This is a genomic window from Micromonospora sp. NPDC049282, assembly GCF_043197045.1.
In the GTDB taxonomy this organism is placed as follows: domain Bacteria; phylum Actinomycetota; class Actinomycetes; order Mycobacteriales; family Micromonosporaceae; genus Micromonospora.
The window spans coordinates 1-56,812 of the sequence record NZ_JBICSL010000026.1; the positions used below are offsets into that span (position 1 = coordinate 1).

General features: G+C 72.8%; 48 protein-coding genes and 2 tRNA genes (1 of these 50 cut by a window edge). 15 read left to right on the forward strand and 35 right to left on the reverse strand.

The window, feature by feature from the left end; all coding sequences use genetic code 11:
* Positions 1-1,374: 1,374 nt before the first annotated feature.
* On the reverse strand, positions 1,375-1,683 hold the full coding sequence (locus tag ACGFI2_RS28380; RefSeq protein ID WP_393522610.1) for a hypothetical protein: 309 nt from the start codon (positions 1,681-1,683) through the stop codon (positions 1,375-1,377).
* Positions 1,684-1,894: 211 nt separating this feature from the next.
* On the opposite strand from ACGFI2_RS28380, the gene ACGFI2_RS28385 reads away from it, so the two are divergent.
* Entirely contained in the window at positions 1,895-2,158 is a 264-nt protein-coding gene (locus ACGFI2_RS28385) for a tyrosine-type recombinase/integrase (protein ID WP_393522613.1), read from the forward strand.
* Between the two features lie 14 nt (positions 2,159-2,172).
* Here ACGFI2_RS28385 and ACGFI2_RS28390 read toward each other — a convergent pair.
* From ACGFI2_RS28390 to ACGFI2_RS28405, 4 genes are all read right to left on the reverse strand, one after another.
* A tRNA-Ile gene (locus tag ACGFI2_RS28390) sits at positions 2,173-2,249 on the reverse strand.
* A 121-nt stretch (positions 2,250-2,370) separates the two neighbouring features.
* Positions 2,371-3,603: an FAD-dependent oxidoreductase gene (locus tag ACGFI2_RS28395; RefSeq protein ID WP_393522616.1), complete on the reverse strand. Its 1,233-nt coding sequence runs from the start codon at positions 3,601-3,603 to the stop codon at positions 2,371-2,373.
* The gene (locus ACGFI2_RS28400; RefSeq protein ID WP_393522619.1) at positions 3,596-5,731 is read right to left on the reverse strand and encodes an MMPL family transporter; all 2,136 of its coding nucleotides are present in this window, start codon (positions 5,729-5,731) and stop codon (positions 3,596-3,598) included. The genes ACGFI2_RS28395 and ACGFI2_RS28400 overlap by 8 nt, the downstream gene beginning before the upstream one ends.
* A gap of 167 nt (positions 5,732-5,898) precedes the next feature.
* A tRNA-Asn gene (locus ACGFI2_RS28405) sits at positions 5,899-5,971 on the reverse strand.
* 195 nt (positions 5,972-6,166) lie between these two features.
* On the opposite strand from ACGFI2_RS28405, the gene ACGFI2_RS28410 reads away from it, so the two are divergent.
* Together ACGFI2_RS28410 and ACGFI2_RS28415 are read left to right on the forward strand one after the other, a co-directional pair.
* Positions 6,167-6,550 carry a hypothetical protein gene (locus ACGFI2_RS28410; RefSeq protein ID WP_393522622.1) on the forward strand — a complete coding sequence of 128 codons (384 nt, stop codon included), beginning with the start codon at positions 6,167-6,169 and terminating at the stop codon, positions 6,548-6,550.
* A 123-nt stretch (positions 6,551-6,673) separates the two neighbouring features.
* Positions 6,674-7,858 (forward strand): ROK family transcriptional regulator, encoded by a 1,185-nt coding sequence (locus ACGFI2_RS28415; RefSeq protein ID WP_393522768.1) that lies wholly within the window; start codon positions 6,674-6,676, stop codon positions 7,856-7,858.
* 482 nt (positions 7,859-8,340) lie between these two features.
* On the opposite strand, the gene ACGFI2_RS28420 is transcribed toward ACGFI2_RS28415, so the two are convergent.
* From ACGFI2_RS28420 to ACGFI2_RS28475, 12 genes are all read right to left on the reverse strand, one after another.
* Positions 8,341-9,348, reverse strand: coding sequence for a sugar phosphate isomerase/epimerase family protein (locus tag ACGFI2_RS28420; RefSeq protein ID WP_393522625.1), 1,008 nt, complete (start codon positions 9,346-9,348; stop codon positions 8,341-8,343).
* 173 nt (positions 9,349-9,521) lie between these two features.
* Positions 9,522-11,612: a ThuA domain-containing protein gene (locus ACGFI2_RS28425; RefSeq protein WP_393522627.1), complete on the reverse strand. Its 2,091-nt coding sequence runs from the start codon at positions 11,610-11,612 to the stop codon at positions 9,522-9,524.
* Between the two features lie 20 nt (positions 11,613-11,632).
* Positions 11,633-14,470 (reverse strand): RICIN domain-containing protein, encoded by a 2,838-nt coding sequence (locus ACGFI2_RS28430; protein WP_393522630.1) that lies wholly within the window; start codon positions 14,468-14,470, stop codon positions 11,633-11,635.
* 148 nt (positions 14,471-14,618) lie between these two features.
* Positions 14,619-15,425 carry a TatD family hydrolase gene (locus ACGFI2_RS28435; RefSeq protein ID WP_393522632.1) on the reverse strand — a complete coding sequence of 269 codons (807 nt, stop codon included), beginning with the start codon at positions 15,423-15,425 and terminating at the stop codon, positions 14,619-14,621.
* A 1-nt stretch (position 15,426) separates the two neighbouring features.
* Positions 15,427-16,026 carry an EboA domain-containing protein gene (locus tag ACGFI2_RS28440; RefSeq protein WP_393522635.1) on the reverse strand — a complete coding sequence of 200 codons (600 nt, stop codon included), beginning with the start codon at positions 16,024-16,026 and terminating at the stop codon, positions 15,427-15,429.
* A 273-nt stretch (positions 16,027-16,299) separates the two neighbouring features.
* Positions 16,300-17,493 (reverse strand): Gfo/Idh/MocA family protein, encoded by a 1,194-nt coding sequence (locus tag ACGFI2_RS28445; RefSeq protein ID WP_393522771.1) that lies wholly within the window; start codon positions 17,491-17,493, stop codon positions 16,300-16,302.
* 53 nt (positions 17,494-17,546) lie between these two features.
* Positions 17,547-18,590 (reverse strand): substrate-binding domain-containing protein, encoded by a 1,044-nt coding sequence (locus ACGFI2_RS28450; RefSeq protein WP_393522638.1) that lies wholly within the window; start codon positions 18,588-18,590, stop codon positions 17,547-17,549.
* An 88-nt stretch (positions 18,591-18,678) separates the two neighbouring features.
* Entirely contained in the window at positions 18,679-19,767 is a 1,089-nt protein-coding gene (locus tag ACGFI2_RS28455; RefSeq protein WP_393522641.1) for an ABC transporter permease, read from the reverse strand.
* The gene (locus ACGFI2_RS28460; protein WP_393522644.1) at positions 19,764-21,332 is read right to left on the reverse strand and encodes a sugar ABC transporter ATP-binding protein; all 1,569 of its coding nucleotides are present in this window, start codon (positions 21,330-21,332) and stop codon (positions 19,764-19,766) included. Before ACGFI2_RS28460 ends, ACGFI2_RS28455 begins: the two co-directional genes overlap by 4 nt.
* A gap of 56 nt (positions 21,333-21,388) precedes the next feature.
* A complete protein-coding gene (locus ACGFI2_RS28465) occupies positions 21,389-22,567 on the reverse strand; it encodes an ROK family protein (protein WP_393522647.1) in 1,179 nt (392 codons plus the stop codon).
* A 206-nt stretch (positions 22,568-22,773) separates the two neighbouring features.
* Positions 22,774-23,790: a YihY/virulence factor BrkB family protein gene (locus ACGFI2_RS28470; protein ID WP_393522649.1), complete on the reverse strand. Its 1,017-nt coding sequence runs from the start codon at positions 23,788-23,790 to the stop codon at positions 22,774-22,776.
* 148 nt (positions 23,791-23,938) lie between these two features.
* Positions 23,939-24,151, reverse strand: coding sequence for a hypothetical protein (locus ACGFI2_RS28475; protein WP_393522651.1), 213 nt, complete (start codon positions 24,149-24,151; stop codon positions 23,939-23,941).
* Between the two features lie 201 nt (positions 24,152-24,352).
* Between ACGFI2_RS28475 and ACGFI2_RS28480 the strand changes: the two genes are divergently transcribed.
* The 7 genes from ACGFI2_RS28480 (at position 24,353) to ACGFI2_RS28510 (ending at position 33,061) form a co-directional block, all read left to right on the forward strand.
* Positions 24,353-24,613: a flavin reductase gene (locus tag ACGFI2_RS28480; RefSeq protein WP_393522654.1), complete on the forward strand. Its 261-nt coding sequence runs from the start codon at positions 24,353-24,355 to the stop codon at positions 24,611-24,613.
* 490 nt (positions 24,614-25,103) lie between these two features.
* The gene (locus ACGFI2_RS28485) at positions 25,104-27,347 is read left to right on the forward strand and encodes a TRAP transporter fused permease subunit (protein ID WP_393522656.1); all 2,244 of its coding nucleotides are present in this window, start codon (positions 25,104-25,106) and stop codon (positions 27,345-27,347) included.
* Positions 27,344-28,363 carry a TAXI family TRAP transporter solute-binding subunit gene (locus ACGFI2_RS28490; protein WP_393522659.1) on the forward strand — a complete coding sequence of 340 codons (1,020 nt, stop codon included), beginning with the start codon at positions 27,344-27,346 and terminating at the stop codon, positions 28,361-28,363. The genes ACGFI2_RS28485 and ACGFI2_RS28490 overlap by 4 nt, the downstream gene beginning before the upstream one ends.
* Before the next feature lie 64 nt (positions 28,364-28,427).
* Complete coding sequence (locus ACGFI2_RS28495; RefSeq protein ID WP_393522662.1) at positions 28,428-30,806, forward strand: nitrate- and nitrite sensing domain-containing protein; 2,379 nt, start codon at positions 28,428-28,430, stop codon at positions 30,804-30,806.
* Positions 30,803-31,195, forward strand: coding sequence for a roadblock/LC7 domain-containing protein (locus tag ACGFI2_RS28500; RefSeq protein ID WP_091071202.1), 393 nt, complete (start codon positions 30,803-30,805; stop codon positions 31,193-31,195). The genes ACGFI2_RS28495 and ACGFI2_RS28500 overlap by 4 nt, the downstream gene beginning before the upstream one ends.
* Positions 31,192-32,160: a TAXI family TRAP transporter solute-binding subunit gene (locus ACGFI2_RS28505; protein ID WP_393522665.1), complete on the forward strand. Its 969-nt coding sequence runs from the start codon at positions 31,192-31,194 to the stop codon at positions 32,158-32,160. Before ACGFI2_RS28500 ends, ACGFI2_RS28505 begins: the two co-directional genes overlap by 4 nt.
* A gap of 52 nt (positions 32,161-32,212) precedes the next feature.
* Positions 32,213-33,061, forward strand: a complete 849-nt coding sequence (locus ACGFI2_RS28510) for a MerR family transcriptional regulator (RefSeq protein ID WP_393522667.1) — start codon at positions 32,213-32,215, stop codon at positions 33,059-33,061.
* A 22-nt stretch (positions 33,062-33,083) separates the two neighbouring features.
* Here ACGFI2_RS28510 and rox read toward each other — a convergent pair whose 3' ends face one another.
* Positions 33,084-34,517 (reverse strand): rifampin monooxygenase, encoded by a 1,434-nt coding sequence (rox, locus tag ACGFI2_RS28515; protein WP_393522670.1) that lies wholly within the window; start codon positions 34,515-34,517, stop codon positions 33,084-33,086.
* A 221-nt stretch (positions 34,518-34,738) separates the two neighbouring features.
* Between rox and ACGFI2_RS28520 the strand changes: the two genes are divergently transcribed.
* Complete coding sequence (locus ACGFI2_RS28520; protein WP_393522673.1) at positions 34,739-34,984, forward strand: Arc family DNA-binding protein; 246 nt, start codon at positions 34,739-34,741, stop codon at positions 34,982-34,984.
* The gene (locus ACGFI2_RS28525) at positions 34,984-35,418 is read left to right on the forward strand and encodes a type II toxin-antitoxin system VapC family toxin (protein ID WP_393522773.1); all 435 of its coding nucleotides are present in this window, start codon (positions 34,984-34,986) and stop codon (positions 35,416-35,418) included. The genes ACGFI2_RS28520 and ACGFI2_RS28525 overlap by 1 nt, the downstream gene beginning before the upstream one ends.
* Positions 35,419-35,570: 152 nt before the next feature.
* Here ACGFI2_RS28525 and ACGFI2_RS28530 read toward each other — a convergent pair whose 3' ends face one another.
* From ACGFI2_RS28530 to ppdK, 10 genes are all read right to left on the reverse strand, one after another.
* Positions 35,571-36,107: a hypothetical protein gene (locus tag ACGFI2_RS28530; protein ID WP_393522676.1), complete on the reverse strand. Its 537-nt coding sequence runs from the start codon at positions 36,105-36,107 to the stop codon at positions 35,571-35,573.
* Entirely contained in the window at positions 36,107-37,999 is a 1,893-nt protein-coding gene (dnaG, locus tag ACGFI2_RS28535; RefSeq protein ID WP_393522679.1) for a DNA primase, read from the reverse strand. The genes ACGFI2_RS28530 and dnaG overlap by 1 nt, the downstream gene beginning before the upstream one ends.
* 72 nt (positions 38,000-38,071) lie before the next feature.
* The gene (locus tag ACGFI2_RS28540; protein ID WP_091071236.1) at positions 38,072-38,323 is read right to left on the reverse strand and encodes a helix-turn-helix transcriptional regulator; all 252 of its coding nucleotides are present in this window, start codon (positions 38,321-38,323) and stop codon (positions 38,072-38,074) included.
* Between the two features lie 10 nt (positions 38,324-38,333).
* A complete protein-coding gene (locus ACGFI2_RS28545; protein WP_393522683.1) occupies positions 38,334-39,185 on the reverse strand; it encodes an ABC transporter permease in 852 nt (283 codons plus the stop codon).
* Complete coding sequence (locus tag ACGFI2_RS28550) at positions 39,182-40,072, reverse strand: ABC transporter ATP-binding protein (protein ID WP_393522775.1); 891 nt, start codon at positions 40,070-40,072, stop codon at positions 39,182-39,184. The genes ACGFI2_RS28545 and ACGFI2_RS28550 overlap by 4 nt, the downstream gene beginning before the upstream one ends.
* A gap of 128 nt (positions 40,073-40,200) precedes the next feature.
* The gene (locus ACGFI2_RS28555; protein WP_393522686.1) at positions 40,201-41,835 is read right to left on the reverse strand and encodes a BCCT family transporter; all 1,635 of its coding nucleotides are present in this window, start codon (positions 41,833-41,835) and stop codon (positions 40,201-40,203) included.
* 146 nt (positions 41,836-41,981) lie between these two features.
* A complete protein-coding gene (locus ACGFI2_RS28560; protein WP_393522688.1) occupies positions 41,982-42,818 on the reverse strand; it encodes a siderophore-interacting protein in 837 nt (278 codons plus the stop codon).
* Positions 42,819-42,867: 49 nt separating this feature from the next.
* A complete protein-coding gene (locus ACGFI2_RS28565) occupies positions 42,868-44,100 on the reverse strand; it encodes a deoxyguanosinetriphosphate triphosphohydrolase (RefSeq protein WP_393522691.1) in 1,233 nt (410 codons plus the stop codon).
* Between the two features lie 86 nt (positions 44,101-44,186).
* On the reverse strand, positions 44,187-44,540 hold the full coding sequence (locus tag ACGFI2_RS28570; RefSeq protein WP_393522694.1) for a VOC family protein: 354 nt from the start codon (positions 44,538-44,540) through the stop codon (positions 44,187-44,189).
* A 111-nt stretch (positions 44,541-44,651) separates the two neighbouring features.
* Positions 44,652-47,363: a pyruvate, phosphate dikinase gene (gene ppdK / locus ACGFI2_RS28575; RefSeq protein WP_393522697.1), complete on the reverse strand. Its 2,712-nt coding sequence runs from the start codon at positions 47,361-47,363 to the stop codon at positions 44,652-44,654.
* A gap of 311 nt (positions 47,364-47,674) precedes the next feature.
* Between ppdK and ACGFI2_RS28580 the strand changes: the two genes are divergently transcribed.
* Entirely contained in the window at positions 47,675-49,435 is a 1,761-nt protein-coding gene (locus tag ACGFI2_RS28580) for a beta-N-acetylhexosaminidase (protein ID WP_393522700.1), read from the forward strand.
* Between the two features lie 22 nt (positions 49,436-49,457).
* Here ACGFI2_RS28580 and ACGFI2_RS28585 read toward each other — a convergent pair whose 3' ends face one another.
* The 3 genes from ACGFI2_RS28585 to ACGFI2_RS28595 are packed head-to-tail and all read right to left on the reverse strand — an operon-like array spanning position 49,458 to position 51,081.
* Positions 49,458-49,874: a hypothetical protein gene (locus ACGFI2_RS28585; protein ID WP_393522702.1), complete on the reverse strand. Its 417-nt coding sequence runs from the start codon at positions 49,872-49,874 to the stop codon at positions 49,458-49,460.
* 44 nt (positions 49,875-49,918) lie between these two features.
* The gene (locus tag ACGFI2_RS28590) at positions 49,919-50,782 is read right to left on the reverse strand and encodes a methyltransferase domain-containing protein (RefSeq protein WP_393522705.1); all 864 of its coding nucleotides are present in this window, start codon (positions 50,780-50,782) and stop codon (positions 49,919-49,921) included.
* Positions 50,782-51,081: a hypothetical protein gene (locus ACGFI2_RS28595; RefSeq protein ID WP_393522707.1), complete on the reverse strand. Its 300-nt coding sequence runs from the start codon at positions 51,079-51,081 to the stop codon at positions 50,782-50,784. Before ACGFI2_RS28595 ends, ACGFI2_RS28590 begins: the two co-directional genes overlap by 1 nt.
* 53 nt (positions 51,082-51,134) lie before the next feature.
* Here ACGFI2_RS28595 and ACGFI2_RS28600 point away from each other — a divergent pair, with 53 nt between their 5' ends.
* The gene (locus tag ACGFI2_RS28600; protein WP_393522710.1) at positions 51,135-51,770 is read left to right on the forward strand and encodes a TetR/AcrR family transcriptional regulator; all 636 of its coding nucleotides are present in this window, start codon (positions 51,135-51,137) and stop codon (positions 51,768-51,770) included.
* A 28-nt stretch (positions 51,771-51,798) separates the two neighbouring features.
* On the opposite strand, the gene ACGFI2_RS28605 is transcribed toward ACGFI2_RS28600, so the two are convergent.
* Entirely contained in the window at positions 51,799-52,608 is an 810-nt protein-coding gene (locus ACGFI2_RS28605; protein ID WP_393522712.1) for a helix-turn-helix domain-containing protein, read from the reverse strand.
* Positions 52,609-53,151: 543 nt separating this feature from the next.
* On the opposite strand from ACGFI2_RS28605, the gene ACGFI2_RS28610 reads away from it, so the two are divergent.
* Positions 53,152-53,808: a C39 family peptidase gene (locus ACGFI2_RS28610; protein ID WP_393522714.1), complete on the forward strand. Its 657-nt coding sequence runs from the start codon at positions 53,152-53,154 to the stop codon at positions 53,806-53,808.
* A gap of 59 nt (positions 53,809-53,867) precedes the next feature.
* Here the strand turns inward: ACGFI2_RS28610 and dusB are convergent, their stop codons facing one another.
* The 3 genes from dusB to ACGFI2_RS28625 all read right to left on the reverse strand — a co-directional run.
* On the reverse strand, positions 53,868-55,016 hold the full coding sequence (gene dusB, locus ACGFI2_RS28615) for a tRNA dihydrouridine synthase DusB (protein WP_393522717.1): 1,149 nt from the start codon (positions 55,014-55,016) through the stop codon (positions 53,868-53,870).
* A 256-nt stretch (positions 55,017-55,272) separates the two neighbouring features.
* Entirely contained in the window at positions 55,273-56,652 is a 1,380-nt protein-coding gene (locus tag ACGFI2_RS28620; RefSeq protein ID WP_393522719.1) for a glycine--tRNA ligase, read from the reverse strand.
* A 113-nt stretch (positions 56,653-56,765) separates the two neighbouring features.
* A protein-coding gene (locus ACGFI2_RS28625; RefSeq protein WP_393522722.1) for a hypothetical protein crosses the window boundary here: on the reverse strand, positions 56,766-56,812 show its final stretch. Its footprint extends 499 nt past the window's final position; only the last 47 of its 546 coding nucleotides appear in the window; its start codon lies beyond the right edge, outside the window — the gene reads right to left on this strand; it ends in the stop codon at positions 56,766-56,768.

Consider the following 56,812-nt stretch of genomic DNA (forward strand, 5'->3'; position numbering starts at 1 on the left):
CATCGACTGGTCGCTATCAATGGCGAATCTGCCGCAAGGCCACCAACCGGACGCAACGTATAGATCAGATCAAGTTACTGCGGACCGCCCTCTGAGGTCTACAGGTCCAGCAGAAATGTGTCGGGGCGGCGCGGAGCGTCAGTTTGAAAGTAGCGCTCCGTAGCGGGGGGTGTCCGGCAGGCGTGGTCGTAGCGGCGCTGCAATGACCCTTAGTGCCCGGTCGCGACCGGGCTCAGCACCGTTTGCTGGCCCATGGATGGCCCACAGCACGCCTGCACCCTGTGGTTGTCAGCCCCTGCTGTGAGCGAAGGGGTTCCGCCCCGTGGCTGTCAGGTAGAGCGGGAAGAACACAACCCACATGATCAGACAGCCCAGGAACCACGCCTCCGGGGTCTTCAGTCGGAAAGACCCAAGCGAGACAGCGACCGGGTTCCCGCGCCTCAGTCGCTCCCTGGCGTCCGCGTAAACCCATACGTCGATGGCCAGCACTACGAGCAGAACGAGGATCGACACCAGTGCGGCAGCGGGTAATCCTGTCATTTTGGCCGTGCTTCCGATCGGCTGGTCACGGGATGGCGTCGTCATCATACGTGCGCCGAGCCTGCGGCCATCCCGCCCGCCGCCGACCACACGCCGTGGAGTGGACCGACCTGCGCCAGGCCAGGTGGAGCGGATCTCCGCGTCGGGCAGTCGTAGACCGTCCAGCCTCCCCGCCGGGCGGCGGGTCGTGCTGCTGCTGACTCAGTGCGGACCGAGGGCGTCGGTCCGGACCTCGATGCGGTGCGTTCGGGTCGCCGCCACCATGGCTGAGCAGGAAAAAGGGCTGTTGGGGCGGGCGGGGTTCGAACCCGCGACCGAGGGATTACGAGATCAAACTGCCAGCTCCGGCGACCTGGGCACACGGGGGTCTAGCAGCGGAAATACCTCTCGACATCTCGCACCACTCCCCTGCCGTCCGTCGACCTCTTGCGGACTAGATGCGGACCGCTCACCTCGGGCTCGTGGTGCCTAGCTAGGTGGTCGTCTCAGTCCCGCGTCCAGGGAAGCAGTCCTGCCCTCGGGTACATCGACCACCACAGGAGGCACGCGAGCGGCCAGTAGGTCACGGCGGCGACGGCGAGATACCAGGGACGCCATCCGTCGAGCAATCCGCGGTAGCCGTGGGCATCAGCCCAGCCGTGCACGGCCCAGCTCCACAGCGCAAACCCGGCAAGGAAGGCGAGAGACGTGCCAACTCGTGCTGCCTTTCCGGGTCCGCGCCTTCGCCAGCGGTCCAGTGCCTCCCGCGCATTCCACGCCACGCGTCCATCATGACCCCGCCTTGCAAAGATCAAGACTCCTGTCGGCCGGCGTCGGTCACTGCGGCCGATGCGGCTACCAGTACGTCAGGCGGAACACGTCTCGGGCAACCAGGCCGCCCGGCGGCCGCAACGGGTCGTAGCCGTCACCGAAATACCCCGCTCGCTGATGAGAGCGGAGAACGAGACGATGGCCGGCGAACACCAGGATGAAGCCAACCGCAGCCATCGTCGCCGCCCCCTGTGGGGACATCAGCCGCACACCCACCGCCCGGAACGGCCACGGAAAAACAGCCAAGACGATCGCCAAACGGTAGACCCAGATCCCCGCACGGTAGGTGAAAAGCCGCCGGCACGCCTCGAACTCGCTGCTGTTGATCGACACCGCGTCAGGTTAGTCCGTGCTCGGCTCTCATCGCTGACGCTGCCGTCGCCGCTGTCCTTGCGCCTTCGCGGCCTGCCCGTCAACCGCTCCTCCCCGAAGCCCATCTCTGTCGCAGATCCCCGCCGGAGGCATCGGTCTTAGTTCCTGGCAGTCTGCAACTATCGGCCGGCGCGCCGGCCGATGCCGGCGCTTGCGCCGCCAGCAGGCCGCCTTGACGCTGCACGAGCTGCGGCACACGGCGGCCAGTCTGGCGGTGGCTGAGGGCGCCAACGTGAAGGCGGTGCAGCGGATGCTCGGGCACGCCTCGGCGGCCATGACGCTGGATGTATACGCGGACCTCTTCGAGGACGACCTGGACCAGGTGGCGGATCGCCTCGACCGGGCGGCGCGTCGTGCTGCTGCTGACTCAGTGCGGACCGAGGGCGTCGGTCCGGACCTCGATGCGGTGCGTTCGGGGCGCCGCCACCATGGCTGAGCAGGCAAAACGGCTGGTGGGGCGGGCGGGGTTCGAACCCGCGACCGAGGGATTATGAGTCCCCTGCTCTAACCGGCTGAGCTACCGCCCCGTCACCGCGCCGGATCGTAACCTGCCGATCGATCCCCGGGCCACCACCGAACCTGCGGTAACGCCTGCCGCGACGGCACGATGGGCAACGCGAGAATAACAGCGAGCAGCGACCTGCCGGCTCAACCCCGCAGCTCGTCCAGCACCGCGCCGGCGGTGCGCCAGCCGCTGGCCAGCGCGCCCTGGATGGAAGGGCTGTCCCGGTGGTCGCCGGCCACGAAGAGACCGTTGCCGAGCGCTACCGGCTTGCGCAGCCGGCCCTGCGGCGGCGGGGCGGCCGGCAGCGCCTCCGGGACGGGGACGGTGGTGAGGTGGGTCCAGTCGGCGGTGGAGCGGCCGTAGAGGCGCTCCAGCTCGCGCCGGATCATCGGCTCGGGCGGGGCCTGCGGGCCGACCACCGAGGTGGCCACCAGGTGCTGGCCGGCCGGCGCGTACGTGGGCACGGCCTTGCTGATCACCACCGTGTTGGCGATACGTTCCCGCCGGTCGCCGTCGAGCAGCAGGATCGGCTCGTCCAGCGGTGCGTCGTCGGTGCGGTGGTAGTAGGTGGTGTAGGCGTGCATGCGTACCCGGTCGATTCCGGGCAGCAGCGTGGCCGCCGCCGGCGGGTCCGCGGCGACCACGACGGCGCGGCAGGTGACCTCGCCGGCGGAGGTGCGGACCCGGCCGGGCGCGACAGCGGTGACCGGCGTGCGCAGATCGATCAGCTCGGCGGGCAGCGGCGCGGCGACGGCCCGGGGCAGCGCGCCCATGCCCCGCGCGGGCAGGCCGATCCGGCCCCGGGCGAACGAGCGCAGGATGACCGCGAACACGTGGCTGGAGGTGGCCAGCTCGCGGTCGAGCAGCACGCCGGAGAGGAACGGCCGGAGCAGTTCCTCGATGATCGCGGCGGAGAGCCCGGCCCGGCGGAGCGCCGTCTCGGTGCTGGTCTCCGGCGCGCTGAGCAGCCGCCCGACGGGCAGGGTGGCGCAGCCGGTGGCGAGCGCGGCCAGGCGCAGCCGGTCGCGCAGCGAGCCGATGCGCGCGGTCAGCGCGCCGGGTGCGCCGGTGGGCTCGCGCAGCGGGTTGACCAGCCGTTCCAGCCGGTCGCCGCGGCGCACCAGCACCCCGGAGGTGAACCAGCCCAGGACGAGGGTGTCGAGGTCGAGCAGCGCGCCGAGCCGGGGGTAGGCGGTGTTGAGCACCTGGAAGCCGCGGTCCAGCAGGAATCCGTCGACCTCGTCGGTGGCGACCCGCCCGCCGAGCCGGTCGCCGGCCTCCAGCAGCCGCCACGGCACGCCGGCGCGGTGCAGCCGGCGGGCGGCGGCGAGGCCGGCCAGGCCGCCGCCGACGATCACCACGTCGGTGTCAGACACGGTCCACCCCCGCTCCGGCACCGTCGCCGTCGCGGTGCGACCGGGACAGGCGGCTCGGCCACCACACCTTGGGCCCGATGTCGTACGCGAGCGCGGGCACCAGCAGCGAGCGGACCACGATGGTGTCGAGCAGCACCCCGGCGGCGACCGCCACGCCCAGCTCCACCAGCACCACCAGCGGCAGGACGGCGAGCGCGGAGAACGTGGCGGCGAGCACGATGCCGGCGGAGGTGATGACGCCGCCGGTGACCGCCAGGCCGGTGAGCACCCCGGCGCGGGTGCCACGCCGCACCGATTCCTCCCGGACCCGGCTCATCAGGAAGATGTTGTAGTCGATGCCGAGCGCGACCAGGAACACGAACGCGAACAGCGGGAAGGACTGGTCGACGCCGGGGAAGTCGAAGACGTATTCGAACAGCAGCGCGCAGAGGCCGAGCGTGGCCAGGAACGACAGCACCACGGTGGCGATCAGCAGCACCGGGGCGACCAGGGCGCGCAGCAGCAGCGCCAGGATGACCGCGATGACCAGCAGCACGACCGGGATGATGACGTTGCGGTCGCGGACGGACGCGTCGGCGGTGTCGACGTTGATGGCGGTGAAGCCGCCGACCACGGCGTTCGCGTCGGGCACCGCGTGGACCGCCTCGCGCAGGTCGCGGATGGCCTGTTCGGCGCCGTTGCTGTCGGGTGGGTCGGCGAGCGTGACGTTGAGCTGGACCCGGCCGTCGACCACCTTGGGCGGCGCGTTCGGGTCCGGCGGCGCCAGCTCGCCCCGCTGGCCGAGCGGCGCCACCGAGGAGACGCCCTTGACGCCCTGCGCCACCTGGGCGACGCGCGGCGCGGTGGCCTGCTCGGTGAAGATGGTGGCCGGGCTGCCGGTGCCGGCCGGGAAGTGCCGGTCGATGACCTCCTGACCGGCCACCGAGTCGGTGCGCTGGGTGAACAGTTGGGACTGGCCGAGGGTGGTGGCGCCGAGCTGGGTCACCCCGATCGCGAGCGCGGCCAGGACCACGGCGGTGACGATCCAGACGGTACGCGCGCGGCGCGCCACGAAGCCGGCGATCCGCCCCCAGATGCCGTGCTCGGTGCGGGGGTCGGCGTCGTCGTGCCGGGGCCGCCGGGGCCAGAACGCCCACCGGCCGCCGAGCACCAGCAGGGCGGGCAGGAAGGTCAGCATCACCAGCAGGGTGGCGGCGATGCCGATGGCGCTGACCGGGCCGAGCGCCCGGTTCGAGTTGAGGCTGGACAGCAGCAGGCAGAGCAGGCTGACGATGACCGTGGCGCCGGAGGCGATAATGGCCGGGGCGGCGCCCTTCCAGGCGGCCTTCATGGCGTCCCAGGGGCGTTCGTGCCGGTGCAGTTCCTCCCGGTAGCGGGCGATGAGCAGCAGCGCGTAGTCGGTGCCGGCGCCGAAGACGAGCACGGTGAGGATGCCCTGCGCCTGCCCGTTGAGCTTGACCACGTCGTGCTTGGCCAGCAGGTAGACGAAGACGGCGGCCAGCGAGTACGACATCCCGGCGGCCAGCAGCGGGAAGACCCAGAGCACCGGGCTGCGGTAGACGATCAGCAGGATCACCAGCACCACGACCAGGGTGACCAGCAGCAGCGGCCCGTCGATGGCGGAGAACACCTCGATCAGGTCGCCGAGCAGCCCGGCCGGGCCGGCCACGTCGACGGTCAGCCCGTCGCGGTCCGGGCCGGCGATGGTGCGCAGCTCGTCGACGACGCTGCGGATCTGTTCGCCCTCGGCGCTGTCGATCGGGACGACCACCTGGGCGGCCTGCCTGTCCTGGCTGACGATCGGCGGGGACAGGGGCGCGACCACGCCGGGCACCCGGGCGAAGCGGGCGGCGTCGGCCTGGATCCGCTGCTGGTCGGCGGCGGTGATGCCACCGGCGCGCTCGTAGACCACGAGCGCCGGGGTGGTCTCCCGGTCGACGAAGCCGGCGGAGAGGTGCTGGGCGCGGGTGGCCTCGGCGTCGGTCGGGAGGAAGGAGGCGTTGTCGTTGGTGGCGACGTCACCGAGCTTGCCGGCGTACGGGCCGGCGACGCCGCCGACGATCAGCCAGCCGAGCACCACCGCCACCGCGATCAGCGTCGCGGTCCAGCGGCTGCGTCCTGCGGCCATCTCCACCACCCTCGAATCGACGCATAGATCGACGCAGCGGGAGTCTAGGTCGACCCGGACCATCCTGCCGTCCGAAACGGCGTTCGCGGGCGGAAATCGGGCGGCGCGGGGGCCCGGCGACGAGAAGCGCCCGCCGGCGTGGCCGACGGGCGTGAGGTGGAGCGAAGCTCCCCCGATTGGACTCGAACCAATAACCTGCCGGTTAACAGCCGGCTGCTCTGCCAATTGAGCTACAGGGGACCGTGCACCGCGCGGCTCGGATCTCCCCGTGCCGTGCGACGGGGAAAAGAATACAGGACATCGGGGGGTGGTGCGCCAGCGGGTTCCCGGCACTCCGAAATCGGGACAAATCGTCATCTCGGCACAGGGAGGCATGAGCCGAGAGGAGGATGGGTAGTTAGGCACCAACAGAGTTCAGGGACGGAAGGAGCCGCCATGCGCGGAAAGATCATGTTTCTTGGCGGGCTGGCAGCGGGATTCGTCCTGGGCGCCCGTGCCGGCCGGGAGAAGTACGAGGAGCTGGTGGTCCGCGGGCGTAAGGTGCTCGACCACCCGACCGTCCAGGAGGCGGCAGGCGTCGCGCAGGCCCAGGCGACCCGGCTCTACTCCGAGGGCAAGGACAAGCTCGGGCAGAGCAAGCTCGGCGAGAAGATCTCCACCGGCAACGGCAGCAAGTCAGGGCTGACCGACGCCGACAAGCCGTTCGCCGGCACGCCGGCGGCCGTCGGCAGCAAGGCCGGCACCAGTGGCACGAGCGCGACCGGCTCGACCACGACCGGCACCAGCACCAAGCCGAACGGCACGAGCAGCAACCTCTGACATCAGCGGACAGCGGGCCGGGCACCTTCGAGTGACCGGCCCGCTTCCGTGCGCCCGCCGCACGCGTTCACGCCGCCGTGACGGCGGTGTGGCACATTCTCCGGTGGGGAGGTGGACGAGCACATGGCGATGGTCGGACCGGAGACCGAGGACCAGGCGCGGTTGCTGCGGCTGCTGCGTGACGACGGCCCTCGGTCACGGGTGGAGCTGGTGGACGTCCTCGGGCTGCCCCGGGCCCGGTTCGCCGCCGAGGCGGACCGGCTGACCGAGCTGGGCCTGGTGGAGACCGCCGGACCGGCCGCGTCCCGGGGCGGACGCCGCTCGTCGCTGCTGCGGATCGGCCCGCAGGTGCGCTTCGGCGCGGTCGCACTCGGCGACGGCCGGCTGCGGGTCGCGCTCACCGACGGCGAGCTGAACCCGCTCGCCCGCCTCGACGAGCCGGTCGACGTGCGGCTCGGCCCGGAACCGGTGGTCGGCCGCGCGGTCGAACTGCTCGGCAAGCTACGGGCCGAGGCCGGGCTGGCCCGGCTGACCGGCGTCGGCGTGGCGCTGCCCGCGCCGGTCGCGGTCCGCGACGGCGCACCCGTCTCGCCGCCCGCGCTGCCCGGCTGGCACCGTTTTCCGGTACGCGACACGCTCGCCGCCGAGCTGGGCTGCCCGGTGCAGGTCGACAACGACGCGAACGCCATGGCCCTCGGCGAGCGGCACGCCGGCACCGGCCGGCCGTTCGACGACTTCCTCTACGTCAAGCTCGGCGACGCGGTCGGCTGCGGGCTGGTGCTCGGCGGTTCGCTCTACCGGGGTGCGGCCAGCGGGGCCGGCGACATCGGGCACCTCCAGCTCACCGAGGACGGGCCGCTCTGCGGCTGCGGGAACATCGGCTGCGTCGAGGCGTACTGCGGGGACGCCGGCCTGGTGCGGGAGGCGGTGACGGCCGCGCGGGCCGGACGCTCGACGGCGCTGGCGGACCGGCTGGCGGCGGCCGGCGCGCTGACCGTGGCCGACGTGGCCACGGCGGCGACCGAGGGCGACCCGGCGGCGCAGACGCTGGTCCGCGACGCGGCCCGCCGGCTCGGGCAGGTGCTGGTCAGCCTGGTCAGCTTCGTCAACCCGGCCATCGTCATCATCGGCGGCGCGGCGCCGGGCATCGGGCCGGTCCTGCTCGCCGAGATCCGCGGCGTGGTCTACCGGCGCTCCACGCCGCTGGCCACCGGCAGCATGCCGATCGTGCTGTCCGACCTGGACGACCGGGCCGCCCTGATCGGCGCCGCCCGCCTGGTCAGTGACCAGGTCTACGCCGCCCGCTGACCGCTCCGCGTAGGCGCCGAGGTCCAGCCCGCCCAGCTCCTGCGGCCGCACCCGCGTCCCCGCTGCCGACAGGGCGGTGGTCGCGGCCCAGGCCGGCCAGCGACCGGCAGCCCGCTGCCGAATCGTCGACCCTTCGACCGGCGGGTGGAACGCCATGGGTGTCAAATGAGCCCTGAGACACAGATGGCGTTCCACCCGGCGACGCCGGCGGCCGTCGAGCCGCCCCGGACGCCACCCGCGACGCCGGCCCGGTGGTGCTCGGCCGCCGGACGCCTCTCCACGCCGGTCGGGTGGCGATCCGTCCACGTCATCAAGTTTTGTAGGCGCTAACGGGAGGCCCGGGCCGGCTCCGGCGACACCGACCCGACCGGCGCGCCCCGCTGGCAGGCCCGACCCGGCGCACCCCACCGGCAGGCCCGACCGGTGGCGGCCGGAGGGGGCGGCCGGAGGGGGCGGCCGGAGGGCGGCGGCGGGTAGAGGCGTCAGTCGCGGCTGCTGAAGGCGGCGTCGAAGGCCGCGCTCGGGGCGTCGAAGGCCAGGCGGCGGACGAACTGGAGCGCCTCCGGAGCGCCGACCAGGCGGTCCATGCCGGCGTCCTCCCACTCCACCGAGATCGGGCCGTCGTAGCCGATCGCGTTGAGCGCCCGGAAGCAGTCCTCCCACGGCACGTCGCCGTGACCGGTGGAGACGAAGTCCCAGCCGCGTCGCAGGTCGGCCCAGGGCAGGTGGGAGGAGAGGCGGCCCCGCCGGCCGTCGCCGGTGCGGACCTTCGCGTCCTTGCAGTCCACGTGGTAGATCCGGTCGGCGAAGTCGAAGATGAAGTTGACCGGGTCCAGCTCCTGCCAGACGAAGTGCGACGGGTCCCAGTTGAGCCCGAACGCGGGCCGGTGGCCGATCGCCTCCAGCGTCCGCTTCGTGGTCCAGTAGTCGTACGCGATCTCGCTGGGGTGCACCTCGTGCGCGAAGCGCACGCCCTCGGCGTCGAAGACGTCCAGGATCGGGTTCCACCGGTCGGCGAAGTCCTGGTAGCCGCGCTCGATCATGGCCGGCGACACCGGTGGGAACATCGCCAGCGTGTGCCAGATGGACGAGCCGGTGAACCCGACCACGGTCCGTACGCCGAGCTTCGCCGCGGCCCGCGCGGTGTCCTTCATCTCCTCCGCGGCGCGGCGGCGCACCCCCTCCGGCTCACCGTCGCCCCAGATCCGGGCCGGCAGGATGTCCTGGTGTCGCTCGTCGATCGGATGGTCGCAGACCGCCTGCCCGACCAGGTGGTTGGAGATGGTGAAGACCTGGAGGTTGTGCTTGGCGAGCGTGTCCCGCTTGCGTTCGACGTAGGAGTCGTCGGCGAGCGCCTTGTCGACCTCGAAGTGGTCGCCCCAGCAGGCGATCTCCAAGCCGTCGTACCCCCACTCGGCGGCGAGCCGGCAGACCTCGTCGAACGGAAGATCGGCCCACTGGCCGGTGAAGAGCGTGATCGGTCGCGCCATTGTCCTTCTCCCCTGTCGTGATGGGGGATTCCGTTGCGGACCGGGGCGAGGGTGACCGGGGACGGCGACGGCTCGGCACCGGTGGACGCCTGGGCGTCTGCGCCCGACGGGTTGCGCCTCCCGTCGGGTCACCGGCCACCTCGCGGGTCGCCGTCCCCACTCTATGGCCTAGCTCACGGCAGGGTCCAGCGTTGGTTGGCCGCGCCGGTGCAGGTCCACAGGTGCACCGGCGTGCCGTCGGCCGGGTTGTTGCCGGAGACGTCCAGGCACCTGCCCGACTGCGGGTTGCGCAGCGTGCCGTCGGCCCGCGCCGACCAGTTCTGCGCCCCGCTGCCGTTGCACGTCCACAACTGGATCTTCGTGCCGTCCGCGCTGCCGCCGCCGGCGACGTCCAGGCACTTGCCCAGCGCCTTCACCGGCCCGTTCGGCGTCACCGTCCACGACTGCGCCGTCGAGGAGTTGCAGCTGTAGAGCTGGATCTGGGTGCCGTCGGCGGTCGCCGCGTTACGCACGTCCAGGCACTTGCCGGCCAGTCCCCTCACCGGCCCGGTCCCGCCACCGCCACGGACCAGGGTGAAGTCGTCGACGTCGAAGAGCCCGGAGCCGGTGCCGGTGAACGTCAGGTGGACCGTCTGCGGCCCCGTCGGCACCCCGCTCAGCGCGGTGCCGACGTCGGCGAAGCTGGTCCAGCCGCCGGTGTTGGGCACCGCCACCTGGCCGAGCACCGGGCCGGTCGGCGAGCCGGTGCGCACCTGGATGGTGCCGCCCGGCCCGCCCGAGACCACCCGGGCCCGCACCGACGTCACCCCGGTCAGGTCCAGGCCCTGGTAGGCGGCCCAGTCGCCCGGGTCGACGTACCCCAGGGTCTGCCCGCCGTTGGCGCCGGCCTTGGTGAACGCGCTGACGCCGCTGGCGGCGCTGAACGACTCGGCCGGCACGGTGGTGTTGCCGGTCGGCGGCGGGGTGCCGCCCAACTCCTTGATCCGGATGTTGCGGAACGACACGTCGTCGCCGGTGCCGTGGTTCTGGATGCCGACGTGCCCGGCGAGCGACCGGACCGGGTCGGTGTTGGTGAAGTCGTTGACGCGTACGCCGTTGAGGAGGACCTGGAGCCGCTCTCCCTCGACCAGGATCTCGTAGGTGTTCCACTCCCCCGGCGGGTTCAGCGCCGCGTCCCGGGCGGCCAGGTCCGCGGACTTGAACCCGTAGATCGCGCCGGTGGTCCGGTCGGCCGAGTCGGTGGGGTCGATCTGCACCTCGTAGCCGTTGGCCACGGCCGAGTTCGGGTCGCTCGACGGCGGGAAGCCGACGAACACCCCGGAGTTGTCGTCGCCGGCGAGCCGCCAGTCCAGCTTCAGCGAGTAGTTGGTGAACTGCTTCGCGCCGTACCAGTAGAGCCCCATGCCGCCGACGGAGGTGAGCGTGGCGTCGGTGTTGGTGAAGCTGCCCGGCCCGGCCTGGGACCAGCCGGTGACGCCGCCGTCGTAGAGCGCGGTGTAGCCGGTCTCCGGCCGGCAGTCCGCCTTCGTGCGCCCGGCGGCGTAGCGGATGCCGCCGAGCAGGTGGGCCCGGAACGCGGGCTCGGCGTAGGACGCCTGGGTGTGCCCGCCGCCGGTGTAGAAGGACCGGCCGCCGCCGTAGGACTTGCACCAGGCGTGCGGGTGGTCACCGCCCATCGAACCCCCGCTGTACGAGGACTCGTCGAGGCTGGCCAGCACGTGCGCGGTGGAGCGGGCGTTGGTGCGGTAGTCGTACCACTCGTCGGTGCGGTTCCATCGCTGCGGCAGGTGCGCGGTGGCGGCGTGCGCCCGGTCCTCCACCTTGACGGTGGCCGGCTGGATCGCCGGGTGGGACGCGAACCAGGCGCCGACCAGGTTGCCGTAGAAGGGCCAGTCGTACTCGGTGTCGGCGGCCGAGTGCACGCCCACGTATCCTCCGCCACCGCCGACGTACGCCTCGAAGGCGGCCTGCTGGGTCGCGTTCAGCACGTCGCCGGTGGTGTTGAGGAAGATCACCGCCTCGAACCGGGCCAGGTTGGCGGCGGTGAACTGGGCGGCGTCCTCGGTCGCGGTGACGGAGAAGTTGTTCGCCGCGCCCAGCTCGCGCACGGCCTGCGTGCCGGTCGCGATGGAGTCGTGCCGGAAGCCGGCGGTCTTGGAGAAGACCAGCACGTCGTACGGAGCGTCGGCGGCGCTGGCCGGGGTGGCGGCGCTGGTGGCGGCGACGGCGGTCACCACCACAAGCGCGATACGGAGGAGTCTCATCGGCGTTCTCCCTTCCCTTCTCACGGCAACGTCCACTTCTGGTTCGCGGCGGCGGTGCAGGTCCACAGGTGCACCGGCGTGCTGTCCGCCGAGTTGTTGCCGGAGACGTCCAGGCACTTGCCCGACTGGGGGTTGCGCAGCGTGCCGTCGGCCTGCGCCGACCAGTTCTGCGCCCCGCTGCCGTTGCACGTGTAGAGCTGGATCTTCGTGCCGTCGGCCGTCGCGCCGCCGGAGACGTCCAGGCACTTGCCGTACGCCTTCACGGTGGCGTTCGGGGTGACCGTCCACGACTGCGCCGCGGTGCCGTTGCAGGTGTAGATCTGGATCTGGGTGCCGTCGGCGGTCGCCGCGTTGCGCACGTCCAGGCACTTGCCGGCCAGGCCCTTGACCGGCCCGGTGCGCACGCTCGACGTGGTGAACGTGAACGCGTCCAGGTCGTAGAGCGCCCCGGCGCCGCCGGCGAACGTCAGGTAGAGCGTGGTGGTGCCGGCCGGCGGGTTGGTGATCGTGCCGGTGACCGTGGTGAACGAGTCCCAGGCGCCGGTGACCGGGACGGTGGCCGAGCCGAGCACGGTGCCGGTGGCCGAGCCGGCCCGCACCTGGAGCGTGCCGCCCGCGCCGGCCGAGGAGACCCGGGCGGTGAACCCGGTGGCGTCGGCGAGCAGGTACGGCTGGAACGCGATCCAGTCCCCGTTGTGGATGTCGCCGACGGTCCGGCCGCCCTCGGCGGTGCCCTTGTCGAACGTGTTGATCCCGGCGGACGTCTTGAAGTGCTCGGCCTGCCGGTGCCGGGGCTGGAGCGTGTGCTGGGTGTGCGTGGTGAGGCCGCCGGAGTCGGTGTACTCGGCGTCGAAGACGGCGAAGATGTTCGCCGCGTCGTCGTGCTCGCCGTCGACCGGGATGGCGATCGTGCCGGTGCAGCCGCTCGCCGAGGTGATCTGGTGGCCGTGCTGGTCGTGGCCGAGCACGTAGGTCATCTTGACCTTGGCGCAGTCGATCGTGGTGTCCTCCGGGTCGGTGACGGTGATCCGGAACGGCACCGAGTCGCCGAAGGAGAAGAGCCTGCCGTTGCCGGGCGTCTCGATGACCACGGTCGGCGCGGTGTTGCCCACGGTGATCGTCACGCCGGCGGTGCCGGTGGCGCCCTGCGGGTCGCGGACGGTGAGCGTGGCGGTGTAGCGGCCGTTGGCGGTGTAGGTGTGCGAGGGGTTGGCCGCGGTGGAGGTGCCGCCGTCGCCGAACGTCCAGGCGTACGTCAGCGCGCCACCCTCCGGGTCGGACGAGCCGGCCGAGGAGAAGCCCACGGTCAACGGGGCGGCGCCGGAGGTCCGGTCGGCGGCGGCCCGGGCCACCGGGGCACGGTTGCCGCCGCCCAGGTAGTCGAAGCGGTACAGCGCCGAGTTGGCGTCCCCGTTGAAGTAGCCGGTGCCGTAGTCGAGCACGTAGTAGGCGCCGTCCGGGCCGAACGCGGAGTCCATCACCTGCTTGCCGGTCCATCCGAACGCGTCGATGGCGCCGGGTGAGCCGTCGGCGTTGACGTGGATCGGCTTGATCCAGCCCCGGCCGAACTCGGTGGCGAAGAACTGCCCGTCGAAGGACTGCGGGAACTTGGTGGTGGACGGGTTGGCCGCGTCGTACCGGTAGACCGGGCCGGCCATCGGCGACTCCGAGCCGCCGCCGAACTCGCTCGGGCTGCCGGCGTCACCGGCGTAGCGGATCCAGGCCGGTTTCGCGGCCGGCAGCGTGGCCAGGCCGGTGTTGCGGAACGAGTTGTTGGTCGGGCCGCCGGCGCAGTTGAACTTCGCGCCGGCGGTGCCGGTGGCGAAGTCCCACTCGGCGTACGTCTCGGCGGCCGTGTTGGTGCCGGTGCAGTACGGCCAGCCGTAGTTGCCCGGCCCGGTGACCCGGTCGAACTCGACCTGCCCGGACGGGCCGCGGGCCGAGGTGGTGCCGGCGTCCGGGCCGTAGTCGCCGACGTGGACGATGCCGGTGGCCTTGTCGACGCTCATCCGGAACGGGTTCCGGAAGCCCATGGCGTAGATCTCCGGGCGGGTCCTCGCGGTGCCGGGCGCGAAGAGGTTGCCGCTCGGGATCGAGTAGGTCCCGTTGGCGTTGACCTTGATCCGCAGGATCTTGCCGCGCAGGTCGTTGGTGTTGCCGGCGCTGCGCTGCGCGTCGTACCCGGGGTTGCGGTTGGTCCGCTCGTCGATCGGGGCGTAGCCGGCGGAGTCGAACGGGTTGGTGTCGTCGCCGGTGGAGAGGTAGAGGTTGCCGGCGGCGTCGAAGTCGATGTCGCCGCCGACGTGGCAGCACAGCCCCCGGTCGGCGGGCACGTCGAGCACGTCGACCTTGCTGGCCTGGTTGAGCGTGAAGTCGGCGTTGAGCGTGAACCGGGACAGCCGGTTGACGCCCTGCCAGGCGGAGAAGTCGGTGCCGGTGGCCGGCGCGTCCCCGGCCGGGGTGGACAGCGGCGGCGCGTAGTAGAGGTAGATGTGCCGGTTGGTGGTGAAGCCGGGGTCGACGCCGACGCCCTGCAACCCCTCCTCGTCGTGGGTGTAGACCGGCAGGGTGCCGATGACCGTGGTGGCGCTGGCCGCGTCGGTGCGGCGCAGCGTGCCGTTGCGGGCGGTGTGCAGGACCGAGCGGTCGGGCAGCACCGCGAGCGACATCGGCTCGCCGGTCTCGGCGACTCCACGGGCGAGTTCGACCTGCTGGAAGTCGCTGGCCGGGATGGGGTGGGCGGACGCGGGGACGGGCGTCGCGGCCAGGGCGACCGTGCCGGCGGTGGCCGCGAGCAGCAGCGCCGCGCCGGCGGCGAGTCGTCGTCGGGCGGGCGGGTGGTGGGGGTGGCTGGACATGCTGTGCTGTCCTTCCTGACGCGCGCAGCCAGGACCGGGCGCGCGTCGCGCCGGATGCCGAAGGGGGAGCTGGTGCTGCGCACGACATTAAGACCTTTCGATCAGCCTGTCCATAGCTTCTGATCGATCGGCTTTGACTTTTGACGCCTTACGACAAAAGTTCGGTCAGGTCGAGCCGGCCGGACTGGCCGTAGAACTCCACCGGGTTGCGCCACAGCACCCGGTCCACCTCGTCCTCGTCGAACCCGGCCAGCAGCATCGCCTCGCCGGTGACCCGGGTGAGCAGCGGGTCGGAGCGCCCCCAGTCGGCGGCCGAGTTGATCAGCATCCGCTCGGTCCCGTACGTCCGCAGCAACTCGACCATCCGCGACGGCGACATCCGGGTCTCCGGATTGATGGAGAAGCCCAACCAGCAGCCGGTGTCCCGGACCAACCCCACGGTCACCTCGTTGAGGTGGTCGACCAGCACCCGACCGGGCGCGATCTGCGACTCGGCGACCACGTCCAGCGTGCGTTCGACGCCGCGCGCCTTGTCCCGGTGCGGGGTGTGCACCAGGGCCGGCAGGTCGTGCGCGACGGCCAGGGCGAGCTGCCCGGCCAGCGCGGCGTCCTCGGCCGGGGTCATCGCGTCGTAGCCGATCTCGCCGACCGCCACCACCCCGTCCTTGTCCAGGTAGCGGGGCAGCACGTCGAGCACCGGGCGGCAGCGCGGGTCGTTGGCCTCCTTCGGGTTCAGTGCCACCGTGGCGTGGTGCCGGACGCCGAACTGGCCGGCCCGGAACGGCTCCCAGCCGACCAGCGAGTCGAAGTAGTCGACGAAGCTGTCCACGCTGGTGCGCGGCTGGCCCAGCCAGAACGCCGGCTCGACCACCGCCCGCACCCCGGCGGCGGCCATCCGCTCGTAGTCGTCCGTGGTCCGCGACGTCATGTGGATGTGCGGGTCGAAGATGCGCATCTCAGGTCTCCGCGACGGTCAGCCGGTCGAGCACGTCGACGGCGTCGGCGGGCACGGTGCGGCCGGCGGCGCGCCGTTCGGCGGCGAACGCGACGAGCATCCGCCTCAGTTCCCCGTCCGCCCGGCCGGGCAGACCGTCGACCACGGCCAGCGGCACGCCGGTGAAGACGCACTTGAGCACCGCCTGCCGCCAGGCCGGCTGCTCCAGGTGCCGGGCGTAGGGACCGAGCGCGGCGGCGACCAGCCGGGTGTCGTCGGTGCGGATCGCGTCGTGCAGCAGCGGCACGCACGCCGCCCCGATCGGCAGCAGCGGCAGGGCACGCAGCACGGCCCGCTTCTCCGCGGCGTCGCCCTGGCGGTAGAGCATCTCGGCGGCGGCCGCGTGGCCGGTCGGGAGCGCGGTGAGCAGCAGCGCCCGGGCCGCCTCGTCGACCGTCCAGCCGGGCACGTCGGGCACCGGTCCGCGGCCGCACCGCCGGGCGGCGGCGGCGAAGTAGCGCGGGATCGCGGCGGGTTCCGTCGCGACGCGGCGCCGCGCCGCGTCCAGCCAGCGCGGATCGGGTACGCCCCGCAGGGCGGCGCGCAGTCGGTCGGGTGTCATGCCGTCTCCCCTCTGCCGGATGGTGGAAGGTACGCCGGCCGGAGACACCTCATCCGTCTCGCGCCACCTCCACGGGTCGGTGCCGGCCCGCCGGTGCGGCCGGGGAATCCCGGTCCGGCCGCACCGGAGGGCCGTGCTCGTCGTGCCGGCCGGAGTCTCCGGCGGCACGCTCCCCGACGCCGGCCTCGTTCCCGCCGCGGGGCGCAACCGTGGCGGGCCCTCGCCGGCCGGCGCCGGAAGGGTGTCGGCGACGCTCCCGCGCCGCGCGGGGTGTCAGGCGGGGCCCCCTCCTCTACCGGAAGCGTTGAGCGGGGCCCCTTCCTTCACCTCGACCCAGGCGGCGGCCGCGGCGGAGCGCTCGACCGCGTCGAGCACCAACTGGACCTGCAACGCGTCGGCGAACGACGGCGTCGGGTCGGCGCCGGTGGCGACCGCCTCGACGAAGTCGCGCATCTGGTGGGTGAAGGAGTGCTCGTAGCCGATGATGTGGCCCGGCGGCCACCAAGCCCCCAGGTACGGGTGCTCCGGCTCGGTCACCAGGATCCGGCTGAAGCCCTGCTCGACGGCGGGTCGGGTGGCGTCCAGGAACTCCAGTTCGTTGAGGCGTTCCAGATCGAACACGACGCTGCCGCGCGAGCCGTTGATCTCGACCCGCAGGGCGTTCTTGCGGCCGGTGGCGAACCGGGTCGCCTCGTACGTGGCGAGCCCGCCGCCGTCGAGCCGGGCCACGAAGACCGCCGCGTCGTCCACGGTGACCTCACCCGTGCCCCGGCCGTTGCCGTCGGCCTGCGCGGCCAGGCCGCTCGACCCGGCCGGCAACGGCCGCTGCCTGACGAACGTCTCGGTGAGCGCGCTGACGCCGGTGATCAGCTGCCCGGTGACGTACTGGGTGAGGTCGATGATGTGCGCGCCGATGTCGCCCAGCGCGCCGGAACCCGCCCGGTCCTTCTGCAACCGCCAGACCAGCGGGAACTGCGGGTCGACGATCCAGTCCTGGAGATACACCGCCCGGACGTGCCGGATCTCGCCGAGCCGCCCGTCCGCGACGAGCTGCCGCATCAGCGCGACCGCCGGCACCCGCCGGTAGTTGAAGCCGCACATCGCGCGGGCCCCGGACTCCCGGGCCCGCGCGGCGGCGGCCGTCATCTCCCGCGCCTCGGCGACGGTGTTGGCCAGCGGCTTCTCGCACAGCACGTGCTTGCCCGCGGCCAACGCGGCGAGGGCGATCTCGCGATGGCTGTCCCCCGGTGTGCAGATGTCGACCACGTCGATCTCGTCGGACTCGACGAGCCGCCGCCAGTCGGTGGTGTACCCGTCCCAGCCGAGCCGGTCGGCGGCCTCGGCCACCTTCGGCTCGTCCCGGCCGCAGACGAGCGACATCCGCACCTTCGCCGGCAGGTCGAACACCCGGTTCACGGTGCGCCACGCCTGTGAGTGCGCGGCGCCCATGAACGCGTAGCCGACCATGCCGACCCGCAGGATGCTGTCGTGACTGGACAAGCTGGGTCTCCCCCCGTGTGTCAGAACCCGAGCTTCAGGTAGTCGCCCGAGTTCTGCTTGGTGATCGTCTCGGAGGCGAGCACGATCTCCTTCGGCACCTGGAGTTCCACCAGGTCGGACATGCCCTTGCCCTGGCCGATCAGCCGGGCCAGGGAGATGGCCGAGGAGGCCATCGACGGGCTGTAGGTGACGGTGGCCTTCAGCACCGTGTTGTCGGCCGCGATGTCCTCCATGGCCTTCTTCGAGCCGGCGCCGCCGACCATGAAGAACTCCTTGCGGTTGGCCTGGGTGACGGCGGCGAGCACGCCGATGCCCTGGTCGTCGTCGTGGTTCCAGATCGCGTCGATCTTCGGCAGCGCCTGGAGGAGCCCGGTGGCCTCCTGCTGGCCGGAGTCGGCCGTGAACCGGGCCGCCCGCCGGTTTCTCACCTTGAACCCGGCCTGGGCCAGGGTGTCGGCGAAGCCCTTCGACCGCTCCTGGGTCAGCTCCAGCTCGTCCATGCCGGCGATCTCACCGATCACCGGGGCGCTGATGCCCTTGGCCTTGAACTGCTCGATCATGTACGTCGCGGCGGCGACGCCCATGCCGTAGTTGTCACCCTTGATCTGCAGCCGGTACGCCTTGGCGTCCGGGAAGGCCCGGTCGAGGTTGACCACCGGGATGCCGGCCTTCATCGCCTCCAGGCCGAACGCGTTGAGCTCCTTCCCGTCGTGCGGCAGCAGCACGATCACGTCCGGCTTCTGCGAGATCAGCGTGGACAGCGCCGCCCGCTGGGCCGCCGCGTCCGCGCCGGCCTCGACCGACTTGAACTCCACGTCGGAGTACGCCCCGGCCTGCGCCTTGGCGTTGTTGGTGATGGCGGCGATCCAGCCGTGGTCGGCGGCCGGGGCGGAGAAGCCGATGGTCACCTTCTTGCCCGGCTCGGCGGCGGCGCCGGTCGCGGCGGCCTTGGTCTGCGCCTCGGTCGGGGACTGCTCGTTGCTCGTGCAGCCGGCGAGCAGCACCCCGGCGGAGACTGCGGCCCCGCCGAAGAGCAACCGGCGGCGTGACAGGTCACTTGTCATGACGGCCTCCTGATGAGGTGGTGGGGTGGTTTCGGGTGCGGTCGGCCGGGCCACCGTCTTCTCGACGGCGGCCTGGCGGTGCGGTGGGTCAGGTGGTGGTGGCCCGGTTGCGGGCGAGGAACTGGGTCAGACTGCGGAACTGCACCTGCTGGACCAGGACGGCGACGACGATGATGCCGCCCTTGACCATGTTCTGGGCCTCGGTGGAGAGGCCGTTGATGGCGAAGAGGTTGGTGATCGTCGAGAAGATGATCACCCCGAGCAGGGAGCCGATGATGGTGCCCCGCCCGCCGCTGAGCAGCGTGCCGCCGATGATCGCGGCGGCGATCGCGTCCAGCTCGTAGAGGTTGGCCATCGCCGCCTGGGCGGAGGTGGCCTGCGCGGTAAGCATCACCGCGGCGATGCCGCAGCAGAGGCCGGAGAGCGCGTAGAGCAGCACGGTGTGCCGGCGCACGTTGATGCCGGCGAGCCGGGCCGCCTCCGGGTTCCCGCCGACCGCCACCGTGCGACGGCCGAAGGTGGTCCGGTTGAGCAGCACCCAGCCGGCCGCGACGACCGCGGCGAGGATGTAGACCAGCAGCGGAATGCCGAGCACGTTCGTGGTGGCGATGCCGTTGATGAACGAGCTGGTGGAGACCTGGGTCTGCTTGTCGGAGATCTCCGCGGCCAGCCCTCGGGCGGCGACCAGCATGGCCAGCGTGGCGATGAACGGCACCAACCGCCCGTACGAGACGAGCAGCCCGTTGACCACGCCGACGGCCAGCCCGACGGTGAGCGCGCTGAAGATCATGCCGCCGGCGCCGTAGCTCTGGGTGGCGAGCGTGGTGCACCAGACGCCGGCCAGCGCCACGATCGCGCCGACCGACAGGTCGATGCCGCCGCCGATGATCACGAAGGTCATGCCGACCGTGACCACGCCGACCACCGAGGCGAGCTTGAGGATGGTCAGCGTGTTGCCCCACACCCAGTTCGGGTCGCCGTAGAGGTCGGGGCGGGTCAGGATGCCGATGACCACCAGCACCACGAGCGTGGCCAGCAGGCCGAGGTTGCGCTTGGCGCCCTCCCCGCCGTCGCCGCGCCACCAGGAGAGCCGGGCCGCCGCGTCGGCCTTGGCGGTCTCCGCCCGGTCCACCGGCGGCGACTGTGCGGGGAGCGTGGTGTCGGTGGCTTCGCTCATGCCGGAGCGCCTTCCATGAGGGACCCCGCCATGACGAGGTCGAGCACGGTGTTCTCGTCGAGTTCGCCGGCCGGGGCCTCCCGGACCAGCCGGCCCTCCCGCATCACCAGCACCCGGTCGGCCAGGCCCAGCACCTCGGGCACCTCGCTGGAGACCAGCAACACCCCGACGCCCCGGGCGGCCAGGTCGCGGATGACCTGGTAGAGCTCGGCCCGGGCGCCCACGTCCACGCCCCGGGTCGGCTCGTCGAGCAGCAGCAGCCGGGTGTCACCGAGCAGCCACCGGCCGACCACCACCTTCTGCTGGTTGCCGCCGGAGAGGGTGCGCACCGGGCGGCGTACGTCCCGGGGCCGCAGCTCCAGCGATGCGGCGATCCGGTCCGCCTCGGCCCGCTCCCGCCCGGCGTCGGTGAAGCCGAGGCGGGCGTACCGGCCGAAGGTGGCAAGCGTGACGTTGCGGTAGATCGGCTCGCCCAGCAGCAGCGCCTGGCTCTTGCGCTCCTCGGGCGCCATGCCCATGCCGGCCCGCACCGCCGCCCCGACGCTGCCGGGGCGCAGCGCCCGGCCGTCGAGGCGTACCGTCCCGGCGTGCGACCGGCGAGCCCCGAAGATCGTCTCCAGCAGCTCGGAGCGGCCGGAGCCGACCAGCCCGGCGATCCCGACGATCTCCCCGGCCCGGACGCCGAGCGACACGTCGGCGAACTCGCCGTGCCGGGTCAGCCCCTCCACCCGCAGCAGCTCCGCGCCGGTGCCGTCGTCAGCCGGGCGCCGCGGGAAGACGTACTCGATGGTCCGCCCGGTCATCCGGGCGACCAGGTCGCGGGTCGGGGTGTCGCGCGCCGGCAGACTCGCCGCCGTGGTCCGGCCGTCCTTGAGTACGGTGACCCGGTCACCGATCTCGCGGATCTCCTCCAGCCGGTGCGAGATGTAGATGACCGCGATGCCCTGCGCGGTGAGTTCCCGGATGATCCGGAACAGGTTGCCCACCTCGTCGTGGGCCAGCACCGCGCTCGGCTCGTCCATGATGATCAGTCGGGCCTCGTGGGACAGCGCCCGGGCCATGCTGACGATCTGCTTCCCGGCCGCCGGCAGGTGCCGGACCAGCCGCCCCGGCGGGATCTCCGGGTGGCCGAGCCGGGCCAGGATCTGCCGGGTACGCCGGGCCATCTGCCCGCGCCGGACGAAGCCGAACCGGCGCGGCTCGTGGCCGAGGAACGCGTTCTCCGCCACCGACAGGTCGTCGACCAGGTCGAGTTCCTGGTAGATGGTGGCGATGCCGGCGCGCATGGCGGCCTGCGGGTCGGCGAACGCGGCCGGCTCGCCCCGCCACACCACCGCGCCGGAATCCGGCCGGTGCACCCCGGCGAGCACCTTGATCAGGGTGGACTTGCCGGCGCCGTTCTGCCCCAGCAGGCAGTGCACCTCGCCGGCCCGCACCTCCAGCCGCACGCCGTCCAGCGCGCGTACGCCGGGGAACGTCTTCACCACGTCGTCGAGGCGCAGCACCACCTCGCCCGCGACGGCGTCGGCGGGCGCCTCGACCAGCGGCTCTTGCTCCGTGCCCACCTCGACCCCCTTCATGCGGGGCTGATCACGGCCCTCGCTCCGCTCGGTGCGTTCGCTCATGCGGCTTCCCCGAACGCGACGTCGCTGGCCAGCACGGCCGCGCCGGCGACGCCGGCGCGCGGGCCCAGCTCGGAGAGGACGACCGGCAGGTTGCCGGTGGCCAGCGGCAGCGAGCGGCGGTAGACCACGCTGCGGATCTCGGCCAGCAGGATGTGGCCGAGCTGGGCCAGCCCGCCGCCGATCACGATCATCGACGGGTTGGTGAAGCTGACCAGGCCGGCCAGCACGCTGCCGACCCGCCGGCCGCCGTCGCGGATGAGCTGGATGCAGGTGACGTCCCCCTCGATCGCGCCCTGCGCCACGTCCAGCGCGGTCACCGCGCCCCGGGCGGCGATCCGTTCGACCAGGGCCGGTGACACCTCGGCGCGGGCCGCGGCGGTCGCCTCCCGGGCCAGCGCCGCGCCGCTGAACACCGCCTCAAGGCAGCCGACGTTCCCGCAGGAGCACATCGGACCGTTCGGGTCGACCTGGATGTGGCCGATGTCGCCGGCACAGCCGTCGGTGCCCCGGTAGACCTCGCCGTGCAGGTAGATGCCGCAGCCGATGCCCGTACCGATCTTGATGAAGAGGAAGTCGTCGACCGAGTGGGCCACGCCGCCGTGCCGCTCACCGATCGCCATGATGTTGACGTCGTTGTCGACCACGGCCGGGCAGCCGTGCTCGCGGGTCAGCAGCTCACGGACCGGGAAGCGGTCCCAGCCCGGCATGATCGGCGGGGAGACCGGCACCCCGTCGCGGAAGCTCACCGGCCCGGGCACGCCGATGCCGATCGCGTCGAGCCGCTCGTACGCGCCGTCGACCTTGGCCTTGTGCAGCAGGTCGTTGACCCGTTGCAGGGTCACCTTCGGGCCGGATCGGATGTCGGCCGGTTCGGTGTAGGCGGTCACCGGCTCCAACCGGCCGTTGACCACCTCGACGTCGATCGAGCTGGCACCCAGGTCGACCGAGGCGAAGCGCAGGCGCGGGCTCAACTCGACAAGCGTGGAGCGGCGCCCGCCCCGGGAGGCGGCCAGCCCGGCCTCGGCCACATAGCCGAGGGCGACCAGCCGCTCCAACTCGGCGAGCAGCCGGGGGCGGGGCATCTGGAGCCGGTCACCCAGCTCGGCGCGGGAGACCGCGCCCTCGTCCCGGAGCAGCCGCAGGAGCCGCACGTGCAGGGGGTCGACCGTCCGCACCCGCAGTCACCTCCGCATCGGAATCGTGCACATCGACGCGATGGCGATGTGTCGTGTCCGACACAGTAGGAGCCTTCCGGGTCACGTGTCCATAGCTTCGGCACGTTCGATGGAAACTTTTGTCCATCCGAACAAAAGAGAGTTCCGGATCATGAAAACGCGCCGCCCCGCCCGGCAGAGACCCGGGCGGGGCGGCGCGGTCAGGTTCAGCGCGAGGTCGGCGCGTTGCGCTTCTTGCGGAGCTTGCGGTCGTCGCGCAGCTCGACGTAGGGCTCCTCGTCGGCCGGGTGCCCGGCGGCGATGGCGCGACTGCGCTCCAGCTCGGCGTCGAACTCCGCGCCGAGCAGGATGGCCACGTTGCTCAGCCAGAGCCAGACCAGGAAGATGATCACACCGGCCACCGCGCCGTACGTCTTGTTGTACGAGCCGAAGTTGCTGACGTAGAGCGCGAACAGGCCGGACACCACCAGCCAGAGCACCACGGCGAGCACGCCACCCGGGCTGACCCAGCGGAAGCCGCCGTGCCGGGCGTTCGGCGAGGCCCAGTACAGGAGCGCGAACATCAGGCTGACCAGCACCAACAACACCGGCCACTTGGCGATGTTCCACACCGTGACCGCCGTTGAGCCGAGCCCGATCGCGTTGCCGGCCTGCTCCGCCAGCCCACCGGTGAACACCACGATCACGGCGCTGATCAGCAGCATCACGCCGATCACCGCGGTCACGCCGAGCCGGATCGGCAGCGTCTTCCAGATCGGCCGGCCCTCCGGCACGTCGTAGATGCTGTTCGAGGCGCGCATGAAGGCGGCGATGTACCCGGACGCCGACCAGAACGCGGTGACCAGACCGATCACCGCCGCGACGCTCGCCAGCCCGCCGGACTGGCCGGCCTGGTCGATCGCGCTTTCGATGATCTTCCGGATGTTCTCCTCCGGCACCGCCTGGCCGACCGTGTCCCGCACCCCGTTGGTGGCCCGCTCGCCGAGCAGGCCGAGCACGGAGATCAGCACCAGCATGCCCGGGAAGATGGAGAGCACGCCGTAGTAGGTGAGCGCGGCGGCCCAGTCGGTCAGGCTGTCGTCCTGGAACTCCCGGACGGTCCGCTTCAGCGTCGCCACCCAACCCGGACCCGGCAGGTCGGTCGGGCTGTCCGGCCCGTCGTCCGGCCCCACCGGCCCGGTGCGGTCGCGCTCGTCGCGGACGGGAGACTCGTCGCCGGCCATCACACCCCCCTCGTCGTCATGTCGTCACCGCACGACATGCCCCGAGGGGAGGTCGGATAACCACCTACGGGTCGTGATCCACGCCAGGTCGCCGAGGTGGCGGGGTCGCGAGCGCCGCGACACCGCCACCTCGGCGGAACGGCTCCGGTCAGCGCGGGGCGAACCGGGCGCCGTTCAGGTCCGTGTCTCCGCCACTTCTGTCACGAGTTCGAGGGACTGCTGGTGCGACAGCGCCCTCACCCCGGATCGACTCCCACACCTCGACCATCTGCCGCACGTGGTCGGCGCGGTCGATGACCTGCGCGTGGAGCTGGCCCTCCTGGTAGACCACGTCCTCGCCGTGCGGCGAGGTGGCGATCACGAACGGGCCGTTGACCCCAGGCCAGGCGCCGTACGCGCTCGCCGTCGCCGCGCCGGATCTCCCACCGTGGTCGCGTCCTCACCAGACTGTCACGTGGCGGAACCGCTCCCCGGGATCGGACGGCGGGCGGAACCAGGCCGGGGGCGTCGGCGCACGACGAGGTCCGCCGACGCCCCTCCCCACTGCGACGGAGGTTCACCCATGCCCCGATACCGCCCCCACGTCGCGGCGCGCCCCTCCTGGCGCTGCCGGATCTGTGGCGCCGCATGGCCGTGCTCCCCGGCCCGGCTGGCGCTGCTGGGTGAGTACCGCGAGGACCGGATCGCGCTGCTGGTGCACCTCGGCACGCTCCTGTGCGAGGCGACGGCCGATCTCGCCGCCGCACGGGACGACACCGCCCCCCAGGACTTGACACAGCGCTTCGTCACCTGGGCCCGCACACCCCGCCCGACCGAGATCTGACCGGAAGACGGACCCGCCTTGCCAGTGGCCGGGGCCGACCGGGTGGCCGGACGCCAGCTCGGCGAAGTGGCGCTATCCGGCCGGCCGGGATGCCCCCACCTCACCGAGCTGGTGTCGATCTTTGACCGAAACTCGCCACCCGCCCTACCTGGCACGAGATCCGACCGGAAAGCAGGACCGCCTTGCACCTGTTGTCCTTTTTTATGCGCTGCGCGGCAGCCCGAACGGCCGGGCGACTTCGCACCAAGATCTACGCCATTCTCGGGGTGCGGATGGGGGCGGTGCACCCCGGGCGGACACGGTCGGTGATCATGACTACGGTCAGTGATCGCACGATTTCATCGTTGGAAGCGGGCCTAACTCGCCATACCGACCGAACTGCCGACCCGCACTTCCGCCTTTCAGCAAGCAATCGCGAAAGCTATTCAAAATGAGTGCGCGGTGAGTGAGCGAATCCGCGTTTCGTCACTCAATGCAATCACGATCGGCAATGGTTCCCAACGCGTCCGCCATTCGCGTATCGTCCCCCCTCGTGCCACCCGTTCGCCCCTCCGACGCCACTCCCCAGTCACCCCGGCCGCCCGCCGGCGATCCGGTTGGGTCCGAAGTGGACGGCACCGCAGTGCCGCTCCCGCCGGACGGGGGGGACGTCACCGACCCGGCGTGGGCGGACGACGGGCCGGGCGAGACGCGCCACCACATGCGGGACCCGGCGCACCCCGACACCCGTGAACTCGCCGCGCGTTTCGAGGAGGAGAAACCCGGCCGGGTCCTCTCCGGGCCGCTCGGGATGCTCTTCACCGGAATCACCGTCGCGGTCGCGCTGCTGACGCTCCGGCAGGTGTTCTTCCCGTTGCCGCAGGGCAGCAAGTACTACCTCGTCATCTTCCTCGCCGGCGTACTGCCGATGGTCTTCCTGGCGTACCCCTCGGGGGTGCGGCGGGGGGCGGAGCGCGCCGGGCCGACGGTGGTCGACCGGCTGCTGGCCGCCGCCGCGCTCGTGGTCTGCCTCTATCCGGTGCTGCCGTTCGCGCTCGGCGCGGGCGGCGGCGGCTACGACGCCTTCCTCGACCGGCAGGGCCTGCTCGACCCGATGGACGTGGCGTTCGGCACCGGCCTGCTGCTCCTGCTGCTGGAGGCGTGCCGGCGCGCCACCGGCTGGATCCTGCCCGCGGTGTGCCTGCTGTTCCTCGGCTACGGCTACTACGGCGGGCTGCTCCCACAGTCGTGGCCGGTCGCGCACGCCGGCCTGGACTTCGGGCAACTGGTCGACGCGTTCTACAACTCCGACAGCGGCTTCTACGGCACCCCGCTCGACGTGGCCGCCACCTACATCGTGCTGTTCACCATCTACGGCGCGGTGCTCGACCTCTCCGGAGCGGGCCGGTTCTTCGTGGAACTCTCCGCCGCCGCGTTCCGCCGTTCCCGCACCGCCGCCGGCCGGACCGCCGTCGCCTCCGGTTTCCTGCTCGGCACCGTGTCCGGCTCCGGAGCCGCCACCACCGTCAGCATCGGGGCGGTGACCTGGCCGATCCTGCGCCGTGCCGGCTACCCGGCCGAGCGGGCCGGCGGCATGCTCGCCGCCGCCGGTGTCGGCGCGATCCTCTCCCCGCCGACGCTGGGCGCCGCCGCCTTCATCATCGCGGAATACCTGGGCGTGTCCTACCTCCAGGTGCTCGGCTGGGCCACCGTGCCGACCGTCCTCTACTACCTGGGCATCCTGCTCTCCGTCGAGATCGACGCCCGCCGCTCGGGCGTACGCCCGGTGGTGCTCGACACCGGTTCGGCCTGGCGGTTGCTGGCCCGCTTCGGCTACCACTTCCTCTCGCTCGTGGTGATCGTGGTGGTGCTGGCGCTGGGCGCCTCGGCGATGCGGGCGGTGGTGATCGCCACCGTGCTCGCCGCCGCGCTGTCCTTCCTGGACCGGCGGCACCGGCTCACCCCGGCGCGGCTGGTGGCGGCGCTGCGCGACGGCGTGCGCGGGGTGCTGGCGGTGAGCGCGGTGTGCGCCGCGGCCGGCATCATCACGGCCACCACCACCAAGACCGGCCTCGGCCCGCAGGCCGCGGCGCTGCTGGTCGGCGGCGCGCAGGCGGTCAGCTCGGAGCCGGCCGTGGTGCTGGCGCTCACCGCCGTGCTCGCCGCGGTCGCGCTCAGCCTGCTCGGCCTCGCGGTGCCGGTCACCGCGTCCTTCGTGATCGGCTGGGTGATCATCGGGCCGGCGCTGCTGCACCTGGGCGTCGCCGCCCCCGCCGCGGCCATGTTCGTCTTCTACTTCGCGGTGCTGTCCGAGGTCTCGCCGCCGACCGCGCTGGCCGCGGTCGCCGCCGCGGCGGTCACCGGCGGCCGGCTGGTGCCGACCATGTGGCAGACCCTGCGGTACGCGCTGCCGGCGTACCTCATCCCGCTCGCCTTCGTGATCACGCCGACCGGCCTCGGTCTGCTCGGCATCGGCGGGGCGGGACGGATCGCGCTGGCCGGGTCGGTCTCCGCGCTCGGCGTCGCCGTGCTGGCCGTCGCGGCCGGCGGCTGGCTACCAGGCGTCGGCCCGGCCGGCCCGCCGGAACGGCTGCTCGGCGCGGTCGCCGGGCTGGTGCTGCTCTGGCTGGAACCGCTGCCCATGACGATCGGCGTGGCGCTCGCCGCGCTGGCCGTCGCGGGCGTGTACGTCCGGCGTGGCGCCCGCCGCCCGTCGGCCTTGGAGTCCGTGGACCATGGGGAGGACAGAGAGTGAGACGGATCGACACGCGAATAGCGGCGGGCGTCGGGGCGCTGGCCCTGATCGCCGCCGGCGCCGGCGGATGCGGGGGCCGGCAGGACGGCGCGGCGACCGACGACGCCGCCCGCGACATCACCTGCAAGGTCACCAAGGACACCCGGGTCGGCATCGCCACCGGCAACGCCACCGGGGTCTACTACGTGGTCGGCAACGCGCTCGCCGGTGAGCTGGCCAAGACCAGCGACGGCAAGCTCACCGGGACGGCCGCCGAGACCGGCGCCTCGGTGCAGAACGTCGAACAGCTCGTCGCCGGCCAGTACGACGTGGCGTTCTCACTGTTCGACACCGCCGTCAACGCGGTGCAGGGCAAGGGCAGCTTCAGCTCGCCGCAGCCGGTCAAGGCGCTGGCCCGGATCTACGACAACTACACCCAGGTGGTGGTGCGGGCCGACGCGGGGATCACCTCGGTGGCCGGCATGAAGGGCAAGAAGATCTCCACCGGCTCGCCCAAGTCCGGCACCGAGGTCATCGCCAACCGGCTGCTCACCGCCGCCGGGCTGGACCCGGCCAAGGACATCCAGGCGCAGCGGCTCGACCTCACCAAGACCGTCGACGGCATGAAGGACGGCAGCATCGACGGGTTCTTCTGGTCCGGCGGCATCCCGACCGGCGGGGTCACCGACCTGTTCACCACCGCCGGCGGCAAGGTGACGTTCCTCGACCTCAGCCCGCTGCTGCCGAAGATGGCCGAGCTGAACCCGGCGTACCAGGCCGGCACCATCGGCAAGGACGTCTACCGGACGCCGGCCGACGTGTCCACCATCGTGGTGCCCAACGTGCTGCTGGTGCGCGACAACCTCGACGCGGACGTGGCCTGCGCGATCACCCGGACCGTCTTCGACCGCAAGGACACGCTGGCCCAGGCGAACCCGGCCGCCAAGGGCATCCAGCTGGGCAACGCCCGCAAGACGGATCCGGTGCCGCTGCACCGGGGCGCGGACCGGGCGCTCACCGACCTCGGCGCGAGCTGACCGACCGGCCGGGCCCGGACCCGCGTCCGGGCCCGGCCCACCGACACCCGACCCGGAGACCCCCGTGCCGCTGCCCCAACCCGCCCGCGTACGCCGGCACCACCGTTCCGCGGACCGTACCGGGCAACTCCGGTCGGTCCGGGTCCAGTTGCTCGCGCCGATCCTGGTGGCCACCGCCGGCCTGGTGGTGCTCGGCGCGGCGCAGACCGGTGCCGCGCTGGACGCGTCCGCGGACGCCGACCGCGCGCGGGTGCTGGCCGGCACCGCCACCGCGACCGTGCGGCTGGTGCACGAGCTGGAACGCGAGCTCGGCGAGACGGCGGCGTTGCGCCAGCGCGGCGGCAACGCCGGCCGGCCCCTCGTCGACGCCCAGCGACGCCGGGTGGACGCCGCGGTCGACCGGTACCGCTCGGCCGGCGGCGAGGCCCGCCGCGCCGCGCCGGACCTCGCCCGGGTGCTCGACGACGCGAACGGCCACCTCGACCAGCTCAGCCCGGCCCGCGCCCTCGCGGTGACCGGGGAGCGCGGCGACCCGGCGTACGGATCCCTGGTCGAGTCGCTGCTCGCGGTCGCGGACGCGTTGCCCAGCCAGCTCCGCGACGCCGGGCTGGCCAACGAGGCCCGCGAGGTCGCCGCAGTGGCCGCCCAGGAGCACCTCTCCGCGCTGGAGCGCGACCTGCTGCGCGCGGTGTTCGTGCGCGGCGTGTTGGAACGTGGCGAGCTGGCCCGGCTGGGCCGGCTGCGGGGCGCCCGGGAGCAACGCCAGGCGGAGTTCCTCCGCATCGCCTCCGGTCCCGCGAACGGCGCCTGGTACCGGGTGGTCGACGGCGCCGACGTGACGGCGGCCCGGCGGATGCGCGACGCGGTGCTCGACACCGACGGCGAGCCGGAGTCGCTGCGGACCGACGGCGACGCCTGGTACGTGGCGCAGAGCGGCACCATCCGCCGGTACAACCTGCTGGGCCGGGAACTCTCCGACGACCTGGACACCGACGCCGCCGAGCTGGCCGGCACGGCCCGGCTACGCGCGCTGGCGACCGCCGGGGCGACAAGCACCGTCGCGCTCGGCTCGCTGGTGACCGCCGTGCTGCTGGCGGTACGCACCAGCCGCCGGCTGCGCCGGTTGCGGGTCGCGGCGCTCACCATGGCGAACCGGGAGCTGCCGGAACGGATCACCGCGATCGCGTCGGGCGAGGGCGCGCCGGTGGAGGGTCCGGCCACCCGGACGACCGACGGGATCCGCCGCGGCCGGGACGAGGTGGCGCAGGTCGCCGAGGCGTTCGACACGGTCAACCGGGCGGCGCTGCGGCTGGCCGGTCAGCAGGCGGAGCTGCGGCTGGACGTCACCCGGATGGCCGAGGCGCTGGCCCGGCGCATCCGCACGCTGATCACCCGGCAGCTCCGGCTGCTGGACGACTTCGAACGCGAGGAGACCGACCCGGACGCGCTGGCGCGGCTCTTCGCGCTGGACCACCTCGCCGCCCGGCTGCGCCGCAACGGCGAGAACCTGCTGGTCCTCGCCGGTGGTGAGCCCGGCCGGGGGCACGAGGGCGCGTTGCTCCTCGACGACGTGGCGCGGGCGGCGGCCTCGGAGATCGAGGACTACCCCCGGGTGGAGATCGACGTGCCGACGGCCGCGGTGCACGGCGCGGCCGCCGGCAACCTGGTGCACCTGCTGGCCGAGCTGCTGGAGAACGCCACCGTCTACTCGCCGCCGGACTCCCGGGTGCTGGTGGACGGGCGGCGGACCGTCGACGGGCTCGTGTTGCGCGTGCACGACCAGGGCATCGGCATCAGCGACAGCCGGCTGACCGAGATCAACCAACGGCTCGCCGCGCCGGCGACGCTGTCCAGCGCCGCGGCCGGGAGCATGGGCCTGCACGTGGTGGCCCACCTGGCCGCCCGGCACGGCATCCGGGTGCAGTTGCACCACGCCGGCGGCGGGACGGTGGCCCAGGTGGAGGTGCCCGAGTCGGCGCTGACCCGGGTCGAGTCGGTGACCCGCCGGCCGGTCACCGAACGCCGGTCGCCGCACGGGCCCGCCGCGCCGTGGTTCAAGCCCGGCGCCGCGCCGGGGGCGCCGCGCCCGGCCGGCCCGCACGGCCTGGTCGCCGCCGCGCCGGTCGCCGGCCGGCCGCCGGGCGCGCGCGGGGTCGCCGCGGTACGCCCGCCGGGCAACGCCCTGCTGGCGCCGAGCGTGGCGCGCATCCGCCCGACGAGCGCGCCGCCCGCGCCGGTGTCGACCACCGGCGCCGGGCTGCCCCGCCGGACCCGGGGCGAAAGCCTGCCCGCGCCGATGCCCAGCACCACCGCGCCGCCGCCGGCGACGAACCTGCTCGACCCCGAGGTGGTACGCGCCCGCCTGTCCGCCCTCGCCGAGGGGGTGGCCAGCGCGACCCGCCGTGCCCCGACCACCACCACACCTACCGGGAGAACGCCATGACCACACCCGTTACCGCCGGACTCGACTGGCTGCTGGCGAACTTCGCCGAGCAGGTGCCGGACGTCTCGCACGCGCTCGCGGTCTCCGAGGACGGGCTCCGGCTGGCTTCCTCCCCCGACCTCTCCGCCGACCAGGTCGACCAGCTCGCCGCCGTGATCAGCGGACTGGCCAGCCTGACCGTCGGCGCGGCCCGGCTGATGTCGGCCGGCCGGGTACGCCAGCAGATCGTGGACATGGACGGCGGGGTGATGCTGGTGATGGCGGTCGGCGAACGGGCGTTGCTCGGCGTGCTCGCCGCGCCGGGCTGCGACCTGGGCCAGATCGGCTACGAGACGGCGACGCTGGTGCAGCGGGTGGCGGAGGCGCTGGAGCCGGCGGTCCGGCAGTGACCGGCCGCCCGCTGCGACTGGTCGCCGCGCTGCTGTCGGCCGTGCTGGTGACCGGCTGCGGCGGCGGGGACACCGACGCGCCGGCGTGGCACGGCGGGCGGATCTTCCTGGCCACCGGCAACACCACAGGCGTCTACTACCAGCTCGGTGGCGGGTACGCCGACCTGATCAGCCGGCACCTGCCCGGCTACGAGGCGCGGGCGGAGCCGACCGGGGCGTCGGTGGAGAACATCACCCGGGTGGCGAGCGGCGACATGGAGATCGCGTTCAGCCTGGCCGACACGGCCGCGGACGCGGTCAACGGGCGGGGTGTCTTCGACAAGCAACCGCAGCCGGTGCGGGCGCTGGCCCGGGTGTACAGCAACTACACCCATGTGATCGTCCGCGCCGACGGCAAGATCGGCAGCTTCGCCGACCTGCGCGGCAAGCGGGTCTCCACCGGGTCGCCGAGGTCCGGCACGGACATCATCGCCGGGCGCCTGCTCACCGCCGCCGGCATCGATCCGAACCGGGGCATCCAGCGGCTGAACCTGTCGCTGCCGGAGACCGTCAAGCGGATGCGGGCGGACACCCTGGACGCCATGTTCTTCTCCGGCGGGCTACCCACCCCGGGCGTCAAGGACCTGCTCTCGGCGGCGCCCGGGAAGTTCCGGCTGCTGCCGCTGACCGAGTTGATCGAGCCGTTGGGCGCGCGCTACGGCTCGGTCTACACCACCGCCCTCCTGCCGAAGGAGGCCTACGGCACGCCGGAGCCGACACCGACCATCACGGTGGCGAACGTGATCCTGGTGGCCGCGGACATGCCGGACCAGCTCGCGTACGACCTGACCCGGGTGCTGTTCACCTGGCAGGACGAGCTGGTCAAGGTGCACCCGGAGGCGGCGAACTTCTCCCGGGCCAGCGCGGCGCTGACCGAGCCGATCCCGCTGCATCCGGGCGCCCAGCGGTTCTACCGCAGCGGCTGAGACCCCGCGTGCTTGACCCTCACACGGTGTCAGGGCCGAGGCTGGGGGGACCATGTTCAGTATCGGAGAGTTCGCCGGCCTGGGCCGGGTGTCGGTGCGCATGCTGCGCCACTACGACGCCATCGGCCTGTTGCGTCCCGCCCACGTCGATCCGCACAGCGGCTACCGCTTCTACGCCGCGGTGCAACTACGCCTGCTCAACCGGGTGACCGCCCTGAAGGACCTGGGCTTCAGCCTGCAAGAGGTGCAGGCGCTGATCGACGAGGAGGTGGATGCCGCGGAGCTGCGCGGCATGCTGCGCCTGCGCCGGGCCGAGCTGGCCGCGCGCATGCGGCAGGACACCGCACGCCTGGCCCAGGTCGACGCGCGACTCCGCATGATCGAGAGCGAGGGACACATGGACACCGGAGACGTCGTCCTGAAGAGCATCCCGGCGATCCGGGTGGCGCAGTTGTCCGGCACCGCCACCGGCTACGACCACCCGACGTCGATCACCGAGAACCTCAGCCCGCTCTACCCGCGGCTGATGGAGCTGCTGGAGCGGCACCGGGTGGACATCACCGGCGCGCCGATCGCCTGGTACGAGCCGGCGCCGTCCGCGCCGGGCGACGAGACGATCCGGGTGCACGCGGCGTTCCCGGTCGGATCGGCCGAGGTGGACGCCGCCGCCGGGTTCGAGATGGTCACGCTCCCGCCCGTCGCGTACGCGGCGACCGCGCTGCACCACGGTCCGATGTCGGAGGCGTTCCGGACCGGGCAGAAGATCGCCAACTGGATCGACGACAACGGCCACCGGGCGGTCGAGCCTGGCTTCGCCCGCGAGGTCTACCTGGACTGCCCGCCGGACGACCTCGACCGGTGGGTGACCGAGATGCAGGTGCCGGTGCGGGTCGCGACCTGATCGCGAAGGACCGACCGCACCGTCAGTCGGCGGCGGCCCCGAACCACCGGGGCAGCCGGTCGAGCAGCTCCCGCTGATCGTCACCGACCCACGCCACGTGCCCGTCCGGCCGCAGCAGCAGGGCGGGCACGTCCAGGTCCGCGCCGGCGTCCACGACGTGGTCGACCCGATCCGCCCAGCCCGTCACCGCGAGCCCGCCGGTCCGGTCCAGCAGCAGTCCGCGTCCGGCGTGCATCAGCCCGTACAGGTTGCCGCGCTCCAGCTTCAGGTCGCGCAGGCGCCGGCCGAGCAGCTCGTGGCCCTCGCCGAAGTCGTACCGGACCGAGACCGCGGTGATCTTCTCGATCAGGTAGCGGTTCACCTCCTCGAAGTCCATCAGCTCCGCCAGCAGCCGCCGCACCGCCTGCGGACCCGGTTCCAGGGACATCAGCTCCGTCTGTGCGCGGGTGTTGTCCAGCACGTCCGCCGCCACCGGCTGCCGCTCGGCCTGGTAGGTGTCCAGCAGATCCTCCGGCGCCCACCCGCCGACCTGCGCGGCCAGCTTCCAGCCCAGGTTGAACGCGTCCTGGATGCCGAGGTTGAGCCCCTGACCGCCCAGCGGCGGATGGACGTGCGCCGCGTCGCCGGCCAGCAGCACCCGGTCGACCCGGTAGCGCTCGGCGAGGCGGGTGGCGTCGCCGAACCGGGAGAGCCAACGCGGCGAGTGCACCCCGAAGTCGGTGCCGGCGGTGGCCCGCAGCTGCTGCCGGAACTCCTCGATGGTCGGCGGGGCGGTGCGGTCCTCCGCGACCCCGGCCGCGGGCACGACCACGCGGTACAGCCCCTCCCCGTCCCCGACCGGCCCGGCGCCGAAGCGCAGTTGGGTCTTGCGCACCTCCGTCATCACGGCCATCACCTCGTCCGGCGGCGCGGTCAGCTCCATCACGCCCAGCAGCGTCTCGAATCTGGTGGGCTCGCCCGGAAAGCCGACGCCCAGCAGCTTGCGTACCGTGCTGCGACCGCCGTCGCAGCCGACGAGATAACGCGAGCGCAACCGGGTGCCGTCGGCCAGCTCGGCGGTCACCCCGTCCTCGTCCTGGCTCAGCTCGACGAGTTCGTTGCCGCGCCGGATCTCGGCGCCGGCCTCGGTGGCGTGCTCGGCCAGCAGCCGCTCGGTGACGGGCTGCGGGATGCCGAGGATGTAGTCGTGCGCGGTGTCCATCCGTTGCGGCCACGCCTTGGTGATGCCGGCGAAGTAGCCGCCGAGCTGGAACGTCTTCCCGGCCGCGAGGAAGCGCTCCAGCAGGCCGCGCTGGTCCAGCACCTCGATGCTGCGCACGTGCATGCCGAGCGAGCGGACCACCCTGGTCGGCTCCGCGTCCCGCTCCAGCACGACCACCCGTACCCCGTGCAGCCGCAGTTCGGCGGCCAGCATCAGGCCGGTCGGTCCGCCGCCCACGATGATCACGTCGATCATGGAATCCCCCGTTCGATGTGCCACATTCCGGCGTCGGACGGAGATTCTTCAACAGCACCGGGGTCTTGCCGCAAGACCCGGGGTGCGATATACGTTGAGAGTGGCAGGGAGCGTACGACTCCTTGCCTTTCCTTTTGCCCCAGAGGCGGCTGCGTGACCGCCGATGGCCGTGCGCTATCCGGTGCTAGCATTGCTCTCATCGGCTCCTGTGGGAGGAAACGATGGCGGCCCTCAGCATCAGAGATCTGGACGACGCGGTTCGAGAGAAGTTGCGAATCCGCGCCGCGCAACACGGCAAGTCCATGGAATCCGAGATCCGGGACATCCTCACCGCAGCCGTTGCCGAGGACGCACCGGGAACCGACCTGTTCAGCGCGCTGACCGACCGGTTCACCAGGCTCGGTGGCGTCGAGCTGGACCTGCCCGCCCGTTCCACCCAACCCCGCGCGGCGAGTCTGCCCGAGTGATGATCGTTCTCGACACCAACGTCGTCTCCGAACTCATGCGGGCTGAACCCGCCCCGGTGGTGCTGGCCTGGCTTCGGCAGAACTCAGGCACCGGCCTGCACACCACAGCCGTGACTGTCGCCGAGATCCGCTACGGCATTGCGCGGCTACCGGACGGCCAACGCCGGGACTCCCTGCAACAAGCCGCCAACGAGATCTTCGCCGCCTTTCCTCGCCAGGTGCTGCCCTTCGACCTCGCGGCAGCCGGCGCCTACGCCGACGTGGTGGCCGGCCGGGACCGGCTCGGCCGTCCCATCGACGGGTTCGACGCCCAGATCGCCGCCATCTGTCGCGCCCAGGTTGCCACTCTCGCCACCCGAAACAGCAAGGACTTCGCCGACACGGGCATCGAGGTCGTCGATCCCTGGCAGGAGACGACCACCGGAGAGCGCTGAGCGGCCAGCGCCCGAAGATCGAGCGGCGGCAGGTAGGGCTGACTCGTGACCGGGCCGCCCGGCGAGCTGCCCGGCGAGACCGCCGCCCCCGCGCCCACCGCCTGACACGTTCCCCGGTTCCGCTCGGGGCTCGGACCCGGAGCCGGTCGGGGTCAGACGTCGGCGGGCCGGGTGGCGGCCCGGGCCTCGGCGACCAGGCGGCCGGTCTCGGCGGCCACCGCCTCGTCGTCGACCGACGTGCCCGGGTCGTAGCGCACCGTCCAGGTCAGGCCGTCGACCCCGGACACCCGCCGGGCCGCGATCCGGCCGGCACCGCCGGGCACCGGGTGGTGCGCGGTGTACGCCACCGAGCCGGTGACCCGGGCCCGCACCTGGTGCGGCAGGTCGCCCGGGTCGAGCAGCAGGTACGACTCGGCGGGGGCGTCGGCGACCACGAGGTAGCCGTCGCGCTCGGCGACCGGCTCGGCCGGGGTCACGGTGAGTTCGCGGCCGGACCACACCGCCTTGAGGACGTCGTGCCACCCGAGGCGGTCGCCGCGGCCGGGCAGCCAGAGCCCACGGTTGCTGGCGACCAGCACGCCGTCGCCCTCGCCGTTGCCGACGGCGGCCCAGGCGAGCACCCGCTCGTCGGCGGCCAGCGACGGCCGGTCGGCCGGCGGCAGCTTCGGGCGGCGGCGGAAGAGCCCCATCACAGTCCTCCGGCGGCCTGCTCGCGCAGTGCCCGCGCATGTTGTTCCAGCGAGAGCAGCTCCCCGAACAGGGCGAAGTATTCGTCCTTGTTGCTCACCGGGTTGATCCGCTGGATCTTCGACTTGAGGTCCCGGATCCGGCCGGTGACCGAGCTCCACTGGAGCCGGGCCATGGTGACCGAGACGTACCTCGGGTCGACCTCGCCGTCGATGCGCAACGGCTCCACCGCCAGCTCGCCCACCAGGGCCTGGCCGGCCAGGTCGTCGCAGGCGTCACGGACCCGTTCGATCCAGACCGCGCCGCCGGTGGCGCCGGCCGCGCCGCCGGCAGCGGCGACGGCAACGCGCACCGCGGCGTGCACCGGGTGCTGGTAGTCGGCGGCCTCGACGGCGTCGAACATCGGGCCGGCCAGCACCGGCTCCTGCAGCGCCAGCTTCAGCGCCTCCCGCTCCACCATGGACCGGGGGCTGTCCACGGCCGGCGTGGCGGGGCCCGGACGCGTCGGCGCGGGTCGGCCGGCGGCCGGCTCCCCGTTGGCGGCGGTCAGCACGGCGCGCTGCACCGGCTCGATCTCCATGCCGAGGTCGCCGGCGAGCTTGCGGACGTACTCCGGGCGCTTCTCCCGGTCCTTGATCTTCGCGACCAGCGGCGCGGCCCGGCGCATCGCCTCCACCCGGCCGTCCACGGTGTCGAGGTCGAACCGGTTGATCATGTGCCGGAGCGCGAAGTCGACGAGCGGCTCGCGGCGGGCCACCAGGTCGCGGACGGCCAGGTCACCCTTGGCCAGCCGCAGGTCGCACGGGTCCATGTTGTCGGGGCTGACCGCGATGAACGTGCGCCCGACGAAGCGCTGGTCGTCCTCGAAGGCACGCAGCGCGGCCTTCTGGCCGGCGGCGTCGCCGTCGAACGTGAAGATGATCTCGCCGGCCCGCTCGTCGCTGTCGAAGAGCACCCGGCGCAGCACCGAGATGTGGTCCGAGCCGAACGCGGTGCCGCAGGTCGCCACCGCGGTCGGGACGTCGGCGAGGTGGCAGGCCATCACGTCGGTGTAGCCCTCCACCACCACCACCTTGCCCTGCTTGGCGATCTCCCGCTTGGCCTGGTCGATGCCGTAGAGGACGTGCGACTTCTTGTAGATCGGCGTCTCGGGGGTGTTGAGGTATTTCGGACCGTCGTCGTCGTCGAAGATCTTGCGGGCGCCGAAGCCGATCACGTCGCCGGTGATGTCCCGGATGGGCCACATCAGCCGGCGGCGGAACCGGTCGATCAGCGAGCCCGACCGGGCCGGGCGGGACAGGCCGCCGGTGACCAGCTCGTCGTGGCTGAAGCCCTGCTGGCGCAGATGCTTGGTGAGCAGGTCCCAGCCGTCCGGGGCGAAGCCGCAGCCGTAGCGCTCGGCGGCGGCCCGGTCGAAGCCGCGCCGGGCGAGGAACTCCCGGGCCGGCCGGGCGCCGGCGGTGGTGAGCTGGGCGCGGTAGAACTCGACGGCGGCGGCGTGCGCGGCCACCAGCCGCTGCCGCTGGCCCTGCTGCGGCCGGGCGCGCGGCGTCGACCGGTCGTCCTCGACGTAGCGCAGTTGAATGCCGGCGCGGGCGGCGAGACTCTCGACCGACTCGACGAACCCGAGGTGCTCGGCGTCCATCAGGAACTTGATCGCGTCGCCGCCGACCCCGCAGCCGAAGCAGTAGAACACGTTGCGGGCGGGCGAGACGTTGAACGAGGGGCTCTTCTCGTCGTGGAACGGGCAGAGCCCCTTGAGGTTGCCGCCACCGGCCGACTTGAGCGTCACCACCTCGGAGATCACGTCCGCGATGGCGGTGCGCTCGCGGACCAGCGCGATGTCCTCGTCCCGGATCCGCCCCGCCATGGCCGCCACCTCCTCGGCGTACATCCTGCCCTGCCGGACCGACGATCCGGTGGCCGGGGGGACGGGCGTGTGGCGGACGCCGCCCGTCCCCACGGCTCAGGCCGAGCGGCCCGCCCCGGCCGCGGCGTCGCCGATCCGGGGGAACGGCTCGATGGAGAAGACCACCTCGACCGGCACCTCGAAGTAGGCCGCGATGCGCAGCGCCAGGTGCAGGCTGGGCCGGAACTCACCGCGTTCCAGGTAGCCGACGGTCTGGTAGTGCACCCCGAGCGCGTCGGCGAGCTGCCGGCGGGAGACACCCCGTTCGGCGCGCAGCACCGCGATCCGGTTGTGCACGGTCTCACTCATCGACGCCCTCTCATCCGACCCGCTGCATCGCCCGCTCCCGCCGGGCCGCGACCCGCGAGCCGGACTCCCGGCGGGCCATCCGGCGCAGCACCACCGGGGCCAGCACCAGCCCGAGCACCGCCCACGCGCCGAGCACGCCGAGCGTCTCCAGGTGCCGCCAGGAGCCGCCGAGCTCGACCGCCGCCAGGTCGGCCGGGAGCAGCGCCGAGCGCATGCCCAAGCCTAGCCAGTAGAGCGGGAAGACCTGGGCGACGCCCTGCACCCAGCCGGGCAGGCCGTTGATCGGGTAGAAGATGCCGGAGAGCGCGATGAGCCCGAAGATCGGCAGGACCACCAGGCCCATGTTGCGCGGGTTCTCGATCACCGAGCCGATCACCGCGCCCAGCGGCAGCGTCGCCACCAGCCCGATCGGCACCACCCAGGCCAGGGTGAGCCAGGCGCCCGGGTCGCCGAGCCGCAGCCCGTCCAGGAAGAACAGGCCGGGCGCGAGCTGGAGGACCACGCCGATCAGCGAGATCGCCGAGATCAGCACCAGCTTGCCGACCAGGTAGCCGAGCATGCCGTTCGGGATCGCCTTGGCGCGCAGCAGCGTGCCGTCCTCCCGGTCGACGATGAGCTGCTGGGCCAGCCCGAGCAGCCCGCCGAAGAGCAGGCCCATGCCGAGCGCGCTGGGCAGGGTGCGGGCGCCGAGGGAGAAGTCGGTGCCCGGCACGGTCGAGCCGCGCATGAAGAACATGGCGACCAGCAGCACCACCGTGGGGAAGAAGTAGTTCCACAGGTCCTGGCCGTTGGTGAACGTGGCGCGCAGCTCGATCAGGCCGCGCCGCACCCCGGCCCGGAGCACGTTGGTGGTCGGGTTCATCGGTTTCCCTCCTGCTGCCACACCCGCTCGGCCCGGCCGGTGCGGATCCCGGTCTCCTCCTCGTGCACCAGCGCCAGGTAGGCGTCCTCCAGGCTGGCCCGGCGCACCTCCAGCTCCTGCACCCGGTCGCCGTGCTCGCGGAGCAGGTCGCGCAGGAAGCCGGTGGTGTCGGCGGTGGCGTGCACGTAGCGCTCGCCGTCGCGGGTCCAGCGGACCTCGGCGTCCCCGGCGACGCGGCGGGCCAACTGGTCGGGCGAGCCCTCGGCGATGATCCGGCCGCCGGCCAGGATGAGGATCCGGTCGGCCAGCTTCTCCGCCTCGGCCAGGTCGTGGGTGGTCAGCACGATGGTGGTCTCGTCCAGGTCGGTGAGGCGGTGCACCAGCTCGTGGAACTCACGCCGGGCGGCCGGGTCGAAGCCGACCGTCGGCTCGTCCAGGAAGAGCAGCTCGGGCCGGCCCACGATGCCGACCGCCACGTCGAGCCGGCGGCGTTGCCCGCCGGAGAGCCGGGCCACCCGGGTGCCGGCGTGCGCGGTCAGCCCCACCGTGGCCAGCAGGTCGTCGACCGGCCACGGGCGTGGGATCCGGTCGGTCGCGTACGGCGCGTAGAAGTCGCCGAGGTGGGCGAGCAGCTCCCGCACCCGCCACTTGCCGTGGTCGCGCCAGGACTGGAGCACGACGCCGAGCCGGGCCCGCCACCGCTCGTCGCCGCGGCCCGGGTCGACGCCGAGCACCCGGACGGTGCCGGCCGAGGGCAGCCGGAAGCCCTCCAGGATCTCGATGGTGGTGGTCTTGCCGGCGCCGTTGGGCCCGAGCAGCGCCACCACCTCGCCCCGCCGGGCGGTGAGGTCGACACCGTGCAGCACGTCGACGGCGCCGTAACGCATGCGCAGGTCGCGGACGTCGAGGACCAGATCCTCGTCGGGTGGTCCGGTCGGCGCGACGGTATCCAGGGACTCGGTCGCAGTCATACCCCGGAATGTAGCACTCCTACTACAAATCGAGGTACGACCACTCAGCGGCGAGGGCGGTGCAGCCAGCGGGTGACCGGCGGCGGCTCCTCCTCCTCGTACGACCGGGCCGCGCGCACCGCGGCAGCCAGGCCGGACCGGCGCGGCCGGGTGCCCACACGCAGCATCGGGTCGGCGGCCATCTCCCGGACCAGGGACACCGCCAGGCCCAGCATCACCACCACGAACGGCAGCGCGACCAGGATGGTGGCCTGCTGCAACGCGTCCAGGCCGCCGGCCAGCAGCAACGCCGCCGCGACCGCGCCGATCAGCACGCCCCAGAGCACCACCACCGCACGATGCGGCCGCAACGCGCCCCGCGAACTCAGCGAGCCGAGCACCAGGGACGCGGAGTCGGCGCTGGTGACGAAGTAGAGCGCGATCAGCACCATGGCCAGCACGCTGGTCACCGTGGCCAGCGGCAGCGCGTCCAGCAACCCGAACAGCGCCTGCTCCGAGCCGGCGCCCACGTCCGCCACCAGGTCCCGGGTGCCGGTGGCCTGGGTCCGCAGCGCGGTGCCGCCCATCACCGCGAACCAGACCGCGCTCGCGCCGCTGGGCACCAGCAGCACCCCGACGAGGAACTGCCGGACCGTACGCCCCCGCGAGATGCGGGCGATGAACGTGCCCACGAACGGCGCCCAGGAGATCCACCACGCCCAGTAGAAGATCGTCCACGAACCCAGCCAGGCCGGGTCGGAGAACGCCCCGGTCCGGGTCGACATCCGCACCAGGCCACTCAGGTAGTCACCGACCGCGGCCGGCAACACCTCAAGCGTGTAGACCGTGGGACCGACCACGAACACGAACAGCATCAGCACGACGGCGATCAGCACGTTTGTGGTGGACAGCCACTTCACCCCGCGGTGCAGGCCGGAGAAGGCCGAGACCACGAACGCCAGGGTGAGCGCCCCGATGATCATCAGCTCGACGCCCCGGCTGTCCGGGACGCCGGTCACCAGGTCCAGCCCGGCCGCCACCTGGAGCGCGCCGAGACCGAGGCTGGTCGCCGTGCCGAACACGGTGGCGAAGACGGCCAGCAGGTCGATCGCGCGACCGATCGGGCCGTCCGTCCGCGCGCCCAGCAGCGGCGCGAACGCGGACGAGATCCGGTTGCCCCGCCCCTTGCGGAACGTCGAGTAGGCCAGCGCCAACCCCGCGATCGCGTAGATGCCCCACGGGTGCAGCGTCCAGTGGAACAGCGTGTACTGCATGGCCGCCGCGGCGGCGGCGCCGGTCTGCGGGTCGACGCCGGCGGCGGGCGGCGGCGCCGCGTAGTGCTGAATCGGCTCGGCGACGGCGAAGAAGACCAGGCCGATGCCCATGCCGGCGCTGAACATCATGGCGATCCAGGCCAGCGCGTCGAACTCCGGCTCGTCGTCGTCGGCACCGAGCCGGATCCGGCCGAACCGGGACGCGGCCAGCACCACCGCCAGCACCAGGAAGGCGTCGGCCGCGACCACGAAGAACCAACCGAACGTGGTGATCGTCCAGTCCAGCCCGGCCGCGCCGAACGACGCCAGGGAACCGCGCGCGAACACACCCCAGACCACCACGGCCAGCACCCCGGCCACGCCGAGCCCGAGCACCACCCGGTCGGCCGGCTGCGTCGCGGCCCGTTCCCCCGCCTCTTCCGCCATGGCCCCATCCTGAGCGGCCCTCGACCGGCGCGGGACGAAACGTCCCACCGGTCCCGCCGCAGATCTTTGAGTTGTGGCGCCCAGCATGTCCGATTCGAAACGGTATCGGAGGTACCACCGCTCCAAGATCGACGAAAAGGACCGGGTCAGGTCGCGGCGGCGGCGGTCTCCTCGGCCTCGACCTCGGCGTTCCACGCCGGCTTGGTGGAGCGCCAGCCCTCGTCGTCCAGGCCGCGACGCCAGTAGCCGGAGATGGACAGGTCACCCCGGGGCACGCCGCGCTCCACCCGCAGCAGACGGCGCAGCTCCTTGACCGCGCCGGCCTCGCCGTGCACGAACGCGTGCACCCGGCCGGGCAGGAACTCCAGCGCTCGGACCGCCTCGACCAGCGCCTCACCGGCCGGGCGCCCGGCCCGGTGCAGCCAACGCAGCTCGACCGCCCCGGCGCTGGCCAGCGGCAACTCGTCGGCGGGGCCCGCCACCTCGACGTAGACCCGGGCCGGCGCGCCGGCCGGCAGTCGTTCCAGGGCGGCGGCGATCGCCGGCAGCGCGCTCTCGTCCCCGGCCAGCAGGTGCCAGTCCGCCGCCGGGTCCGGCGCGTACGCGCCGCCGGGCCCGGAGAACAGCACCCGGTCGCCGGGGCGCAGCGCCGCCGCCCACGGACCGGCCAGCCCCTCGTCGCCGTGGTGGACCACGTCGACGGTCAGCTCACCGGCCGCCGCGTCCCAGGCCCGCACCGTGTACGACCGCAGCCGCGGCCACTGCGCCGCCGGGAACTCCCGCTTGATGGTGGCCAGGTCGGTCGGGTGCGGATAGGCCACCCCGGCCGGCGGGAAGACGAACTTCAGGTAGTGGTCGGTGTACGCGCCCACCGGCAGGCCGGTCAGCTCCGCGCCGCCCAGCACGAGCCGGATCAGGTGCGGGGTGGGCCACGAGGTCCGGACGACCGTGGCGGCGGTGAGCTTCTTCGGGCGTTCCGTCATGCGAATTAGGCTACCCTCAGTCGCGCGCCGACCCCGCCGGGGCGGGCGGTCAGCTCGGCGACACCAGCCGGGCGTGCCAGGCCAGCGCGGCCGGATCGGTGAGCGAGGCCACCTGGTCGATCACCACGCGCAGCCGGGCGGCGTCGTCCGGGGCGTCCCGCCAGAGCGGGGAGAAGACCTCGTCGAGCGCGTCCGGGGCACGGTCGAGTAGCGCGGCGACCAGCTCGGCGAGGAGTTCCCGCTGCCGGTCGTAGTGGCCCCGGGCACCGGGGCGGCGCATCACGTACCGCAGGGCGATGCCCTTGAGCAGCGCGCACTGCGCCCGGATCCGGCGCGGCACCACCAGGTCGGCGGCGTAGCGGCGGTGCGGGCCGGCACCGTGGCGCGCCTCGGTGGCGGCCACCACGGTGGACACGAAACGCCCGGTGAGCACGCTGGTGGTGGCCTTCAGGGCGGCGAGGGACCGGTGGCTGCCGTCGTACGTGGCGAGCGGGGCGAGCACCGGGTCGGCGAGCAGCTCGGCCAGTACCTCACCCAGATCCTCCGGCGCCTCACCGGAGTAGGCGGACGCCACGTCGGCGCAGAGCGCCCGCCGCTCGTCCTCCTCGGCCAGCAGCGGACGCAGGTCGACGTACCCGCCGTGGATGCCGTCCTCGACGTCGTGCACCGAGTACGCCACGTCGTCGGCCCAGTCCATCACCTGGGCCTCCAGGCAGCGCCGGACGCCGGGCGGGGCGCCGGCGCGCAGCCAGTCGAAGACCGGGCGGTCGTCGGCGTACACGCCGAACTTGCGCTCGCCGGGCCGGCGCGGCCACGGATACTTGCCGACCGCGTCCAGCGCGGCCCGGGTCAGGTTCAGCCCGGCGGACCGCCCGTCCGGGGTGAGCACCTTCGCCTCCAGCCGGGTGAGCACCCGCAGCGTCTGCGCGTTGCCCTCGAAGCCGCCGCAGGCGGCGGCCAGCTCGTCCAGGGCGTACTCGCCGTTGTGGCCGAACGGCGGGTGACCCAGGTCGTGGGCGAGCCCGGCGGTGTCCACCACGTCGGGGTCGCAGCCGAGCCGGGCGCCCATCTCGCGGGCGATCTGCGCCACCTCCAGCGAGTGGGTCAGCCGGGTACGCAGGAAGTCGTCGGTGCCGGCGGCGTGCACCTGGGTCTTCGCGGCGAGCCGGCGGAACCCCGCCGAGTGCAGCACCCGGGCCCGGTCGCGTTCGAACGGCGACCGGCCGTACCCGGTGTCCTTGGGCGCCTCGGCGACCAGCCGGGCCGCGTCGTCAGCGTGCATCCTCGGCCTCCCGGGCGCGGGACCGGCTCACTCCTTGCGCTGGCGCGGCTGGCCGAGGTCGCGACTGCGGGGCTCGCAAGCCCGGCTCACTCCTCGCGCTCCCGGAGGACGCAGAACTCGTTGCCCTCCGGGTCGGCCAGCACGGTCCACTCCACGTCTCCCTGCCCGATGTCGACGTGCCGCGCGCCCATGTCGACCAGCCGCTCCACCTCGGCCTCCTGGTCGGCCGGGCGCAGGTCGACGTGCAGCCGGTTCTTCCCCTGCTTCGGCTCGGAGACCGGGACGAAGACCAGGCCGGGGAGCGTGTCGGGGGTCCGGCGGATCTCCACCTCGTCCGGCTTGTCGGTGATCACCTGATAGCCCAGCGCCTCGGCCCACCAGCGGGCGAGCCGGGACGGATCCCGGGCGTCGACTACCAGGTTCTCCCAGACGGCGGTCATGCGGCCACCCCTTCTGATCAACACGTGGCGGAAGCTCAGGTTACGCCGGGGTGGCGCGATCGGCGCGCCAGGCGGGCCGCCGGCGGTCACCGGCGGCCCGTCCGGCCGCGTTCAGCGTGAGTCGGAGCCGGTCGTGGTGATCGCCGCGCGGCCGGCCTCCAGCCGGGCCACCGGCACCCGGAACGGCGAGCAGGAGACGTAGTCCAGCCCGACGGAGTGGAAGAAGTGCACCGAGTCCGGGTCGCCGCCGTGCTCGCCGCAGACGCCGAGCTTCAGCCCGGGCCGGGCCGCCCGGCCCTCCTCGGCGGCGATCCGGACCAGCCGGCCGACGCCGTCGGCGTCGATCGACTCGAACGGCGAGATGCCGAAGATGCCCAGCTCCAGGTAACGCCAGAAGAACGCGCCCTCCACGTCGTCGCGGGAGAAGCCCCAGGCCATCTGGGTCAGGTCGTTGGTGCCGAAGGAGAAGAACTCGGCCGCCTCGGCGATCTGCCCGGCGGTGAGCGCCGCCCGGGGCACCTCGATCATCGTGCCGATCAGCACGTCGACACCGCTGTCCCCGACCACCTCGGCGATGATCTTCTCGGCCTCGGCGCGTACCGTCTCCAGCTCCTGCACGGCGCCGACCAGCGGCACCATGATCTCCGGGCGGGCCGAACCGCCGTCCCGGGCGACCGCGACGGCGGCCTCGGCGATCGCGCGGACCTGCATCGCGAACAGGCCCGGGATGACCAGGCCGAGCCGGACCCCGCGCAGGCCCAGCATCGGGTTCTCCTCGTGCATCCGCCGCACGGCGGAGAGCAGCGCCTCCTCCTTGGCCACGTCCTCGCCGCGTTCCTGGGCGACCGCGACGTTCACCGCGAGCTGCTCCAGCGGGGGCAGGAACTCGTGCAGCGGCGGGTCGATCAGCCGCACGGTGACCGGCAGGCCGTCCATCTCCCGGAAGATCTCCACGAAGTCGGCCCGCTGCAGCGGCAGCAGCGCGGCGAGCGCGTCCTCCCGCTCCCGCGCGCCGGAGGCGAGGATGAGCCGCTCGACCAGTTCCCGGCGGTCGCCGAGGAACATGTGCTCGGTGCGGCACAGGCCGATGCCCTCGGCGCCGAAGCGCCGAGCCCGGGCCGCGTCCGCGCCGGTGTCGGCGTTCGTCCGGACCAGCAGCCGCCGCGTGGCGTCGGCGTGCGTCATGATCCGGTGTACGGCCCGGACCAGCGGGTTGTCGATGTGCTCCGGGTCGAGGCTGCCCTCGAAGTACTGCACCACCTCGGACGGCATGACCGGCACCTCGCCGAGGTAGACCTTGCCGGTGGTGCCGTCGATGGAGACCACGTCACCCTCGTTGACGGTCTGCCCGGCCACGGTGAACTTCTTCGCTGGCACGTTCACGTCGATCTCGTCGGCGCCGGAGACGCAGGTCTTGCCCATGCCGCGGGCCACCACGGCGGCGTGGCTTGTCTTACCGCCGCGCGAGGTGAGGATGCCCTTGGACGCGATCATGCCGCTGAGGTCGTCCGGGTTGGTCTCCCGGCGGACCAGGATCACCGACTCGCCCTCGGCGGCCAGTTCGACGGCGCGGGCCGAGGTGAAGACCACCTTGCCGGACGCGGCGCCCGGCGACGCGCCGATGCCCCGGGCCACCGGCTGGAACTCGTGGTCGAGCTGGAAGCGCGGGAACATCAACTGGGCGAGCTGCGCACCGTTCACCCGGTGCAGCGCCTCGTCCAGGTCGATCAGGCCCTCGTCGACGAGTTGGCCGGCGATGACGAACGCGGCGGCGGCGGTGCGCTTGCCGACCCGGGTCTGCAGCATCCAGAGCTTGCCGCGCTCGATGGTGAACTCGATGTCGCAGAGGTCCTTGTAGTGCTCCTCCAGCCGGGCCATGATGCCGAGCAGCTCGTCGTAGGAGGTCTTGTCGAGCTGCTCCAGCTCCTGCAACGGCACGGTGTTGCGGATGCCGGCCACCACGTCCTCGCCCTGGGCGTTGGCCAGGTAGTCGCCGTAGATGCCCTGCGCGCCGCTGCCCGGGTCGCGGGTGAACGCGACGCCGGTGCCGGAGTCGGGCCCGAGGTTGCCGAAGACCATGGTGACCACGTTGACCGCGGTGCCCAGGTCGGCCGGGATGCGCTCCTGCCGGCGGTAGAGCACCGCCCGCTCCGCGTTCCACGACTCGAAGACCGCGCGGATGGCCAGGTCGAGCTGCTCCCGCGGCTCCTGCGGGAACTCGCGCCCGGTGTGCTTGGCGAAGATCTTCTTGTACGCGTCGACCAGCCCGCGCAGGTCGTCGGCGTCCAGGTCGAGGTCGTCGTGCGTGCCCTTGGCGTGCTTGACCTCGTCGAGCGCGTGCTCGAACTCCTCGCCGGGCACCTCGCAGACGGTCTTGCCGAACATCTGGATCAGCCGGCGGTAGGAGTCCCAGGCGAACCTGTCGTTCCCCCCAGCTTGGCTGCTCAGACCGATGACGCTGCGGTCGTTGAGGCCGACGTTGAGGACGGTCTCCATCATGCCGGGCATGGAGAACTTGGCGCCGGAGCGTACCGAGACCAGCAGCGGGTCGTCCGGGTCGCCGAGCCGGCGGCCCATCTCGCGTTCCAGGGCCTCCAGGTGCGCCTCGATCTGCCCGGCCAGCCCGTCCGGCTCGCGCCCGGTCGTCAGGTACGCCTGGCACGCCTCGGTGGTGATGGTGAAACCCGGTGGGACGGGCAGGCCGAGGTTGGTCATCTCGGCCAGGTTGGCGCCCTTGCCACCCAGCAGGTCCTTGAGGTCCCTGTTGCCCTCGGCGAAGTCGTAGACGTACTTGTGCTCGACCGTTTCCTCTTGCGCTGCCACCAGAGCCTCCCACGCGCGCCATTGACACTTAACGAAGGTTCAGTTCGGACATACCCCGGGAGCGACCACCGGTAATCCCGGCTCGTCAGCGATCGGTGGGCGAAGGTTAAGCGAACTTCGCGGGGCCTGGGACCGTTCGGTGACAATCGGCACAACAGTCACCACTGCCCGCGTCCGTACGGGTTGTTGGGAACGCTTCCACGCGCAGGATCACGCAATTCCGATTCCCCTCGTACTCTTGACGGCACTGGATATCGCCGAACCTGACCTTTGCCATATCCCGCACGAATACACCCCTCGGAGCCATCGCCGTGCCGACCAACCCCGCCGCACCCGAGACCGGGCCGGACCCGGCCCTCCCCCGCCCGACGTCGACCGACCGCCTGCCCGGCGTGTCGCCGACCGCCGCCGAGCTGGCCCGCGTCGCCGCCGGCCGGGCCGCCGACCTGCTCGCCCCGCCCGCGCCGGTCCGCCTCGGCGACGTGGTGCCGGCGCCCGAGCAGGTCCGGCCCGACCCGACGGGCGACTTCACGCTGCCGCCGGACGCGGCGATCCGGGTCGACGCCGCCGGCCGGGACGTCGCCGATCAGCTCGCCGGCTGGCTGCGCCCGGCCACCGGCTTCCCGCTCCCGGTGACCGACACGGCCGACGCGGCCGACGCGGCCGACGGCCGGTTGACGCTCACCCTGTCGGCGGCCGACGCCGCCCCCGGCGCGCCGGTCGCCGGCTCCCCGGGCGACGGCGGACCCGTCGGGGACGAAACGCCCGGCGACGAGGGCTACCGTCTCGACGTCACCGGCGACGGCGTCCGGATCACCGCCGCCACCCCGGCCGGGCTGTTCCACGGCGCGCAGACGCTGCGGCAGCTCCTGCCGGCGGCGATCGAGAGCGCCGCCCCGGTCACGGACCGCTGGGCGATTCCCGGCGGCACCGTCGTCGACCGGCCACGCTTCGCCTACCGGGGCGCCATGCTCGACGTCGCCCGGCACTTCTTCGGCGTCGACGACGTGCTGCGCATGGTCGACCACCTGGCCCGCTACAAGCTCAACCACCTGCACCTGCACCTCACCGACGACCAGGGCTGGCGGATCGCCGTCGACTCCTGGCCCCGGCTCGCCGAGGTCGGCGGCGCCACCGCGGTCGGCGGCGCGCCGGGCGGCTGGTACACCCGGGACGACTACCGGCGGATCGTCGCGTACGCCGCCCGCCGCCACGTGACCGTGGTGCCCGAGATCGACCTGCCGGGGCACACCAACGCGGCGCTTGTCGCGTACCCCGAACTGGCGCCCGGCAAGACCGCGCCGCCGCCCTACACCGGCACCGACGTCGGGTTCAGCTACCTCGACCCGGCCGACGAGCGGACGTACGCCTTCGTCGCCGACGTCGTCGGCGAGGTGGCCGCGCTGACCCCCGGCCCGTGGCTGCACCTCGGCGGCGACGAGGCGTTCAAGGTGCCGGCCGAGAGCTACCGCGCCTTCGTCGAGCGGGCCCAGGCGCTGGTCGCGGCCACCGGGAAGACGGTCGTCGGCTGGCACCAGCTCGCCCCGGCCGGGCACGTCGACGGGCGCGTCCTCCAGTGGTGGGGCACGAACGGCGACGACCCCGAGACGGCCGATGCGGTACGGCGGGGCGCCCGGCTCATCCTCTCCCCCGGCAACCGTGCCTACCTGGACATGAAGTACGCCCCGGACACCCCGATCGGGCACGACTGGGCCGGTCTCGTCGACGTGCGCCGGGCGTACGACTGGGACCCCGGCGCGCACGTCGACGGCGTACCGGCCGAGGCCGTGCTGGGCGTGGAGGCGCCGCTGTGGACCGAGTCGGTCACCACCCGCGCCGAGGTCGAGTTCATGCTCTTCCCGCGCCTGCCCGCGATCGCCGAGCTGGGCTGGTCGCCCCGCGCGACGCACGACTGGGTCGGGTTCCGGGAGCGGCTCGCCGGCCACGGCCCGCGCTGGACCGCCGCCGGGATCACCTTCCACCCCGCCCCCGAGATCCCCTGGCCGGCGACGCCACCATCGCAGCGCGGCCCGGCCGACCGGCCCGAGCACGACCGCGCGCCGCTGGGGTGAGGTCGGGAGGAACCCGCCGACGTCAGGTCAGGCACCTCATCCCGGTGATGCCGTTGGCCAGCTCGCTGCCCGACCCGCTGAGCACCCGGACCGAGTTGACGTCGCCGGAGTAGGCCACCTCGCCCGCCCGGTCGCAGAGCTGGCGGGCCGGGTCGGCGTCCCGGTCGCCCAGTGTGGTGGCGACCACGACCGTGGTGCACTGCCCCTCCACGGTCACCGCCCGGACCTGATCCGACCGGAGGTGCCGGCTGACCGTGTCGGCGACCGCGTCGCACGGCACCTCGGTGGCCGTCGGGCTCGGCGCGGTGGCGTCCGGTGTTGCCATCCGGCTCGGCGCGACGCCGCCGGACGGGTCGTCGACGTCGGCGCAGCCGACCAACGATGCGATGCCGAGCGCGACCATCGAGGTGACGAGCGCGGCGTACCTGACCGATGCCATGTGCTGACCGTCCTGACGTGGTGGGTGGGATGGTGGAGCGGGCGTCATGCCGGCGCCCGTCCGGTGAGCAGCAGGAGCCCGGCGGGCAGCCGGTAGCCGGTCCCGGGCTCGCGGAACCGGGCGAGCAGTGCGGCCACCCCGGCCCGCGCCGCCGCCTGTCGCGACGGCCCGGCAGCCCGGTACGCGGCCCCGGCCGGGCCGACCTCGATCAGCCAGTCGGCGACGGTGTCCGGGTCGTCGGGCGCGGTCAGGGTGACGTCGTGGGCGTCGACGGTGACGTCGTCGAACCCGGCCTCGGCCAGGACCCGGCGGGCCCGCGCCGGGTCGGCGAGCGCGAACGGCCCCGGCTCGTCGCCGACCGGCAGCGGCGGCAGCGCCCCGACGTGCGGGGCGGCGCCGAGCACCGCCGCGGTCAGCCACGGAGTCGTACGACCGTCCCGGAAGACGGTCGCCGCCAGCCGGCCGCCGGGACGCAGCGCCCGCCGCAGGGTGCGGCACGCGGTGACCGGGTCGGCGAGCAGCATCAGGGCCATCCGGGAGTGGACCGCGTCGAACGGCGCGCCCGGTACGGCGTCCAGGGCGTCCAGGTCGGCCGCCACGAACCGCAGGTGGGGATGGCGGTCGCGGGGGAAGCGCGCACCGGCGGCGGCCAGCATCTCGGCGGACAGGTCGAGGCCGACGGCCTCCCCGGCCGGACCGACCGCCGCCGCCAGGTCGGCGGTGGTGCCGCCACAGCCGCAACCGACGTCGAGGATCCGCTCGCCCGGGAGTGGGCGCAGCCAGTCCAGCGCCACCGCGCCGAGGGGTCGACCGAGCTGGTCCTGGCGGTCGGCGTGGCGTACCCAGCCCGGCGCCGCCCCCGTCCAGAACGTGGCGTTGCGAGCCCGCAGGCCGACCGGGTCCGCCATCAGAACGGCATCTCGGTGCCGTCGACCGTCAGGGACCGGAAGCCAGCGGCCTTGCTCGCGTCGAACCCGTCGTCCTGAGCCGCCAGGCCGGCCGCGCGGACGAGCCGCTCGGACTGGAAGCGCCGGAACGCGGCCTCGTCCTGCCAGATGTTGATGATGCGCCAGCCGCCCTCGACCGGCCCGGCGACGTGGGCGAGCAGGCCCGGCGGACGGTCCGGGCCGAGATGCCGCTCGACCAGCCGGTATTCGCGCTCACTGACGCCGGGCATCTCCTGGACGACACCGAATGGCATGATCATCAACTCTTTCCGATAGAGTAAGACTCTATCCAATAGAGGACTACACTCCCGCCGTGGGTGTCAAGAGGAGGTACGAGTCGACAAGACGCCAGGAGCAGGCCCGACAGACTCGGCGGGCGATCCTCGACGCGGCCGGCAAGCTGTTCGTCGACCCGGGCTACGCGGCCACCCCGCTGACCGCGGTCGCCGCCGAGGCCGGCGTGGCCGTCCAGACCGTGTACGCGGTCTTCGGTAACAAGCGGCACCTGCTCTCCGCGCTCGTCGACGTGACAATCGCCGGCGACGACGAATCGACCGCGCTGCCCGACCGGCCGTTCGTCGCGGAGATCCGGGCGCTGCCCGACGCCCGGGCGAAGCTGGGCCGCTACGCCCGGCACCTCAGCGCGATCCAGGCCCGGCAGGTCGACATGATGATCGCCCTCACCGGCGCCGCCAGCGCCGACCCCGACGCGGCCGCCATCTGGCGCAAGAACGTCGAGGAACGCCGGCGGGGCATGGCGATGTTCGCCGGCGAACTCGTCGCCACCGGCTCGGTGCGCCCCGACCACGACGTCGACAGCGTCGCCGACGTGCTGTGGCTGGCGATGGACTTCCGCAACTACGACTGGCTGGTGCGGCAACGCGGCTGGCCGGTCGAGCGGTACGAACGCTGGTACGTCGACACCGTCGCCGCCGCCGTGCTGGCCTGAGCCGCCCCGGCGTGACACGCCGGCGCCGTCAGCTCCGGGCGCGTTCCCGGAGCACGGCGGCGGTCCGCTCGTCGGCCGGGTAGAACGACTCGATGGACAGCTCCGCCACCGTGACGTCCAGCGGCGTGCCGAAGGTCGCGACGGTGCTGAGGAAGCACAGCTCCCCGCCGTCGTGCCGCAGCCGGAGCGGCACCATGATCTCGTCCGGGCCGGACGGTTCCGCGGACCGGTCCCGGCCGTCGCCCGGATAGCCGCGCAGCTCCTCCTCCAGCGCCGCAAGTTCCTCGTCGCCGGTCAGCTCCACCTGCCGATTCAGCCGGTGCAGCAGGTGCCCCCGCCACTCGGCGAGGTTGACGATGTGCGGGGCCAGGCCCTCCGGGTGCAGGCTGACCCGCAGCACGTTCACCCGGCCGGCCAGCAGGCCGGGCGCCACCCGCTCGGTGAGCACCGTCAGGCTGTCGTTGGCGTCCACCAGATGCCACCCCCGGTCGATCACGGCCGCCGGGTAGGGCTCGTGCCCGGCCAGCACCCGGCGGACCGCCGCGCGGACCGCGGCCAGCCGCGGCGCGGCCAGCGGCGTCTCCGGGTACGCCGGGGCGTAGCCGGCCGCCAGCAACAGCCGGTTGCGTTCGCGCAACGGCAGGTCGAGCGGATCGGCCAGCCGCAGCACCATCTCCCGGCTGGGCCGGGAGCGCCCGGTCTCGACGAAGCTCAGGTGCCGGGTCGAGACCTCCGCCCGGATGGACAGCTCCAGTTGGCTGAGCCGGCGCAGCTCCCGCCACCGGCGCAGGGACTCGCCGGCGGAGGCGGCGCCGGCCGGGTGCGTCGCGGCGGTCACGGCAGGTCCGGCGGCGCCGGGGCGCGGTACGTGGACATCGGTTCCCCGTCTCCCGTGCTGGGTCGTCGACACCACCCTGCCCGGTACGGCGCCGTCGTGTCGATCACCCCCCGGGTAACGCCGGCGGCCAAGGATCGCCGGGTCCGCGCCTTACCTGCCGGGTAATCGACACGCCCGCAAGCCGTCAACTTCATGATCGCCCGGGAGTCGGAAACCGGCTGCTCCGTACCGGATCGGGGTGTTCGTCAGGTTTCGTCGGGCTCGAGCGTGGCGCGCGGCGCCTGGACGCGAGGGATGTCCGCCGCGTCCCGATCGGTCGGCCTCGCCGATGTGGCCCGACCGGAATCCCTCCCCACCCCCGGGCGTTGAACATGGCTCACCCCCCGGGAGCCCGCCGCGGAGCGCCGGCCCCGGAATGCCGGACCCCGCCCGGTGGTTACACCCCCGAGCCGCCGAGCAGGTCGCCACCGCCGACCGCCGGCCGGCGCAGACCACCCCCGCGGCACCCCGTGCCGCACACCCCGAACGCAGAGGAGTCGCATCATGCGTACCGATCTGATCCGCAAGACCGCACTGACCGTCGCCGGTATCGCCGCCACCGCCGGTGGCATCGCCGGCCCCGCCATCGCCGCCCAGGCCACCCCGGCCGAGCGCGCCGTCCAGGTCCAGGCCGACCGGCGCGGGCCCGGCGAGCGCGAGCTGGGCGTGCGCTACGAGGCGCAGCCCAACTTCTACTTCTGCGGCCCGGCCGCGGCCCGCAACGCGCTCAGCGTGCAGGGCAAGAACATCGACGTGGCCGCGATGGCCAAGGAGATGGGCACCACCGAGTCCGGCACCAACTCGATCAACGACATCACCCCGGTGCTGAACAAGGAGACCGGCGCCAAGGACGCCTACCGCTCGGTCGAGATCCGCAGCTCGACGGCGGATGAGAAGCAGACCGAGAAGCTGCGCGCCGACATCGTCAAGACCGTCGACAACGGTCGGGCGGTCGTGGCCAACATCGCCGGCACCGCCACCGACACCGACGGCAACACCCACTCCTTCGAGGGCGGGCACTACATCAGCGTCATCGGCTACCGCGACGACGGCAAGGTCGTGACCATCGCCGACAGCGCCGACCCGAACATGGCCTCCTACCGGATGAGCGTCGACGACCTGGCCGACTGGATCGCCACCCGCGGCTACAGCACCTCCTGACCCGGAGCGACAAAGGGCCCGACCCCCGCGAGGGGTCGGGCCCTTTCGCGTTACCCCGATCAGCCGCCCGAGTCGTCCAGCTCGGCGCCGTCCGGCGGGGTGTCGTCGTCGCGGCTGGCCAGCCAGCCGTCGGGCAGGAAGACCTTGCCCGGGGAGTTGGTGCGGCCCCGCGGCTGGCCGAGCGTCTCGACCGGAAACGGCACGGCCGGATCGAGCTTGCCGAGCAGGTCGTCGAGCTGGGCCAGGCTGTCGATCATGGCGAGCGCGCGACGCAGTTCGCTGCCGATCGGGAAACCCTTCAGGTACCAGGCCACGTGCTTGCGGAAGTCGGTGCAGCCGTCCCGCTCGCCCCGGGCCGGATTGCGGGCCCCGGCCACGAACTGTTCCACCAGCAACTCGGCATGCCGCCGCATGGTCGCCGCCACCTCGCCGAGGGTGGGCAGCCGCCGATCGGTGCGACCGTCGAACGCGGCCTCCAGGTCGGCGAAGAGCCACGGCCGGCCCAGGCAGCCGCGCCCCACCACCACGCCGTCCACCCCGGTGTGGGCGACCATCCGGAGCGCGTCCTCGCCCTCCCAGATGTCGCCGTTGCCGAGCACCGGCACGTCGAGGGCCGCCTTGAGCGTGGCGATGGCATCCCAGTCGGCGGTGCCCGAGTAGCGCTGCGCCGCCGTACGCCCGTGCAGGGCGACCGCCGCGACGCCCGCGTCCTGGGCGGCCAGCCCGGCCTCGACGTACGTCAGGTGGTCGTCGTCGATGCCCTTGCGCATCTTGACCGTGACCGGCACCCCGGCCGGTGACGCGGCGTCCACCGCGGCCCGGACCAGCCGGGCGAAGAGCCGACGCCGCCACGGCAGCGCCGAGCCGCCGCCCCGGCGGGTGACCTTGGGGACCGGGCAGCCGAAGTTCAGGTCGATGTGGTCGGCGAGGTCCCGCTCGACCACGATCCGCACGGCGGCGGCGGTGATCTCCGGGTCGGTGCCGTAGAGCTGGAGGCTGCGGGGGTGCTCCTCGGCGCCGAACGCGATCATGCGCAACGTCTTCGGGTTCCGCTCGACAAGCGCCCGAGTGGTGATCATCTCGCAGACGTAGATGCCGCCGCCCTGCTCGCGGCAGAGTCGCCGGAAGCCGACGTTGGTGATCCCGGCCATCGGCGCGAGCACCACCGGCGGCCACACCTCGTGCGGCCCGATCTTCAGCGCATCCACCGCCCAAGTGTAAGGAGGGGCCCCCTGTCAACGCCTTCTGCATAGGCGGGGCCCCCTGTTGACACGGCGCATATCACAGATCAGGCCGGGTGGCCGGGGGCCCGGCGCTGGTGCGGCGGACGGTCGAGGAGGCGTACGAGTCGCGGCGCGGCCTCGCCGCCACCCTCGACGTACGCGCCGAGCCGCCCTCGTGACGGGTGTGAGAAGGGGCCCCTTCTCGACCGGAGAGGTCAAGAAGGGGCCCCTGCTTACCTGCTCAGCAGCCGGGAAGGCGCTCGATCAGGTAGCGCTCCACCTGGTCCAGGGCGACGCGCTCCTGGGCCATGGTGTCCCGGTTCCGGACGGTCACCGCGTTGTCGTCGAGCGTGTCGAAGTCGACCGTGACGCAGAACGGGGTGCCGATCTCGTCCTGCCGGCGGTAGCGGCGGCCGATGGCCTGCGAGTCGTCGAACTCGACCACCCAGCGCTTGCGCAGGTCGGCGGCGAGCTGCTTGGCCTTGGGCGAGAGCGCCTCGTTGCGGGACAGCGGCAGCACCGCCACCTTGACCGGGGCCAGCCGCGGGTCGAAGCGCATGACGGTGCGCTTGTCCACGCCGCCCTTGGTGTTCGGCGCCTCGTCCTCGTCGTACGCCTCCAGCAGGAACGCCAGCACCGCGCGGGTGAGGCCGGCGGCCGGCTCGATCACGTACGGCATCCAGCGCTCGCCCTTGGCCTGGTCGAAGTACGACAGGTCGACGCCGGAGTGCTTGCTGTGCGTGGACAGGTCGAAGTCGGTGCGGTTGGCGATGCCCTCCAGCTCGGCGAACTCGGTGCCGCCGAACTGGAACTTGTACTCGATGTCGACGGTGCGCTTCGAGTAGTGGGAGAGCTTCTCCTTGGGGTGCTCGTAGAAGCGCAGGTTCTCCTCGGACAGGCCGAGGTCGAGATACCAGTTCCAGCGCTCGGAGAGCCAGTATTCGTGCCACTGCTCGTCGGTGCCCGGCTCGACGAAGAACTCCATCTCCATCTGCTCGAACTCACGCGTACGGAAGATGAAGTTGCCCGGGGTGATCTCGTTGCGGAACGACTTGCCGGTCTGCGCGATGCCGAACGGCGGCTTCTTGCGGGCGACCGTCTCCACGTTCTTGTAGTTGACGAAGATGCCCTGGGCGGTCTCCGGGCGCAGGTAGTGCATGCCCTCGTCGCTCTCCACCGGGCCCAGGTAGGTCTTCATCAGGCCGTTGAACATCTTCGGCTCGGTGAAGGTGCCCTTGTTGCCGCAGTTGGGGCAGTTCAGCTCCGTCAGCGAGGTGAGCGGCTTGCCGTGCTTGGCCTCGTACGCCTCTTCCAGGTGGTCGGCGCGGAACCGCTTGTGGCAGGACTGGCACTCGGTCAGCGGGTCGACGAACTCGGCGATGTGACCGCTGGCCTCCCAGACCTTGCGGGCCAGGATGACCGCGGAGTCGAGGCCGACGACGTCGTCACGCTGCTGGACCATGGTCTTCCACCACTGCCGGCGGACGTTCTCCTTCAGCTCGACGCCGAGCGGACCGTAGTCCCACGCCGACCGGGTGCCCCCGTAGATCTCGCTGGAGGGGAAGACGAAGCCCCGGCGCTTGGCGAGGCTGACGACGGCGTCGATACGGTCGGCTGGCATGTTTCCTCCTACGCCGGCTGGCGGTCGGCGCGGTTGAGATGGATGGTTCGGGCTGTTCGGGACAACGGTACGACCGCCTCGGCCCCGAGCCCAGCAGAATACCGGGGGCCCGGTCAGCTCACCCCGCAGACCTCCATGCCGCCCGTCTGCCGGTCGGGGG

Coding starts and splice junctions, on each gene's coding strand:
- ACGFI2_RS28565 (WP_393522691.1), bottom strand. CDS start 44,100: ATGCACGCTGACGACGCGGCCCGGCTGGTCGCCGAGGCGCCCAAGGAC.
- ACGFI2_RS28595 (WP_393522707.1), bottom strand. CDS start 51,081: ATGATCATGCCATTCGGTGTCGTCCAGGAGATGCCCGGCGTCAGTGAG.
- ACGFI2_RS28480 (WP_393522654.1), top strand. CDS start 24,353: ATGCCCCGATACCGCCCCCACGTCGCGGCGCGCCCCTCCTGGCGCTGC.
- ACGFI2_RS28425 (WP_393522627.1), bottom strand. CDS start 11,612: ATGAGACTCCTCCGTATCGCGCTTGTGGTGGTGACCGCCGTCGCCGCC.
- ACGFI2_RS28510 (WP_393522667.1), top strand. CDS start 32,213: ATGTTCAGTATCGGAGAGTTCGCCGGCCTGGGCCGGGTGTCGGTGCGC.
- ACGFI2_RS28520 (WP_393522673.1), top strand. CDS start 34,739: ATGGCGGCCCTCAGCATCAGAGATCTGGACGACGCGGTTCGAGAGAAG.
- ACGFI2_RS28530 (WP_393522676.1), bottom strand. CDS start 36,107: ATGGGGCTCTTCCGCCGCCGCCCGAAGCTGCCGCCGGCCGACCGGCCG.
- ACGFI2_RS28445 (WP_393522771.1), bottom strand. CDS start 17,493: ATGGTCGGCTACGCGTTCATGGGCGCCGCGCACTCACAGGCGTGGCGC.
- ACGFI2_RS28545 (WP_393522683.1), bottom strand. CDS start 39,185: ATGAACCCGACCACCAACGTGCTCCGGGCCGGGGTGCGGCGCGGCCTG.
- ACGFI2_RS28525 (WP_393522773.1), top strand. CDS start 34,984: ATGATCGTTCTCGACACCAACGTCGTCTCCGAACTCATGCGGGCTGAA.
- ACGFI2_RS28485 (WP_393522656.1), top strand. CDS start 25,104: ATGGTTCCCAACGCGTCCGCCATTCGCGTATCGTCCCCCCTCGTGCCA.
- ACGFI2_RS28560 (WP_393522688.1), bottom strand. CDS start 42,818: ATGACGGAACGCCCGAAGAAGCTCACCGCCGCCACGGTCGTCCGGACC.
- ACGFI2_RS28400 (WP_393522619.1), bottom strand. CDS start 5,731: ATGGCCGCAGGACGCAGCCGCTGGACCGCGACGCTGATCGCGGTGGCG.
- ACGFI2_RS28470 (WP_393522649.1), bottom strand. CDS start 23,790: ATGGCCGGCGACGAGTCTCCCGTCCGCGACGAGCGCGACCGCACCGGG.
- ACGFI2_RS28500 (WP_091071202.1), top strand. CDS start 30,803: ATGACCACACCCGTTACCGCCGGACTCGACTGGCTGCTGGCGAACTTC.
- rox (WP_393522670.1), bottom strand. CDS start 34,517: ATGATCGACGTGATCATCGTGGGCGGCGGACCGACCGGCCTGATGCTG.
- ACGFI2_RS28410 (WP_393522622.1), top strand. CDS start 6,167: ATGCGCGGAAAGATCATGTTTCTTGGCGGGCTGGCAGCGGGATTCGTC.
- ACGFI2_RS28430 (WP_393522630.1), bottom strand. CDS start 14,470: ATGTCCAGCCACCCCCACCACCCGCCCGCCCGACGACGACTCGCCGCC.
- dnaG (WP_393522679.1), bottom strand. CDS start 37,999: ATGTACGCCGAGGAGGTGGCGGCCATGGCGGGGCGGATCCGGGACGAG.
- ACGFI2_RS28550 (WP_393522775.1), bottom strand. CDS start 40,072: ATGCGTTACGGCGCCGTCGACGTGCTGCACGGTGTCGACCTCACCGCC.
- ACGFI2_RS28590 (WP_393522705.1), bottom strand. CDS start 50,782: ATGGCGGACCCGGTCGGCCTGCGGGCTCGCAACGCCACGTTCTGGACG.
- ACGFI2_RS28570 (WP_393522694.1), bottom strand. CDS start 44,540: ATGACCGCCGTCTGGGAGAACCTGGTAGTCGACGCCCGGGATCCGTCC.
- ACGFI2_RS28620 (WP_393522719.1), bottom strand. CDS start 56,652: ATGCCAGCCGACCGTATCGACGCCGTCGTCAGCCTCGCCAAGCGCCGG.
- ACGFI2_RS28450 (WP_393522638.1), bottom strand. CDS start 18,590: ATGACAAGTGACCTGTCACGCCGCCGGTTGCTCTTCGGCGGGGCCGCA.
- ACGFI2_RS28455 (WP_393522641.1), bottom strand. CDS start 19,767: ATGAGCGAAGCCACCGACACCACGCTCCCCGCACAGTCGCCGCCGGTG.
- ACGFI2_RS28540 (WP_091071236.1), bottom strand. CDS start 38,323: ATGAGTGAGACCGTGCACAACCGGATCGCGGTGCTGCGCGCCGAACGG.
- ACGFI2_RS28415 (WP_393522768.1), top strand. CDS start 6,674: ATGGCGATGGTCGGACCGGAGACCGAGGACCAGGCGCGGTTGCTGCGG.
- ACGFI2_RS28440 (WP_393522635.1), bottom strand. CDS start 16,026: ATGACACCCGACCGACTGCGCGCCGCCCTGCGGGGCGTACCCGATCCG.
- ACGFI2_RS28435 (WP_393522632.1), bottom strand. CDS start 15,425: ATGCGCATCTTCGACCCGCACATCCACATGACGTCGCGGACCACGGAC.
- ACGFI2_RS28610 (WP_393522714.1), top strand. CDS start 53,152: ATGCGTACCGATCTGATCCGCAAGACCGCACTGACCGTCGCCGGTATC.
- ACGFI2_RS28585 (WP_393522702.1), bottom strand. CDS start 49,874: ATGGCATCGGTCAGGTACGCCGCGCTCGTCACCTCGATGGTCGCGCTC.
- ACGFI2_RS28420 (WP_393522625.1), bottom strand. CDS start 9,348: ATGGCGCGACCGATCACGCTCTTCACCGGCCAGTGGGCCGATCTTCCG.
- ACGFI2_RS28555 (WP_393522686.1), bottom strand. CDS start 41,835: ATGGCGGAAGAGGCGGGGGAACGGGCCGCGACGCAGCCGGCCGACCGG.